Genomic DNA, 57,671 nt, shown 5'->3' with positions numbered 1-57,671 from the left:
CAGCACTTATAATCTTTTCTTTTACACCTGTGAGCTTTTCAATTCGTCTTGCTGACACAATGATTTCTGCTCCTTCAGCTGCTGCCAAGTACGCCATCTTTTCACCAATACCGCCTGAAGCACCTGTAATCCATATTCTCTTTCCTGTTAGTCGCCCCATTTATTTCACTCCTTCATTTGCTCGATAATAGAGGGTTCCGTCTTTTTGCACTTCTTCAATTTGTCCAGCCGCTAAAAGCACATCAAGCTGCCCGACTGTCTCAGACATTGTCAGAAATAATGCTTCTTCATACAGGCCCGGAAATAAGGTGCGGCAAAGATGAAAGGCGGTCATTTCCTTTAGTTGAAGCAGCTGATACATCGTATTTGCCCGTTTTTCCTGTTTTTTAAATCTTTCTTCGATCAATTCGTGATGAGAGGTAATGAGCTGGCCATGCCCTGGATAAATCGCCTGAATGGGCAAATGCAATAAACGCTTGAGTGATGCTTTATATTGAAGCAGCGATTTTTGACGTTCTGTTCCTTTCACCGGCGCTTCCATTAACGGATTGGAAGAAATGGTCGTAAGCAGCAGATCACCGCCGATGAAATTCCCTGTTGTTTCATCTAAAAAAGAAAGATGAGATTGTGCATGTCCTGGGGTCTCCAGCACTTGGAAATGCTCATGTCCCTTCAAACGATCACCTTCTTTTATGACGTCATCGACATGTGCCGTACATGAATATGTATAGGACTGCCTCACCATTCTTTCACACTCACCTTGACGAAGTGGGACACCTAACTGCTGAAAAAAATCATTCATAAAATGGATTTGACGCTGTTTAAACGCTGCATCCTGACTAATATAGGGCTCATTCAACTCGTGTCCGATGACACGGACATGGGGTTTCATCAGATCTAAAAGACCGACATGATCTGCATGATGATGTGTCAAAACCACTTGATCAATATCATCTATTGATAAATGATGTTCCTTTAATTGCGTGACAAAGGCATGCTGCGCCTCTTGTGTCATCGGTCCGGAATCAACTAAGGTCACGGCATCGCCTTTTAATACATATGCATGGACATCCCCCACCGCAAACGGTGTAGGGATGGATAATTGAATCATTTCTTCTTTCACTTTTATACGTCATCTCCTGATTTTTGACTCATAGATCATCTGAACTTCCTCTTCTTTATTCATTGTATCTTGCAAAGGGCAGACTGTCATGCGGTTTAGATGGTCATTTTTTTATCTTTCCCTATTGACACAAACTTGTCCATCGTTGCATAATGAACAACAAATATAAGATGCGCGATGACAAGGATTAGTAAGCAAAATAACGATGCAAGAGAGTGAGGTCCGCCGGCTGTAAGACTTCACCATCCTCTTATTTGCTGAACCTGCCCTTTGAGCTGTTAGGCAAACCTAAACGTTTCCCGCGTTAAGGGACTAGAGCTGAGTATGTATGATTGCATGCTAATTGAGGGTGGTACCGCGAAAAACCTTTCGTCCTTTGCAGACGAGAGGTTTTTTTATTTTCTACAAGGAGGAGCAGCTTATGAGTAAAATTGGATTTATTGGTGCAGGCTCAATGGCCGAGTCTATGATTAAAGGTCTTTTAAAGAGCGGCATTATGTCAAATGAAGATATCATTGTCACAAATAAAACAAATGAAAAACGATTAGAAGAATTACATGCACGTTATGGAGTCAAAACAGATTTCGCTCGTTCCTTTATTTATGAAGAAGCCGATATGCTGGTGTTTGCTTTAAAACCAAAAGATGCGGAAAGTGGCATTTCTGAAGTAAGGCCCCATTTAAATGGACAGCTGATTATTTCTATTTTAGCGGGCATTTCTATTGAAACCATTCAGCATTATGCTGGCGCAAAAACGGCGGTGGTTCGTGCCATGCCAAATACATCAGCGGCCATACAACAATCAGCTACTGGCATTGCTGTCAGTGATGAAGTCACAGAGGCGCAAAAGGAAAAAGCAGTTCAGCTGTTTGAAACGATCGGTCATGTGACGGTTTTAGATGAATCACAACTGAATGCGGTCACAGCGATTGCAGGCAGCGGTCCTGCCTTTATTTATCATTTGATTGAAGGAATGGAGCGAGGTGCATCGGAACTTGGGATGGACCAAGAAACAGCGAAATTGCTCATTTGTCAAATGATTGCAGGCGCTGCAAATATGCTTCAGGATAGCGGTAAGGAACCTGCTGAACTTCGCAAAGAGATCACGAGCGAAGGTGGAACGACAGAAGCAGGACTTAATACCCTTGCTTCCTATCAATTTGAAGAAGCGATTGTCGATTGTGTGAAAACAGCGACAAAACGCGCAGCAGAATTAAACGACATGTTTTCAGCGAGTACGTATAAGTAAGTGAGAAAAGCACCTGCCTTGATGACAGGTGCTTTTCATCTATCACTCGATGCTCTCATGGACATGATGGCTTTGATTTGATCGAGGTGATGAATTTCATGTAAAGCAATGGTTTCAGCTAAAATTTGGACTGTCATCATCCCTTCTTCAGGATGGAGGCCTGAAAAATCCCATGTATCCTTTTCTAATAGCTGCAGTGTTTTGTTTCTGCTTTCTTTTAGGCGTTCAATCAATGCACTGACCTCTTGTGCGGTATACATTTCATAAGCTCTTCCCTTCACATATATCTCTGGATCATATGATGCGAAAAGCGTGTGCTCATTTGATATTGCCTGCTCTATCCGCTCTGACCAGACTTCTTCTGTATCATACAAATGTCCAACAATTTGTTTAATCGACCACTTGCCTTCCCCAAAAGATTCATCTAATGTAGCCTCATCACATGTCCATACTAACTCCTCAAGCTTACGCAAACTCTCATGAAGTGATGTCATGATCTCTGTTTTTGTTAGTACTCCTGTTTTCACTCTCACAATCCCCCTTCAAATATATGTAAGTATCATTCTATATCATACTCTATTTCTTTAGACAGAAGGTGATTGATATCAAAAAGAAAAGCCCTATCATGACGATAGAGCTTTCACTTAATTCTTTTCTAATAAAGCATGAATTGTTGATTCTAAGAGCGACGGCAAAACGCCAAAAGAGAATGGGACATGCAGCCGTTCTGTCCATTTGTGCGCATCCTTTCCTAACGGACCAACGTTGATGACAGGAACGTTAAGACCTTCTTTTTCTCCTTGTGGTAACGAGTAGCCTTTTTGGTATAGCGGCATGTTGGCTGTATAATCGTCTATATCTTGATTTTCAAGCTGTAAGTAGCTTAAATCAGATAAACCTGGAAAATATTTGACTTCTTCTACTTCGATTCCATAGATCTCTTTTGCTTCTCTTTGAATCTTCTTTAAGGTCGTTTGAATATGCAGATCGTTTGTTGAAGAAACAGATGGGTAAAATGGCGGACTATAAAACAACACAATCAGTGCTCCATCTTCCTTACAAAGGGTCGTCAGTTCTGATACAATTTTGGTTGAAAAATCACGATCCCCTAGCTCACCCCGGTTGGCAAAGGCGTAGTTGACAATTCGCTCGACCTCCTGCTTGCCGGATCGTTCAGCAGCTTTTTCGTACAGCTCATGATACGTTAACACCGTGATGTTTGTATCGATGGGTGTAAAATGTTTAAAGCGTTGAAATGCAGCGGTTTTCTGTTTGAGATTAGCTTCGATTTGGGCTGCTGCTTGTTTCGCAGTTTCATAGAGGAGGCCGTGAAGCTCTTCACTAGAGCGGTTCATCATCAGCACATTAAATAAAGAAACAGCCGTATGAGGCGTTTGAACAGAGTAAGCTTCTTTCAAATCCTTTTGCATCAAATTGGTGGGAGGCGGTGTCACTTCACCATCTACTTCCTCACAATAATCACTATTCAGTTCTAACAGCCTGTTTAATTCAGATACCATAAAATTTGCATTTAATCCTGAGAAGGGCTCACCTACATGTGTTTCAATTCCTTTGCAGAAAAATCCCGCAAGTACCTTCCCTATACTACCTGTATAGATGTATTGGTGCGCATCCCCGGGATACTTTTCAAACATCGGCTCACTGTTTAAACAAGCGGTATACTCAAGGTCATACTTCTGCTTGAGCTCCTTTAGTTTCGGAACAGCCTCCAGCATCCCCTGTGAATTCACTTCTTCATCTGGCACTGTGACGAGTAGAATATTTCCTTCAAACCTCCCCGCCATCGCTCTTTCCAGCATGGAAAGCTGGACAGTCAGGCCTGCTTTCATATCCATGGACCCTCGTCCAAACAGCCAGTCACCTGAAGCTAAATCCTCTCTTGCCCTTTTTGGAAGAAGTGCACTTTTTTGAGAAAAGGACGCCATTAACTCTTCGGGCTTACACGCCATATTTTGAAATTCTCCGTAATCCTCTGTATCGACGACATCAAAATGGCTGAGGAGTAAAACAGTACGTGGCAGCGTACTTCGTTTGACAAGTGCCGTTAAAAAATACCGGCCATCTTTCATTGGATGCAAAGCCAAGTGATCAGGGTGCTGCTCAAAATATGGACGCTCCCTCAGCAAGTAATATAAATATTCCGCTAATGCGACTTCTCCCGTTGTACCAGATATGCTTTCATACTGCATCAGAGCTGTGAGTAGCTCCTTTAGTTCACTTTCCGTTTGCCATTTCATCCGTTTATCCCCCTTTGATGTCCATATCTTTCATTATACAAAATCATGTTCAAAAGCTATATGGTTTGAGCACCTTTTATGACGAATGTTTGAATGACTGTTATAATCGGCTATACCATTCTATGAGGAGGCGAAGGTAATTGGAAACAAAGCTTTTTTCACCTTGGACATTAAAAGGTGTCACACTCAAAAACCGCATCGTCATGTCCCCGATGTGTATGTATTCATCCTATGACCGTGATGGAAAATTACAGCCTTTCCACTTTGCACATTATGTTTCCCGTGCGCAAGGTCAGGCCGGATTAATTATGGTCGAGGCAAGTGCTGTTTCACCTGAGGGAAGAATTAGTGATCAGGACCTCGGAATTTGGAGTGATGAGCACATTGAAGGGTTTGCCTCATTAAACGAACAAATCAAAGCGTACGGAACAAAAACGGCCATCCAGCTAGCCCATGCAGGACGCAAGGCTGAGCTAGATGGTGACATTCTTGCTCCATCCAGCATTCCATTTGACGAGCAATCTAAAACACCTCTTGAGATGTCTATCGATCAAATAAAAGACACAGTTCAGGCGTTTCAAGATGCCGCTGTCCGCGCCAAACAAGCTGGATTTGACATCATTGAGATTCATGGTGCGCATGGCTATTTGATTAACGAATTTCTCTCACCGCTTGCCAATCACCGGACAGATGAATATGGCGGTTCACCAGAAAATCGTTATCGCTTCTTGAGAGAAGTGGTTGATGCAGTCAATGAAGTGTGGGATGGACCATTATTTGTCCGTGTATCCGCTTCTGATTACACAACAAAAGGACTAGATATTGCAGATTATATTGGCATTGCCGCATGGCTGAAAGAGCAAGGAGTCGATCTAATTGATGTGAGCTCAGGCGCTGTGGTGCAAGCCAGCATTAACACATTCCCCGGCTACCAAGTCACCTTTGCTGAGAAAATAAGAGAAGGTGCCGGCATCCAAACAGCCGCTGTCGGTATGATCACATCTGGTATACAGGCCGAAGAAATTTTACAAAATCAGCGTGCTGACTTGATCTTTATCGGCAGAGAATTTTTACGGGATCCGTATTTCCCAAAAACAGCCGCTAAAGAGCTTCGTACATCCATCGAAAGCCCGCGCCAATACGATCGTGCTTGGTAACATCTCTAAGCAAAAAGGTGTCTATTTTTTGAAATAGGCATCTTTTTTGTTTTTAAGAGAAACATCTTTGCCTTTTGTGCCGTCTTTTAGCTAAAGAACCACTTAGAGGAGATGGAAGAATGAACTCGGCATTGATTGAAAGAACGTATCATATAGATGGACATCACTTTTATACAAGGCATCGTCAAGGGAAAAAGGAAGCCACCATTATTTTTGAAGCAGGATATGGAATTTCAGGCGATACGTGGGCGAATATCGCTCGTGATATTGACCCAGAGCTTGGTGTTTTCTTATATGACCGTTTAGGTAATGGAAAAAGCAGCGAAAGCAAAGAAGGAAGAACTTTGCATGATCTTGCGGATGATTTAGATACACTCTTACATCAAGCCAATATTCAGCCGCCATTTCTCATTGTGGCGCACTCATTTGGCTCTCTTGTCAGCCGCTTATGGGCAAGCCGCAGAAAAGAAGATGTTATCGGTATGGTCCTTCTAGACCCAGCAAGTGAGGAGCAAGAGCAGGTCATTCTGCCGCTCTTATCAAAGGAAGAACGCACTTCATATATGACGCAGTTCACAGCAGAATGTACACATGAGGACTTTGAGCAAATGCTGCGTACGATCAAAGAGGAGCAAACGCATTATGGGATGATGCCCCTTCTTGTCATTTCATCAGGCAAAAGCCGCTTGTTTCATCCAGCACATGAAGCTTGGCTCAGGCTTCATAAACGAATGCTCACATTGTCATCCCAAAGCGGATGGATTCAGGCGCAGAACAGCTCGCACTATATTCATCACGATGAACCACATATTGTGCAGCTTGCGATTTATGATGTATGGTGTGCAGCAAAACAGCCTGTCTCTTATTATCAAACAGCTAACTAAAAACAAAAACTCCTTGACCGGACATCAGTCAAGGAGTTTTTTCGTTATACCGTTGGTGCTGATTGACTTTTCTCAGACAGCAGCTTTTCAATGCTGACAAGCTGAACGCATAACGTAAAGATGTCAATCGCCTGCTCTAGTTCTTCAAGCGTTGGGAATGTTGGCGCAATACGGATGTTACGATCAAGCGGGTCGTTTCCATAAGGATATGTCGCCCCTGCACCTGTTAGTGTCACACCGGCTTCTTTCGCTTTTTGCACAACAGCTTTTGCACAATGATCGAGTGTATTTAAGCTAATAAAATATCCGCCATTTGGTTTGTGCCACTCAGCGATGCCTGTTCCACCAAGCTTTTCATCAAGGATCGAAAGAACGAGGTCAAATTTCGGCTTAATAATCGCTGCATGCTTTTTCATATGTTCCTTCAATCCTTCTGGATTCTTGAAGAAACGAAGGTGTCTTAATTGATTGATTTTATCTGGCCCAATGGTTTGAACTGATAACTGTTTTTGAATAAAGCTGACGTTGTCCTGACTAGATGCCATCAGTGCAACACCCGAGCCTGGGAACGTAATTTTAGAAGTAGAGGCGAACATAAACACACGGTTTGCATGTCCTGCTTTGTCTACTGCTTGAAAAATATCTTTTAACGTATCAGGCGTATCTGTTAGATGGTGGACTGCATAGGCATCATCCCAAAAAATACGGAAGTCGTCTGCTTTTGTCTGCATGGAAGCAAGACGGTCGACAACCTCATCTGAATACGTAATGCCGTCAGGGTTGCTATATTTCGGTACACACCAAATCCCTTTGATGGCTTCATCTTCTGCAACCAATTTTTCTACCTGATCCATGTCAGGTCCATCCGACTTCATATCTACCGTAATCATCTCTATGTTAAAATGCTCACAAATGGCAAAATGACGATCATACCCTGGGCTTGGTGCTAGGAATTTTACCTTTGGAAGCTTGCCCCAAGGTGTTTTGCTGCCATATACGCCGTGAGTCATGGCACGGGCAATTGTGTCATGCATCATATTTAGGCTAGAATTACCGCCAATGATGATTTGTTCTGGCTTCAGATTGAGCACACTTGCAAAAAATTTCTTTGTTTCAGGAAGGCCTGTCAAGCCGCCATAGTTTCGCACATCTGTACCATCCTCAGCTGTCATTGCATCCTTTGATGTCACGACATCGAGCATGCCCATAGATAAATCGAGCTGTTTTGGTGAAGGTTTCCCTCTAGACATGTCTAAGTGTAAGTTTTTACTTTTGTACGTTTCATACTCTTTTTGTCGTGCTGCATATAGGTCATTTAATTCTGCTTCACTTAACGCTGTAAAACCGCTCATCTTTGATTGTGCCTCCCGTATTCTTCATAGTGTAATTCGTCATTTGTTTTTTCTTCACCATTTTACCACTACCTGAAAAAGAGCGTCATCATAAATATCAAAAAAATCACACAACTATTTTTGACGATTCATCCAATTTTTACAGGGTACGGTCAATAGGAAAAGAAAAGAAATCATGTGCAGCTTCAGTCAGCGGGAATATATCGCGGGCTTCTTTGAGTAATTGTTTCATTGACTCTTCCCCTTGGTACCGTGCACTAATATGGGTCAAAATCAGTCTTTTTGCGCCTGCTTCCTGCGCTGTTTTTGCTGCCTGTTCTGTCGTACTGTGATAATAATTATAGGCTAGTTCTGCATCTTCTTTCCCAAATGTTGCTTCATGGACTAACACATCCGCATTCTTGGCAAGCCTTGTTATATTCTCGCACAAACGGGTATCTCCTGAAAATGCAACGATTCTCCCTTTTTTAGGGGGTTCCAAATAATCGGTTCCATCAATCATTCTTCCATCTTCGAGTGTAACGGTTTCCCCATTTTTCAACTTCTGATACAAAGGTCCAGGTTTTACACCGATTTTTTTTAGGTCTTCGGCTTTTAGTGCACCGGGTACATCTTTTTCCACGACCCGATAACCGTAAGCTGGGATCCCATGAGACACTCGTTTTGCTTCTACTTGAAAGGTATCATCTTCAAAAACGATCCCTTCCTCTATTTCTATGATATGCAGCGGATAAGTCAAATGCGTTTGTGTCGCTGAAAGTGTCGCGTTTACAAAAGCTTTAATGCCGCTTGGACCATATATCGTCAATTCATCCTCTCCGCCTTGAAAGGACCTGCTGCCAAGCAGACCCGGGAGACCATATACATGATCACCATGCATATGCGTGATAAAGATCTTCTCAATTTTTCTTGGTTTAATTGTTGTATGTAATATTTGATGCTGCGTCGCTTCTCCGCAATCAAAAAGCCACACGGCTTTTCTCTCTTCTAAAAGCTTCAGCGCAGTGCAAGTGACGTTTCTTGTTTTTGCAGGAATGCCTGCACCTGTTCCTAAAAAGAGCAGTTCCATTACGATTTCCTCCTACAGCCGGTATACAATCTCTTCATTCATATAGAATACATGAAGACAGGATAAATGTGAATTCAGCGGAATTTTTGAAAAAAGTCAAACTTGGGCAGAAAAAGTCGAATCAAATGTTTGCTTTACGAACAATGAACCTTTAAAATAAAGAAAATGTACATACATTCTCGTTTTTTACAACAATGCTACGAATAAAGTGAGGTACTTTTCGTGAATACAGAAACTAACTATCCAAAAGCAGTCATTGTCATTTTTGGCGCAACAGGAGACCTTGCAAAACGCAAGCTCTACCCTTCTATACATAGACTTTATCATAGCGGAAAGCTTGGAGATCAATTCGCTGTTGTAGGTGTTGGACGTCGTCCTTGGTCTCATGAAGACCTAAGAGCTGTGGTAAAAGAATCAGTCTCTTCTGATGATGCAGAAGCAAAAGCAGAGGAATTTATTTCTCATTTCTATTACCATGATTTTGATGTCTCAAGCCCTGCTTCCTATCAAGCACTGAACACACTTCTTTCTGGTCTTGAAGATACATACAGTATCCCGAATAACCGGATGTTCTATTTAGCGATGGCACCAGAATTCTTCGGAACCATTGCGAAGTTTTTAAAAAGCGAAGGCGTATCAGAAACGACTGGATGGTCTCGACTTGTCATTGAAAAACCGTTTGGTCATGACCTGCCTAGTGCCAAAACATTAAATGAAGAGATCCGAGATGCATTTACAGAGGATCAAATTTATCGTATTGACCACTACCTCGGTAAACAGATGGTGCAAAACATTGAGGTCATTCGTTTTGCGAATGCGATCTTTGAACCGCTTTGGACAAACCGCTATATTTCAAACATTCAAATCACATCGAGTGAATCATTAGGCGTCGAAGACCGGGCGAGATATTACGAGAGTTCTGGTGCACTGAGAGATATGGTCCAAAACCATATGCTTCAAATGGTTGCACTTTTAGCCATGGAGCCACCGATTAAGCTCAATACAGAGGAAATCCGTAGCGAAAAACGGAAAGCATTGCGTGCGCTTCGTCCATTCTCGAAAGATGAAGTGGATCAATTCTTTGTCCGCGGACAATATGATGCAGGAACGATTGATGGCAATATGGTTCCTTCCTATCTTGAAGAGCAAAATGTGGACCCAAACTCCAACACAGAAACATTCGTTGCAGGAAAACTTCTCATCGATAACTTTAGATGGGCCGGGGTACCATTTTACATTCGTACAGGAAAACGTCTAGAAAAGAAATCCACTCAAATCGTGGTGCAATTTAAAGACATTCCGATGAACCTGTACTACGGAAACGGGAATTCCATGCATCCAAACTTACTTGTGATTCACATTCAGCCAGACGAAGGCATCACCCTTCACCTGAATGCTCGCAAGCTTGATGGCGGAACGTATGCTAAACCAATTAAGCTTGACTATCAAACAAATTACAACGACATCATGAATACACCAGAAGCGTATGAAAAGCTAATTCATGACTGTTTGCTAGGTGACGCAACAAACTTTGCCCACTGGGATGAAGTGGCACTGTCTTGGAACTTTGTTGATCCAATTTCAGAAAAATGGGCTGAAACCAAAACGTTAAAACCAAATTATCCTGCTGGTTCTATGGGACCAAAAGAAGCAGATCAGCTTCTTGAAAAAGATGGATATCACTGGTGGAATATATAAAATAACAAAAAAGAGCAGTCTCCCGATTGAGGGGGTTCTGCTCTTTTTTTAAAGTCGTGTTTTCGTAATTTCAACCGTTGAAAAATCAAATTTATCATAGCGATGATGGCTAAAGGAATATTCAAACGGCCGACCTGTGTTTAAATAAGCCACCTGCTCCACTTCTAGCACTGGATCCGTAGGGTCACAGCCTAAATATTGCTGATCAAGCTGATCTGATTTAGCCGCTCTAATTTTTTTGTGCGCTCCTGCCACTTTTAAATGAAGTGTGTTTGTAATGTAGCTATAGATAGACCCCAATAAAACCTCTTCATCTATTCCTTTAATGACATTGACAGGCATAAAGGTTTTTTCTAATACATATGGCTCTTCTTCCACCAAACGGAGCCGAATAATGTCATAGACGGGTGTGCTTGAGTCAATGGATAAATGAGCTGCCACCTCTTCACTTGGAAAATGCACATCAAAGCGAATGATTTGGCTCGTCACGTTTTTATCTGCCATCACTTTCGTGAACCCTTTATTTTCATGACCTGATACGTTGATCGCACCTTGATTTAGCGCTGCCTTCACAATAAATGTGCCATGACCTCTTTTTCTAAAGAGCAGACCTTCCGCCACTAAAAGATCGAGCGCACGCTTCATCGTCATTCTGCTGCATTTAAATTCAGCGGCAAGCGAGTTTTCATCTGGAATGGGTTGATCTTCTGGATAATATGCTGTTCCTATTCTTTTTCTAATTTCTTCTGAAATGAGTTCGTACTTTGTCATCTCACACCACCAACTGACTTGTTTTTTCATATCCTATTATAGCGCTTTCTAGCCTTCCTCTCATTCTACACTAAGCCTAGTGCGCTTAAAAGGTTCGAGCCACTTTCATTTCAACCCTTTCATCTTTACATAAGAAAAATACTTGCCCTTTTCAAGGAAAGAGCAAGTATCTTGATTAGAAACCATTATTCTCTGAAACCGATTGAAACCAGTAGCCACTTTTTTTGATGGTACGTTTCCCGTCTTTCTCAAGGTCCACTGAGACAAATCCATAGCGATTTTTATAGGCATTCGACCATGACCAATTATCCATAAACGTCCACAGATGATAGCCTTTTACATGACTTCCTTCTTGAATGGCTTGATGCACCCATTTAAGATGCTCAGAAACAAAATCAATGCGGTAATCGTCATGAATCATTCCTTCTTCATCCTGAAACCGCTCTTCTCCTTCGACACCCATTCCATTTTCAGAAATAAAGCATTCAATATTCCCATAGTCTGTCTGGACTTTTTTCAATATATCGTAAATACCCTTTTCATAGATTTCCCAGCCGCGGTACACATTCATTTTTCTGCCCGGCATTTCAAAAGAATCGAAATAATGGTCTGGCATAAATGGTGCATCAGGGTGAGGCATATGTTCCTTTGCTTTCACTCTTCTTGGCTGATAATAGTTGATGCCGAGAAGGTCGATCGTGTTCTCTTGAATGAGTTCAAGGTCTCCTTCCTCCATAGCCGGCATCAATCCTTCTTTCTTTAACACGTCCACTAGCTTTTCAGGGAAATGTCCTTTCACAGCTGGATCTAGGAAGGACCGGTTAAAGAAGGCGTCAGCCATCTCAGCTGCTTCGACATCCCGCGGATTCTGGCTTCGCGGATACGAAGGAGTAAGGTTGAGGATAATGCCTATTTTCCCCTCCTGCTTCATCTCTTTATAAGCCGCAATGGCCTTAGCATTTGATAAAATCTCATGAAACCCAACTTGCACTGCCTTTTGGAAATCAACTTCGTTTGGATAATGGAAGCTATACATATATCCACCCTCTACAGGAACAATCGGCTCGTTATGAGTAAACCATTTTTTCACCCGGTCGCCAAATAGCTGAAAACACAATGTCGCATAGCTGACATAATCGTCTACGACCTGCCTGTTTACCCATCCTCCCGTCTCCTGAAGCGCCATTGGCATATCAAAATGATACAAGTTCACAAACGGTTCAATGTCACTCGCTATCAGTTCATTGATCACATCATTGTAAAAAGCCACAGCTTCTTCATTAACGGCCCCTTTTCCCTCAGGTAAAAGGCGTGACCATGAAATAGATAGACGAAACGAGTTGTGCCCAATCTCCTTCATGAGGCGGATATCCTCTTTGTATTTACGATAAAATTGCGAGGTTACACCTGGACCGACGCCCTGAAAAAAACGATTCGGCTCTTTTTCAAACCAGTGATCCCAAATGTTCGGACCCTTTCCATCTCCTGGATAACTGCCTTCTGTTTGCGTAGCAGAGGCAGAAGATCCCCACCAGAAACCTTCCGGGAATGTATATGATTGACTGTTAGTTTCCATCGACATGTATTGAGTCTCCTTCACCTTTGATGTTTGTTTGTTTCGTTTTTTCTGTCGTGACTATTTTTTCATTTTTCACATTCATACGATCAATAAATTTTAGGAACGGGAACCAAATGACAAACACAATCATTAAATTAAACAGCTGAAGCAGACCGCCCGCTAATGAATTCGTTGCCATGACTCCGCTAATAAAGATCGGTACTGTCCATGGAATATTCACGCCTGTCGGAGGCGGCACAATACCTGCGGCCATCGCAAAATAAGAAATACAAGTAATCACCATTGGCGCCAAAATCCACGGAATGAGAATAAGCGGGTTCATCACAATCGGTAAACCGAAGATAATGGGTTCATTGACGTTAAATAAACCTGGTCCTAAGCCGAGCTTTGCTACTTGTTTCAATTGCTTACTTTTAAGAAAAATTAAAATCGTAAACACAACAGCTAGCGTCATACCGGTTCCACCCATACCCACTGTATAGATTTCGATAAACTGCTTGCTGATGATGTTCGGAACCTCACCTGTTTTTGTGTAGCTTTCTAGATTTTGAATGGACAATGTATTCCAAATCGGGTCCATTACAGAGTTGATAATAATTTGGCCGTGGAGCCCAAAGAACCAAAGAATTTGTATAAAGAAAATAGCGATCAAGGTCGGAATGATACCGCTTCCAAGTCCGACAAGCGGCGCCTGAATCGCATTGTAAATCAAGTCATGCATGTTGGTTTTGAACCCTTGTGTAATGATGATATTGATCAGTAAAAAGGTTGTGAGTGTCAAAGTAGCCGGGATGAGTGCAGCAAAAGACTTAGAAACAGCTGGCGGAACCCCTTGCGGCATATTGATGACAAATTTCTTTTGGACAAAATAGCGATAAATTTCAGCAGACAAAAAGCCTGTGATCATTCCAAGGAACATTCCCTTTGCGCCCAAACGATCGACTGGGATGACGCCTGCAATGGATGCACCGCCCTCTTGTTCTAGTAAAAATGGCGTAAGGAGCAGAAAAGAGGCTAAAGCGATCACACCGCCAAAGACAGCTTCCACATCATAGCTTTTCGATAAATAGTAGCCAATCCCAAATACAACAAACACACTCATAATGCTGATGGTCGCACTAGGTGCAATATTCAGTGCAGACTGAACACCTTCCAGTGCTGTTTGACTCATGATCTTATCTAAAAATGGCAGATTCATTAATACGACCATGATGGAACCAAAAATCGTTAATGGGAACGCAAGCATAAAGGCATCCCTTAATACCCCTAGATAGCGATTGTTGTTCAATCTCCCAGCAATCGGAACCAAAATCGCACTTATTTTATCAAACATTGGTTTCCCCCCTTGTTTACACCCTTTATTGTTTCAGTGATTGCAATATCGGTAAGAGCTCTCCCACAAGCTCTTTTATCGTCATCGTTGACATGAAATGATCTTCGGCATGCATGAGCAGCAAGGAGAATGAAATCGTTTCTCCGCTTGCCTCTTGCTGTACCATTTGAAAATGGATATCATGTGCATTCCGCAAGTCATCTTCCGCTTCTTTGAGAAGGTCAGATGCTACTGTTTCATGACCTTCTCTAAATTGTTTAAGAGATTGAAGCAATTTGCTTCGTGCATTTCCGCTGTGTAAGATCAATTGAAAACTGATTTGTTCTTCCGTGAGTCCTTCGAGTGTTTTCTTTTCCATCCTTTAAGATTCCCCCATCAATGAAACCGCTTGTTCATACGCTTTTTGTCCATCTGCTAGCCCATACGCCTGCATATCGATGACCTCTACTTCAATCCCATATTTTTGAGCTTCTTTTTGAAGATCCCCTTTTAAAAAACTCATTTGTGGTCCAATTAATACAACATCGGCATGTGCCATTTCTTTTCTCGCTTGGTCTTGTCCGACTGCCCAAATCTCTGCTTCTTCCCCTATAGACTCAGCATGTGCTTTCATCTTTGTGACTAGTAAACTCGTAGACATACCTGAACTGCATGCTAATAAAATACGTTTCATTTCTCTCACCCCATTGTTGTAATAAAAGCGCTTCCAGTTAATATTATATATTTTTATTTTTAAATGTCTAGACATTTAATTATATATGTCTGTATTTTATTTTAAAAATGACCGTATCAATACTCACAACAAGCTTTCAGAACAAAAAAGATCTCATCCAGATATGAACGAGACACCCTTTTCTTTTAAAAAATACTCTCCGAATGAACCATAAAGTAGCTTCTTCTTCTGAAGACAGTCTTTGAGAACTTTGTTAAAATAAGTGCGAATGACTTAGCTCATTCAAAAACCCAATTTTTCATCCCATAAATCATGAGAAGTAACTGCCCAGAGATGGAAACAGTTTCTATTCCCACTCAATTTGATGGATAGGTAAACGTCTTTTGCTGCTACTTTTCGAATCTATTCTTATCTTTGCAATCAAAGGGAGTCGATATCATGGCAGTCACTCATTTGTGTGAAGCCTGTAAAAGAAACGAGATTGATGTTGTAAAAATTTCTGATGAACCAGCTCAGCCTTATCGTTTATGCAATGATTGTCACAGGCGGCTCTTAACCTATTCTTTACGGCCTATTGAATGGTATCACTTAGCGATCATCCACTCTCCAAAGAAATTTTTATTGCACGATGATTTTTATGAAGAAGACGGAGAGGCTTGTCAGCCAGAAGAAGATGTATTGGTCACAGCAGAAGAGAAAATACCCACATTACAAGCGGTTCAACATGATTTGGAGTCTTTATTAGATTTCTCAATCACAAGATGGTTTCTTCAATACGATGTCATCAATGCCCTGAAAAAACACGATACACAAAAAATGTTGATGTCTGTAAAAGCTAGATTTTATGGAACGGAAAATCATGAAGTCAAATCAAGAATGCTAGAGATCGCAGCTGATGTTTTAGGTACTGCAGCTTCGGATTGGGTAAGAGAGCTTTGGGAGAATGATGCCGATAAATTTTTTCATCCGCTTTCTTGGGCAGCAGCCAGTAGTTTACCAGCCGAGGAAGGAATGAGACGTATTTTTGATCAATTGAAATGTGTAAGTGAAAAGGAATTGCCAATGATGGCTCTCTCCAGCCTATATCGTTTCCGTTCACATCACATACTTGATTGGATGGAGTCTCATTGCTCCTCTTTTAACGACAGTTGGGGCAGGTTGGCATCAGCATGCTTTCCAACATGGCTCAGAATGAAATCTTGGCTAAACAAAGGAAGACCTTTCAGTTTAATTGCACTCGATACAATGGCGAACTGTCTAGCAGTTAAAAACGATCCATTTATCGAGGAGTTATCACCTAAAATACTTCGTACAGATATCAATGAAATAGAACCCATTTTATATGATTATCTTCAAAAAGATGGCGTTCCTCGTGTCAAAACGAAAGTAGGCATCATCGTGAAGAACAAAGAAGCCATATTTGAATAAGCCGATTAAATGGATAAAAGCGTGTGCAATGTTTATGCTCACGCTTTTCACTAGCATGACAACATACTAGATCATAATTTGATGTTGTGTTATCCTCTGAGCCCAGCCCGTGTTCATCACGATTATCCTTTTCCTGCTTGGAATCCCGGGTACTTGGTCATACCGCCGTCTACATATAACGTCAACCCTGTCACATAGCTCGCTTCTTTTGATGCAAGCCAGACAGCACATGCTGCCACTTCTTCAGGCTTTCCGATATAGCCAATTGGTATCAGCTCAATGACGCCCTTTTTCAATGCTGGATCATCAAATTTTTCGGCATTGATGGGGGTATCAATTGCACCTGGTGCAATACTGTTTACGCGAATTTTTTTAGGGGCATATTCTAGTGCCAGCGTTTCTGTCAAAAGCTTGGCGCCTCCTTTACTTGCTGCATAATGGACGAAATGAGGCCACGGAATTTGCTGATGGACCGACGACATATTAATAATCGCCCCCTCGATCCCGTGTTCTGTCATATACTTTAATGCATCACGGCACCCTAAAAACATTCCTGTTAAATTGGTGGACATCACTTTGTTCCAGTTATCTAGCGTCATTTCAGTTGAAGGAACTTCATTTTCAATTCCTGCATTATTGATCATGACATCAAGACTGCCATATGTATTGACAGCTTGATCAATCATCGCCTTCATATCCTCTTCTTTTGATACATCCCCTTGAATTTTGACAGCCTGTCCGCCACTTTTTTGAATCTCAGCAATCGTGTCGTCCGGGTTTTCTTTATCTGAGAAATAATTGATCACTACATTGGCTTTTTCTTGTCCAAACCGGCGCGCCATCGCCTGACCTATCCCTGTACCTGCTCCTGTGATGAGAACTGTTTTTCCTTCCAAATCTGGATACATTCGCTTAAACCTCCTATTTTGTAAAACCTAGTAGCACACCGCCTGCGATAATCATCAAGCAGCCTGCAATGACAAAGCTTGTTTTAGATGCTTTCTCTTTTAATAAATAAATACCGCCTAAAGTCGAGATGACAATTCCTGTTTGAGACATGGAAAAACTTACTGCTACGCCAATGAGTGGAATCGCCAAAAGAAGCCCTAGATTTCCTGTCGACCACACAAGACCAGCAATGATATTTCTGAACGTATATTTGCTAAACGGGTCTTGCTTTAGACTAATCGCTAACGATGAAATCAGCATGCCGACAGATTGCGGAACGAGCGCAGACCAGCCATCTATATGAAACCATCTTAAAATGACGACATATCCGACGTAGCCTACGGTTGAGATGAGCAAAATGATGATTCCCTTTTTAAAATTGCCGCCTTCGTTTCCGCCACTCTTTTTTTGACCGAGGGATGTCATGACAACGCCAGCAATAATAAATAAAATGGCACAAGAACCAATAAGTATGACCGTCATGGTTTGCCATTCTTTGAAGACAATGACACCAAATAATGTCGTGCTCACAAGCTGCATACCCGTTGATAAAGGAACAGCCTTTGACACCCCTAGAAAGGCGACACTTGAAAGCTGATTCATTTGCCCAATACTCCAAAAGATCCCAGAGATAACGGAAACCGCAAAAATAAGCGGTGTCAGTTCCGGCATTTTGATCAAATAAGCGCCGATTGAAAACAAAAAAGCGCCGAGGGTAATGCCGAGTGTTTGCTGATAGGCATTCCCGCCAAGTTTGACACTGATGAGAACAATACTTCCCCAAAATATCGCTGGGAGAAGTGCATATAAAATGCCCACTTCTATCCCTACTTTCTGTACTTTTTTACTTAGCATCCCTCTTTTTCGGATTTTTAGCCGAATAGATGTAAACACAAAAAAGACCTTACCAATGGTAAGGTCACAGCGTGTAGACAAACCCTCGCATTCGGTGTCAGTCCTGCGTGCTGGTGCTCACGAATGTCAAATTCGCTCCGCTCCAGTACTCGGCCTTCCTAGCCTGTAAAGGTTTTCTATCACGCTAAAAAGAAGACAAAGAGCTAAAATCAAGTTCATTTTAGCCCTTTGTCAACAATCTAAGACCTTACCAAGGTAAGGTCTTTTGAGGTTGTATACTTATTTCATCCATTCAGTATGGAAGACGCCTTCTTTATCTGTGCGCTCATACGTATGTGCGCCGAAGTAGTCACGCTGTGCTTGAATTAAGTTAGCTGGAAGGACAGCTGTACGATAGCTATCAAAGTAAGCTAGTGCACTTGAGAATGAAGGAACAGGAACACCTTGTTCTACTGCAAGTGAAATCACTTTACGAAGTGATGATTGATAGCTTTCTACGATATCCTTGAAGTAAGGATCAAGCAATAGGTTTTTCAATTCAGGGTTACGGTCATATGCTTCTTTGATTTGCTGCAGGAAGGCTGCACGAATGATACATCCACCACGGAAGATCATGGCAATTTCACCGTATTTCAAATCCCAGTTATACTCATCAGACGCTGCTTTCATTTGCGCAAAACCTTGTGCATATGAGCAGATTTTACTCATGAATAGGGCTTTTCTAACCGCTTCGATCAGCTCTTGTTTATTCTCTGCTGATTGCGCTGGCTTAGGACCTTCAATTAATTGACTTGCTTCAACACGCTCATCTTTCATTGCTGAAATGTAACGCGCGAAAACAGATTCAGTAATGATTGGAAGCGGAACACCTAGATCAAGAGAGCTTTGGCTCGTCCATTTCCCAGTTCCTTTTTGTCCAGCTTTATCTAAGATCACATCCACAAGCGGCTGATTTGTTTCTTCATCCACTTTTGTGAAAATGTCAGCTGTAATTTCAATTAAATAGCTGTCAAGCTCGCCTTTATTCCACTCTGAGAATACTTCATGAAGCTCCTCTGCTGACAATCCTGCCACATGCTTCAAGATAAAGTATGATTCAGAGATCAATTGCATGTCTCCGTACTCGATACCGTTATGAACCATTTTGACATAATGTCCTGCTCCATCTGGACCGATATACGTTGTACAAGGCTCACCATCTACTTTCGCAGAGATGGCTTCTAAAATTGGTTTCACTAGCTCGTGCGCCTCTTTTTGACCGCCAGGCATGATAGAAGGACCTTTAAGTGCGCCTTCTTCACCGCCAGAAACACCTGTACCAATGAAGTGAATACCACTTTCCGCAAGCTCTTGGTTACGTCTTTGTGTATCCTTGTAATATGTATTTCCACCATCAATTAAAATGTCACCTTTCTCTAGGTGAGGCAATAATGATTGAATGGTTGCATCTGTTGCTGCACCCGCTTTTACCATTAAAAGAATTTTACGCGGCGTTTCAAGCGATTGAACAAATTCTTCAATGCTGTATGTGCCTACAACGTTTTTCCCTTGTGATTCTTGAAGAAACTCTTCTGTTTTGCTGCTAGATCTGTTATAAACGGACACGGAGAAACCGCGGCTTTCAATATTTAGGGCAAGGTTTTTCCCCATAACGGCTAGTCCAACGACACCGATTTGTTGTTTTGACATAATTCTGACGTCCCTTCTAACACACTATATTGATTACTGCTGAAATGATGTACCCTTTGAAATTACCACAACATCACCTCTTTTATCAAGTTTTCAGACTAGTCATTTCCTCTTTCGTCCTGAAAAAAGTCTTTATTAAAACTTGTACCACTTGTTTTGCTCTCTTTTTCCTTAATGGTCACTCCCCTTTGAATGAGTGGTTTACCGTATTTTTCTTTCAGTCCGTCTAAAAGAGATTGGAGCGGTTCGTCTTTTGCATCTTCTGTATAAGAGAATAAATCAAGCTGCTTGACGGCTGATTTTCGTTCCACAAGATCGGTCCCCGTCACACCTAAAAGTCTTACTGGCTGGTCATTCCAATGCTTTAGGAATAGCTGCTTTGCCGCCTCAAATAGATCTTCCTTTCCATCAGTTGGATTCGTGAGTGTGACGCTCCGTGTGATATTTTTCCAGCTTGCATACCGAATCATAATGAGCAGCCGGTTCGCCATCACTTCTTTTCTTCGTAATCTGGCACTCACCGATTGCGACAGTTTCTCTATTAATGAGACGAGTTCATCTGTATCATCAGAATCGTGAGGAAGAGTGGAAGAATTGCCGACAGATTTAAATTCGTATATTCTTTCTGGATCGACAATGCCGTCATGCTCTCCGTTTGCCTTTTGCTTTAACCTCGGTCCATTGATGCCTAATAACTCTTTTAGCGCATATTCATTCGCTTTTGCTAAATCTTCAATAGTATGAATTCCGATGGTTTTCAGCTTATCTGCCGTTTTCTGTCCAACCCCATGCATGTCACCTGCAGGGAGCGGCCAGAGCATTGTCGGGACATCTCGTTTACGCAAAATGGTAATGCCCATTGGCTTTTTCCAATTAGACGCCATCTTCGCTAGAAATTTATTCGGTGCAATGCCAATACTCGATGGAAGCATGAGCTCTTCTACGAGCCTCGTTTGAATATCATGAGCGGTTTTCACGGCATGCTCAGCATAAGGTGTATCGGTTAAATCAATATAGCCTTCATCAATTGAAACGGGTTCAACTAAGTCACTATATTCTCTTAGTATGGTAAACATTTCTTGTGAGGAGCTGCGGTACCGGTCGAAGTTGGGTGTACGCACAATCAGTCCCGGACATAGCCGCTTCGCTTCCCAGAGTGGCATCGGCGGCTTCACCCCGAGTGCTCTTGCCTCGTAGCTACAGGTCACAACTATCCCTTTGCGCTCTTTTGCATTTCCGCTAATGGCTAAAGGTTTCCCTCTCAAAGAAGGATCATACGCCATTTCTACCGATGCATAAAAACTATTCATATCAATATGAAAAATGATTCGCCCCTTCTTTTGAGAATCAGCCATTTGCTTGCCTCCTTAGGTGATCTACTTTCCTTCACTTCACCTTGATTTCACCTGTTTGTTCCATTAGACATTTCATATGGTGTATAGTACACTGTGAGTAATGAAATGGATGTGATAATCATGATTATTGATACATTCAATGAAGTCTTTTTCCTTGTTGAATTCTTTACGATTATTCTTCCAGCGCTGACCGCCATCGGTATTGCTTTCTTATTAAAAGACTGCCGAATGAACGAGCACCTCGGAGGACATCGTTTAGAAGAGTTGGATGCATCTTGTTTGAATCGAACAGACTTTCTGTTTATCATATATGATCGCATTACAACTTGGATTAGTAAAGTCATTCGAATGAAAAGATCATCAAATGATGATGAAGACCATTCGCTTCCTCTCTCTTATTAGATTTTATTATTGAGGAGGAAATGAATTGAAACGTTTATTGACTATTTGTACGACTTTATTTTTTATGATGGTAGCGTCACCTGCATTTGCTGCAAGTGCGCAAACAAATACAAGCTCTGATGGGTTTTTCCATCATTATTTTGTTCAGCCTTTTTCTGAGTTGATTATCTGGCTTGCGAACTTTTTCCATGATGACTACGGTTTATCTATTATGTTCGTGACATTGATTGTCCGGCTGCTTATTTTCCCGCTTTTTGCAAACCAATTTAAAAAGCAGAGAGTGATGCAAGAGAAAATGGCACTCGTTAAACCTCAGATTGACCAAATACAAAGCAAATTGAAGAAAACGAAAGAACCTGAAAAACAAAAAGAGCTGCAAATGGAAATGATGAAAGTATATAAAGACAACAATGTGAACCCGCTGGCAATGGGCTGTCTGCCGATGCTGATTCAAATCCCAATTGTTCTTGGCTTTTACTCAGCAATCCGCTCAACACCTGAGATCGCAACGCATTCGTTCTTATGGTTTAACTTAGGACAAACTGATCTTTTGGTGGCGATCTTTGCAGGAGCCATGTATTTCTTGCAATTTTATGTCACACAAAAATTTGCAAAGCAAACAGGCACCCAAACAGAAGCTGCACTGAAACAAGCAAAAATCATGGGCATGATTTTCCCAGTCATGATGCTGTTTCTATCAATTAATGCTCCCGCTGCTCTTCCTTTATATTGGATGACAAGTGGACTTTTACTCACCATTCAAACAATTATTTTAAATGTGATGTACCAAAAATCAAAAACAAAAGCTGCGACAAACGATTCAATTAACCCAGCAGCTGAATAAATTATAGCCCCCTTACCCGAACAAGGTAAGGGGGCTATATTTGTCTTCTGTTCAGCGTGAACATAGAGCGCAACAACGTGAGTTCCGGCACGCAAAATGACCCCTTATCCATGGATAAGGGGCCTTTGTTTATGCCAATTCCTCTTTCAATCGCTCAGGCAATTGATCAAGATCCTCAATTTTCCCTAGAAACTTATTAGGGTCCACTTGTAAAATCATCTTGTTCTCTCTCTCAACGACGCCGAAGAAATATTCAGATGCTTTTGTGTTCATATGAAATGGCTTGATCTCACTTAACTCGATATCAATGATATCTTTTGCATCAGAAACAAGGCAGCCAATCATTTGATCGTTCAATTCAAATAGTAGAACCTTAGACTGTTCGGTTACATCCAGAGGTTTTCCGTGCAGCATGACACCTGTGTCACTGACTGGAATGACCTCTCCTCTTAACGACATGAGTCCTTTAATCTCTTTTGGAAGGTTCGATACTTCTTGTAAATAAGGGACCTTCTCAATTGAGCGTATATGTTCTACGCTGATACCAAAATCCTCTTGTCCCACTTGGAAAATAATGATCTTTTGCGTGCTCACAGAGTCTCCTGCCTTTACGATGGATTTGTCGTTTCTTCGATAATGGCGAGAACCATTTCAGCTGTCTTGACTAATTCTTCAATCGGCATTTTCTCATTTTTCGTATGAATATCTTCATATCCAACAGCTAGGTTGACGGTCGGGATGCCGTTTCCAGCAATGACGTTTGCATCACTGCCTCCCCCGCTTGTCTGTAGTTCTGAAGGACGGCCAATTTTCGCAGCCGCTTTTTTCGCCACTTCAACGACTTGATCGCCGTGTGAGAATTTAAAGCCTGGATACATGATGTCAATTTGTACATCGGCACTTCCGCCCATTTCTTTAGCGGTTTTTTCAAAGGCTTCTTTCATTTTCGCTACTTGCGCTTCCATTTTTGCCGGTTCTAAAGAACGTGCCTCTGCCAAAATATCCACTTGATCACAGACAATATTCGTTTGTGTTCCGCCTTCAAAGCGGCCGATATTCGCCGTTGTTTCTTCATCAATACGGCCAAGCGGCATGCTGGCGATCGCTTTTGATGCAATCGTAATCGCAGAGACGCCTTTTTCAGGTGCCACACCTGCGTGAGCTGTTTTGCCGTAAATGGTTGCACGTACTTTCGCCTGTGTTGGCGCAGCCACGATGATGGTACCGACCTTGCCATCTGAATCAAGCGCATAACCATATTTTGCTGTCATCAGTTTTGGATCTAACGCTTTTGCTCCTACAAGTCCTGATTCTTCACCAGCTGTAATGACAAATTCAATCTTGCCATGCGGTACATTTTTCTCTTTTAGGACACGGATCGCTTCAAACATCGCGGCAAGCCCTGTTTTATCGTCAGCACCAAGAATGGTTGTGCCATCTGTCTTGACATAGCCGTCTTCAATGACTGGCTTAACACCATTACCTGGTACAACTGTATCCATATGAGAAGTAAAATAAATCGTATCTGCCTCTTGATTCCCTTCAAGTGTGCAAATAAGATTGCCTGCTCCATGGCCGGTTGTCTCTTTTGAATCATCTTCAACTACATTAAGCCCTAAACTAGTAAATTTCTCTTTTAGGACTTCAACAATTTTTTCTTCATGTTTTGTTTCTGAATCGATCTGAACAAGTTCTAAAAATTCGTCTAATAAGCGTTTCTCATTGATCATGATGATGCTCCTCCTCTTATAGCGGCATGTTTCCATGCTTTTTTAACGGTCTATCTTCTTCCTTACTGCGAAGCAGGTCAAATGAGCGAATGAGCCGCTCTCTCGTTTCATCTGGCATTAAAATATCGTCGATTAATCCTAATTGTGCTGCCTTCATGACACTAGGTTCATTGTCCACCTCACGCAAAGCAGGATGAACAATTTCGTCTGCAAACGATTTTCCCATGACATCAATTTCTGCCTCTGGCCATGCATACACAAAGTCAGCACCTAAGCCCTTACTATTCATCGCAACGTATGCACCGCCAAATGCCTTTCGCAAAATCACAGTGATTTTTGGAACGGTCGCCTCAGCATACGCATACAGAAGCTTTGCGCCGTGGCGGATAATGCCTGCATGCTCGGCTTTCTCCCCTGGCAAAAATCCAGGAACGTCCACAAGGGTTAAAATGGGAATATGAAATGCATCGCAAAATCGAATAAAACGAGCCGCTTTATCAGCAGCATCGAGGTCAAGGCTTCCTGCCAGCACCTTAGGCTGATTGGCTACAAGACCAATGGAAGACCCTTGTAATCTGGCAAAACCTGTGACGATATTTTTGGAGAAACAACGCTGCGTTTCAAAAAATGAGCCGTGGTCGGTGATCGCTGTCACCACTTGTTTGACATCATAAGTGCGTGATGGCTCCTTTGGCAAGATGTTCCCAAGATCGCTTGCATCATGCTTTTGCACCTTACGATGAATGACAGGCCGTCGGTTCGTTGGTATGTACGTTAAAAGCGTTCGAACTGCTTTTAACACGTCTCTCTCATCTTTCCCTGTATAGTGCACATTCCCACTTGTTTGATGCTGAACTGCTGCACCTCCAAGCCGGTCAGGACAGACCGTCTCTCCTGTTGCTTTTTCTATCACTTTCGGACCAGTTAAAAACATATGAGCTGTTTGCTCCGTCATGAAAACAAAATCCGTCAATGCAGGTGAATAAACTGCACCTCCCGCACAGGAGCCTAAAATAACGGATATTTGCGGAATTTGACCAGAGTACAGCACATTCCGTTTAAAAATCTGACCATATCCCTCTAATGATACCACACCCTCTTGAATTCTCGCACCACCTGAGTCTTTTAGACCGATAACAGGCATTTGATTTTTAGCCGCCAAATCCATTAAAGCCGCTATTTTTTTCGCATGCATGTCCCCTAGCGAACCCCCGTACACGGTCGCATCTTGTGCATATACACCTACTTGTCTCCCATGAATCAGTCCCGTCCCAGTGACAACGCCATCCCCTAAATGCTCTGAGCGGCAGCCTTTAGCAAATGACTGAATTTCCATAAAGCTGCCTTCATCAAGAAGTTCATGAAGCCGCTGCCGAACAGTCAGCTTTCCTTTGTTTCGGTGAGCCGCTGCTCGTTTTTCACCGCCGCCCCTTAAAGCTTTCTCGCGCCATTCAGACAAGTCATTGAACGATTCATGCATCTTCCTGTTTCTCTCCTTTCAAAGGTTCACACAATTCAATTAGCACACCTGACGTTTCTTTTGGTGAAATAAACGCGATGCGCTTTCCGTTCGCACCATTTTGTGCGCCCTTTTGAATGAGCTGCATGCCGAGCTCGTCAAGTTGACTGAGATCAGCCTGAATGTCACCTGACTTTAATGCAATATGATGAAGCCCCTCTCCTCTTTTTGTTAAAAAGGTATGTAATGTGCTGTGATCCGACATCGGTTCAATCAACTCAATGTGCAGATCACCTAGGGAAGCAAAAGATACTTTGACCCCTTGATTTGGAAGTACTTCTATGTCTGAAAATTCCCAGTTAAACAGCCTGGAGAACGTACGTGCTGTTTTATGAATTGAAAAAACGGCAATGGCAATATGATCGATTTGATTCATCCGTTCACTTCCTTTGTACATCACTTGTCGCCTGCGTAAAAACGAGCTAGAATAAAGAAAGGTGCGCTCGTCGCAAAAACATTTGATTATAGGGGTGCGATATGTCTCAGAAATTCATGAAATTTATGGTATTGCTCATGATTAGCTTACTGTTAATTTCTTCACTTTTAGCAGGAGCGGCAGCCTTTTTATAAAGTGTTGATAAAAAAGCAGACAAGCAGGTGATTCGTTTTTTAACGAATGGCCTGTTTGTCTTTGGCCAGTTTTTCAAATGCATCGCTTGATTTCGTGATCCATACTTTTGTACCAACTGGAAGCTGATCAAATAGCCGTTCTACATCTTGATTATGAAGACGTACACAGCCTGCCGTAATAAATTTCCCTATCGATGTCTCATCACTTGTTCCATGAATTCCATAGATTCTCCCGTCGGTTCCTCGCGCATCAAATCCAATCCACCTTCGGCCGAGTGGGTTATTCTTCGCGCCGCCTTCAATATTTTTTCTTCTGTAATAAGGATCTTTCGCTTTGATCATAATTGTAAATTCACCTTCTGGCGTTAAATCAGCTGTTTTGCCAGTAGAAGCCGGGTAGACTTTTTGAATTTTCCCATGATCAATATACGCAAGCTCGTTCGTTTGTTTATTAATAATGACATACGGGTCTCCTGGAAGCGGGTTTTGCCCGAGCGGCCAGATGGGTGAAAGGGACATGGTCAGCACAGTATAAAATAAAAGACGCATAGGCTCCTCCTTTTTCATTAGATTGACCAATGAAGGAGGAACTCATGCGTCTTTATTCTTTCATCCCTTTAAAATAGCTTTTCAGTACCAAATATTGTTCCATTTCCCCGAGAAAATGAAAGAGTGCGGCTCTAGCTTCAAATTCTTCACGTGTTTGCGGAAGCGGCAGTGCATCAAACTCTTCTTTCATATCAATCAGGCGCCTTAAGAACTTATGCGCCGTGTTCCCTGGGTGAATATGTTCTCGTAAATCTCTAATATATTCTGCAATGATTTGCCCATGCTCCGTTGTAACAGAAATGGACGTAATTTTCGGAAGCACCCGCTCAATGATTTCAAATTGCTTTTGTCTCATGTTGAAATAATGATAATACAGATTTTCATGTCTTAAGACATGATTTTCAACATCACGGTATGCAAGAGCTTTCGCTTCTTTAATCAATTGATGCGTCTCTGGAATTTCTTTTCCTGTCCAGTCTTGTTTTCCGGTCATTAAATATTGCTCGATTTCTTCAAAGATTTTCGCAAAATTCGCTTCAATTTGTTCACTGTATTGTTTCAGCTTTTTATCAACGCTAGGCATATACAGGTTCATAATAAGTGCGACCCCTACACCAATGGTGATGAGTAAAAGCTCATTCCAGATGAGATGAAGCGTAATGCCTCCAGACATATACAAATGAAGGATAATCACTGAACTTGTGACAATCCCTTCTTTAATCCGAAGCAAGACCGTTGTTGGAATAAAGACGAGCAGCATCAGTCCAATGACGAAAGGATGATACCCAATCAGATCAAAAAATAAATAAGAAAATAAGATGGCAAGACTGCATGCGGCAAAGCGGGCCCCAGATGCGAGGAGTGACCTTTTTTTCGTCACCTGAATACATAGGATCGTAATAATGCCGGCAGCTGAATAGTTTTGCAGACCGAGCATTTGTGCAATGTAAATGGCTAGAGCTGTTCCTAATGCTGTTTTCAGCGTTCGGTAGCCGATTTTAAACATGATGTGATTCACTCTTTTCTGTCTACTTTTGTGAAATGATGAACTTTTTTTACTTTCCCCATTATAATCAAAAAAAGAAGGAGATGTTAAGTCTCCTCCTCGTTTTTTTCATTATAATATTTTTTGTAAGAAATCTTGAGCACGCTGTGAAGACGGAGATTCAAAGAATTCTACAGGATTGGCATCCTCTACAATTTTCCCATCATCCATAAAAATCACACGGTCTGCCACTTCTTTTGCAAAGCCCATTTCATGTGTGACGATCATCAGCGTCATCCCAGATTGAGCGAGCTCTTTCATGACCTCTAATACTTCCTTTACCATTTCTGGATCAAGAGCAGACGTCGGCTCGTCAAAAAGCATGATATCTGGTGTCATTGCAAGAGCACGTGCAATGGCGACACGCTGCTTTTGACCACCTGACAGCCGGTTCGGATAATCATCTTTTTTCTCTAGAAGTCCGACCTTTTTTAAAAGCTCCTCTGCCTGCTTGATGCTGTCTTCCTTCGATTGGTTCTTTACATTCATTGGCGCATACGTAATATTTTCTAGCACTGTTTTGTGCGGGAATAAGTGAAAATGTTGAAACACCATACCAATATTCTCGCGCACTTTTAGTGCATTTGTTTTTGGATTGGTAATTTCCGTCCCCTGAATCGTAATCACTCCAGAAGTCGGTTTTTCAAGTAAGTTAATACAGCGAAGAAATGTTGATTTTCCTGAACCAGACGGCCCGATGACAGCTACCACTTCGCCTTCTTTAATCGTGGTATCAATCCCTTTCAACACTTCATTTTTACCGAAAGATTTTGTGAGTTTCTCTATTTTAATCATTTGATTTTAACTTCCTTTCCACCGATTTGCCGACGAAGGTAAGAATAAGCACGATGACATAATAGATGAGACCCGCAAAAATTAGCGGTTCAAGATAGTTATAGGTGACGGCACCTGCTTGATAGGCTCGTCTCATGACATCGCCAAGTCCAATGACTGTGACAATCGCTGATTCTTTTGTCAGTGTAATCGTTTCGTTCACAAGTGCTGGTGAAATATTTTTGAATGCTTGCGGAAGCAATAAGTCTTTCATCATTTTAGCATACGGGATACCTAAAGCAACGGCCGCTTCTTTTTGCCCTTTATCAATGGCATTGATTCCTGCACGAATGATCTCAGAAACGTACGCCGCCGAGTTTAGTGAAAATGCTGCGACAGCCGCCCAGTATTGATCAATTTGAAAGCCGAGCAGCTGGGGAAGACCAAAATAAATAATCAAAAGCTGAAGCACAAGCGGTGTGCCTCGGAAGATTGACGTATAAAAATCGGCTAGCCAGATAAGCGGCTTAAATACACTAATTTTACAGAGCGTTAATAAGATTCCTAAAATAAAACCAAGGAACAGTGATACCACAACAATAGAAAGCGTTACTTTAAGACCTTCTAAAATAAAGGGCATCTGAGGTATTACATCTTTAAAATCCATCATGATATTCTCCTTTTTTTCCTTCAGATAAAATCAAAGAATAAACAGGAAAAAAGTTCAACACATGTTGAACTTTTCAGCGCTTTCTACTTGATTTTCATGAATGACGCTGATCCTTTTCCTGACTTACTTTTCATCAGCAAACCATTTTTTAATGAGTTTATCAAGTTCGCCATTATCCTTCATTTCTTTTAATGATTTATTGAATTTCGCTGTTAAGTCACTATTTTTTTTGAATGCAATGGCTGAACCTTCGTTTGAGCTATTCAATCCAAATGCTTGGAAATCTTTTTCCTTTTTCAAGTAGCCCGCCGCTACTTTATCTTCAATAATAGCTGCATCAAAACGGCCTGCTTTAATTTCTTGAATGATATCAGAAATTTTATTACGATCTTCAACTGTTAAGTTATATTTCTTTTGCAATCCGTTTGCTTCATCTTGCTGGATAGAACCTAATTGAACGCCAACCGTTTTGTCTTTTAAATCTTTCTCTGTTTTTATACCGCTAGATTTTTTTGATACAACCAAGTTTTCAGCATTGTAGTAAACATCTGAGAAATCAACTTGTTTTTTACGCTTTTCAGTAGGTGTCATGCCTGCAAGCACAATATCAGCTTTATTTGTTTTAAGAGCTGACACGAGGCTTGCAAAGTCCATATCTTGAATTTCTAGCTTGTAGCCGTTCTTTTTCGCTAGAGCTGTAGCAAGGTCGACATCAAAACCGATAATTTTATCACCGTCTTTTGATTCAAATGGCGGATAATCTGCTGAAGTCGCCATAATGAGTGTTTTGTCGTCTCCTGATGCGTTTGAATTATTAGAAGAAGTTCCGCATGCTGCTAATGCAGCTGCAAGACCAGCTGTCATAAGTAATAATAACCACTTTTTCATATGATAATGCCTCCTAGTATTTAAAATCATGAGTAGATTTGAATATTTATTCACTATAATGTATTTTAAACACTTTCTTTTTGATATGCAATAGTATTTTGCTAAAATTATTTTGATTCGTATGTCATATAAAACAAAAAAACAGACCGATCAAAAGACCGGACTGCCTCTAAATGATTCATTCAAAAGTAACATGTTACACTTCTTCGCAATACTCATCGAAAGCGGCTTGAAGTTTTGACACCACTTCCATCGGTTCATGTCCTTCGATTTCGTGACGTTCGACCATTTTAATGATTTTCCCGTCTTTTAATAGAGCAAATGATGGTGAAGATGGCGGGAAGCCTTCAAAGTATTCACGTGCTCTTGCGGTTGCTTCTTTGTCCTGTCCAGCAAACACTGTGAGCAATTGATCTGGACGCTTATCGTAATGAACAGAATAACCAGCCGCTGGTCTAGCAATACCGCCTGCACAGCCGCACACTGAATTCACCATGACAAGTGTCGTTCCTTTTTTCGTCAGCGCTTCATCGACTTCTTCAGCTGTTGTCAGTTCCGTATAACCTGCCTGTTTAATCTCTTCTCGTGCTTGTTTCACAATATCATTCATAAATAAATTAAAATCAATATTCATAACCGTCCACTCCTTCTACGTACCAAACCATTTTAACTACATCATATCAAGGAAAACGCCGGCGGGCAAATGTCTTGTTTCGCACCCTTCACTTTTTTCAAACGTCGTTTATGACCTGTGGAATTGGGGAAAAGTGATAGTAAAGTGATGAAAGGGAGAACTGCGTGATGGCACAATTCAAAAAAGCGATACTCATTTATAACGGAAATGCTGGACAAAAAAACATGGAAAAAACACTAGGTCAAACAGTGCCTCTTCTTTCTTTACATATTGATGAACTCATCCTTAAGCCTACAAAACAGCCGAATGATGCCTATCATTTCTGCCGTGAGATGGATGAGTCGGTTGAATTGCTGATTATACTAGGTGGAGACGGAACCGTCCATGAATGTATGAATGGAATTGGCGGTTTAGAAAAAAGGCCGACTGTAGCGATCTTACCTGGCGGGACGTGCAATGACTTTTCTAGAACGCTGGGCATCCCTCAGCAGATGCCAAAGGCCGCTCAAATGGTGATAGATGGCACTGAAAAAAAGGTCGATTTAATCAAAGCAGAGGATCGATACCTTTTAAATTTTTGGGGGATTGGTCTCATCGCAGATACCTCAAACAATATTAATGATAAAGAAAAAGCTGTCCTCGGAAAAATCAGCTACTTCACGAGCGCTCTTCGAACCCTTCAGCAGACAGAACCTTTCTATGTACGCATTGAAACGGAAGAGGAAAACTGGGAAGAAGAAGCTGTGATTGTCCTTGTCATGAATGGGCACTTTATCGGTACAAATAAAATAGATCTGCCAAATGCTTCAATTGATGATGGAAAAGTCGAAATTTTAATTTGCAGAAATACGAGTTTCTCTGCTTTAAAAGAGATTTTTTCAATGAACCGTGAAGAGCTAGAGGATTTTAAAGGTGACCTGTCTCTTATACAAGCATCCAGCATTCATATTCATACTAAAGAGGAAATGGATGCAGATACAGATGGAGAAGTATACATGACCGCTCCTTCTTCCCTTGAAGTATTAAAACAGCATTTGACCTTTATCGTTCCAGCAGAATAAAGAAAACGCCTGCATCATTTCGATGCGGGCGTTTTTTTGATATAACGTCTGTATAAATATTCAAGTGCATACCCTAGCAGTGTACCTATCAGAAGGGAAATGCCTAATAAACTATTGGCGACTCCTTTAAATCCACCTATCATCAACAAGCAATAGGCGATTTGAATGATTGAAACGATCGATATGATGAGCAGTAAGCGTTCAGGATGATTGCGTGATTTGGAAATATACCGAAGAAAAGCGAACGCAATGGCTGTGATAAACATCAGACCGATCGTAAGAAAAGCAAAAAAATCTAGTCCAGACATCTCATGGCTCCTTTCTGATTGATATGGAAATCCCCCTCTCATTGTGAGAAGGGGACATATAAATGAGCTTAATAGACGGACGTCTCTTCGTCAATGCCTTCAAGAATTTGTTTAATTCTTTGCAGGAATCTACCGCATACAAGACCATCGAGTACTCTATGATCTAATGAAAGACAAAGATTCACCATATCTCTCGCGGCAATCATACCATTTACAATCATCGGGCGCTTTACAATAGATTCTACTTGTAAAATGGCTGCTTGCGGATAGTTAATGATCCCCATTGATTGAATCGAACCAAATGATCCTGTGTTGTTCACAGTGAAAGTGCCGCCTTCCATGTCACTTTGCTTCAGTTTGCCTTGTCTGACCTTGAAAGCAAGTTCATGAATTTCTTTGGCGATTCCCTTAATCGTTTTCTCATCCGCATCTTTAATCACTGGGACAAAAAGAGCGTCATCTGTCGCAACAGCAATGGAGACATTGATCGCTTTCTTTTGAACAATTTTATCACCAGCCCACATACTGTTCATTTCAGGGAATTCCTTTAAGGCCTGAGCCACTGCTTTGACAAAGAACGCAAAGAACGTCAAATTAAAGCCTTCTTTTGCTTTGAATTGATCTTTTAGCTGATTTCTTCTTGTCACAAGGTTTGTCACATCCACTTCCATCATCGTCCAGGCATGTGGAATTTCATGCTTGCTTCTTAGCATGTTTGCGGCAATCGCCTGTCTAATCGGAGTGACCGGCAGTTCAACATCTCCAGGCATTGAAGGGATGGAAGGAGCCGCTTTTCCTTGTGTCGACTGAGCAGGCTCTTTTTGACTTGTTCTTTCACTAGCAGGTGCTGCTGTTTCTTTTGCGCCTCCACTTTCGATAAGCTTCAGCAAATCTTTTCTTGTGATTCTGCCGCCAGCTCCCGTTCCTTGAACAGTCGCTAAATCAATTCCGTGCTCATCTGCTAAACGCAGGACTGCCGGAGAGTATCGTTTCTTTTGACTCTGATCCACATTTGTTTGGTCAGGTTCTGGTGCTTCATCTTGCGCAGGCGCCTCTTCTATTTTCGCACTCTGCTGCGCACTGCCTTCTACTTCAATTTCACAAAACACTTCTCCTACTTGAAGTGTATCACCCTCTGCAGCCGCTAGTTTAGTGATTGTTCCTGTAAAGGATGACGGAACCTCTGCATTTACTTTATCTGTCATGACTTCCGCAATCGGATCGTATTTATTCACATGATCGCCAGGTGAAACGAGCCATTTGCTAATGGTTCCTTCTGTTACACTTTCACCAAGCTGAGGCATTTTCATTTGTTCAGTTGCCACTTTGAAACCCTCCTCTTTCTTAAAACGCCGCTAGTTCTCTCATTTCAGCTTCTACCTTATCCGGATTAACCATGAAGAATTTCTCCATTGTCGGTGCATAAGGCATTGCAGGGATATCAGGTCCTGCTAGACGTTTAATTGGCGCATCTAAATCAAACAAGCAGTGCTCTGAAATGATGGCCGCCACTTCACTCATGATGCTTCCTTCTTTTGTATCTTCTGTTAACAAGAGTACTTTCCCTGTTTTTGATGCCGCTTCAATAATCGCTTCTTGATCAAGCGGGTACACTGTACGTAAATCGAGAATATGAGCAGAAATTCCGTCCTTCGCAAGGCGCTCTGCTGCTTGGAGGGCAAAATGAACACAAAGGCCATATGTAATGACCGTAATGTCATCGCCTTCTCGTTTCACATCCGCTTTTCCAATAGGGAGCGTATAATCCTCTTCAGGCACTTCTCCTTTAATGAGACGGTATGCACGTTTGTGTTCAAAGAACAATACAGGATCTGGATCACGCACTGCGGCTTTTAACAACCCTTTGACATCATAAGGTGTAGAAGGCATCACAATCTTTAAGCCTGGCTGATTGGCAAAAATGGCTTCGACAGATTGTGAATGATAAAGCGCCCCGTGTACGCCGCCCCCGTAAGGAGCACGAATGACCATTGGGCAGCTCCAATCATTATTGGAACGATATCTAATTTTTGCAGCCTCTGAAATGATTTGGTTGATGGCTGGCATAATAAAATCCGCAAATTGCATCTCCGCGATCGGACGCATTCCATACATAGCAGCCCCAATACCTACACCTGCAATCGCTGATTCGGCAAGAGGTGTATCCATGACGCGCGCTTCTCCAAATTGCTCGTAAAGACCCGCTGTTGCTTTAAATACGCCGCCTTTTTTCCCGACATCCTCTCCGAGCACAAACACTTTCGGATCTCGCTCCATTTCTTCTTTCATCGCTAATGTGATAGCGTCTATATATGACATAACAGGCATTTTTCTTCCCCCTTACTCCGCATACACGTAACGAAGTGCGCTTTCTGCATCGGCATAAGCTGCGTTTTCCGCTTCATCAGTAGCTTCGTTTACGATTTGCATGATTTCTTTTGTCATGTCTTCTTTCATTTCAGAAGTCATGACATTTCCTTCGATTAAGTACGTTTCATATTGAATGAGCGGATCTTTCTTTCTAGCTTCGAGCACTTCTTCCTTTTCTCGATAGCTAGAATCATCGTCATCACTTGAATGCGCAGTTAACCGGTAAGAAATGGTTTCAATCAATGTTGGGCCTTCGCCTCTTGCCGCACGGTCTCTCGCTTCTTTGACCGCTGCATACACTTCAAGCGGATCATTTCCATCAACCGTCACACCCGGCATTCCGTACCCTATTGCACGATCTGAAATACGCTCACATGCCACTTGTTTGTCATACGGGACAGAAATCGCATACTTATTGTTTTCACACATGAAAATAACAGGCAGCTTATGCACCGCAGCAAAGTTGGCGCCTTCGTGAAAGTCTCCTTGGTTTGAAGAGCCTTCACCGAACGTCACAAAGCTAACAAAATTCTTTTGCTCTAGACGCCCGGCAAGTGCGATGCCAACCGCATGAGGAACCTGTGTTGTCACAGGTGATGATCCAGTCACAATTCGGTTTGATCTTTGCCCAAAATGACCTGGCATCTGTCTCCCGCCTGAGTTTGGATCGTCTTTTTTCGCAAAACCAGACATCATTAAATCTTTCGCCGTCATCCCGAATGCAAGGACAACCCCCATATCACGGTAATAAGGTAAAACGTAATCCTCTTCCCTATTGAGGGCAAAAGCGGCACCGACTTGCTGCGCTTCCTGTCCTTGACAAGAGATGACGAATGGAATTTTTCCAGAACGGTTTAACAGCCACATCCGTTCATCAATTTTTCTTGCTAAAAGCATGGTTCTATATATGTCAATCGCTTGTTCATCTGATAATCCTAACTCCTGATGACGCATGTTACTCATCATGTTTCCCTCCTTGATTAAAAATGGATCGCCTTTCCGTCAACAGCCAGTGCTGCCTCGCCAATTGCTTCTGACAAGGTTGGGTGCGGGTGGATCGTCTGCCCCACTTCCCACGGAGTTGCATCTAATACTTTGGCTAATCCAGCTTCAGATATCATATCTGTTACATGAGGACCAATCATATGAATCCCTAAGATATCATCTGTCTTTTGGTCAGCAATGATTTTGACAAATCCATCAGACTCTCCAAATACAAGCGCTTTTCCAATCGCCATGAAGGGAAACTTCCCAATCTTGACTTCGTAGCCTTGCTCTTTTGCCGCCTGTTCAGTCAGCCCAACACTAGCGGTTTCTGGGTGAGAGTACACACATTTAGACACGAGCGTTTCATCAAGCGGCTTTGGATCTTGACCAGCCATATGTTCTACTGCAATCATGCCTTCATGTGATGCGACATGCGCCAGCTGAAGACCGCCAATGACATCACCTATTGCGTAAATATGCGACTCTTTCGTTTGGTAATGCTCATTCACGACAATGCCATGATTTTCTGTCTGGATGTCCGTGTTTTCAAGACCTATGCCTTCCACGTTTGGCACTCGGCCAACTGAAAGAAGCAGTTTCTCTGCTTCAAACGACTGAGTGTCTCCACCTTGTTCCACTTGGATCTTGACCAGATTCTCATGCTTTTCGGCAGTATCTGGCAGAACCTTCGCATTTGTCACTAAGGTGATGCCCTTTTTCGTTAAAAGCTTTTCCATTTCTTTAGAAATATCTTGATCCTCTGTTGGCAAAATGCGATCTGCAAATTCGATCACTGTGACTTTTACGCCAAAATCGTTAAGCATGGAAGCCCATTCGATCCCAATCACGCCTCCGCCGACAATCAGCATGGACTGAGGGAGTTCTTGCAGTTCAAGTGCTTCGTCTGATGTAAGGATGTGTGTTCCATCCGCTTCAAGTCCGGGCAGGACGCGCGGTCTTGATCCAGTCGCAATGATGACCTGCTTAGGAATCAGCATTTCATTTTCATCGCCACTCGCCATTTCTACCGAGATGGTTCCCGGCATTGGCGAAAAAATCGAAGGGCCTAGGATACGGCCTATTCCTTCGTATACATCAATTTTTCCTTGTTTCATTAAGTGTTTGACGCCGCCTGCTAATTTGTCGACAATCTCTGTTTTTCTTTTCTGTACGCTTGCAAATTGTAAGGCAATTCCGCTTGCTTCAACGCCAAAATCAGCGGCACGTTTGACCGTTTGATAGACTTCTGCACTTCTAAGCAGCGCTTTAGATGGGATACAGCCTTTATGAAGACATGTTCCACCGAGCTTTGATTTTTCTACGACTGCTGTTTTCAATCCAAGTTGAGAGGCACGAATGGCCGCTACATAGCCGCCTGTGCCTCCACCAAGAATGACGAGGTCATATTCAGTTGCCATGACTTGTCACTCCTTTCTCCGCCTTTTGATCATTTGGGTATTCTTTTGGTGATTCTTCTTCTTTTAAAATGCGAAGCGCTCCTTCTGCTAAGGATTGCAATTCATTTTCGCCTGGGTACACAACAACATCTGAAATCCAGTCAATGTATCCTCTAATGCTTGATGTAATTTGTTTGCTGTATGCAAGGCCACCTGTTAACACTATGACGTCAACAGCTCCTTTTAAAACCGCACTAGCCGCACCAATTTCTTTGGCAATTTGATAGCACATCGCTTCATAAATAAGCGCCGCACGCTCATCGCCTGCTTCAATCATTCGCTCTACTTTTACTGCATCTGTCGTGCCAAGATAGCCCGCAAGACCGCCTTCGCCAATAATGCGTTTGAGCATTTCCTCTTGCGAATATTCACCAGAAAAGCATAAATTGACAAGGTCACCTGTTGGGAGAGTACCTGCCCGCTCTGGGCTGAAAGGACCCTCACCATGAAGACCGTTATTCACATCAATGACTTTTCCTTTTTGATGTACACCAATCGTAATTCCGCCGCCCATATGGGTAATGATCATGTTCAAATCTTCATAACGTTTTCCAAACGAAGCAGCCGTTTTTCTTGCGACTGCTTTTTGATTTAACGCATGAAAAATGCTTTTCCGCTCAATTGTTGGCAGTCCTGAAATACGAGCAATTGGCTGTAGTTCATCTACGACTACGGGATCAACAATAAAAGCTGGGATGTTAAGACCAAGTGCAATTTCTCGGGCAATGATTCCGCCTAGATTAGAGGCGTGCTGGCCAGCATACCCTTCTTTTAGATCTTCAACCATTTGCTCATTTACTTCATATGTGCCACCTTCAATCGGGCGAAGCAGACCACCGCGTGCGCAAACTGCATCAAACTTTGAGATGTTCATCCCCTGTTCATGCAGTGTTTTTAAAATGGTTTCTTTACGGAATGAAAATTGATCAATGATATGAGGAAACTGCTTGATTTCCTCATCTGTATGTCTTAATGTCGTTTCAAAAATAGATCGTTCATTATGAAACACACCGATTTTTGTTGAGGTAGAGCCAGGATTAATCGTGAGAATACGCCATTCTTTTGTCAGCAAAAACAAAACCTCCGTTTCAACTCATTCATCCATTTAGCGACGACTTAAAATATGTTGACCATTTTGCAGGAATTGGCTTCTTGATTTGCGCATTCTTTCAATCCGTTCTTCAGCCAATCGGTCTGCCGCTTTATAAGTTGGAATGGCATCACGGTTAGAGATTTCAATCACTCGCTCAATGTTTTGGTAAATGCCTTCTACTTTTTTCATTGCACGATCGGCATTATAGCCATAAAGCTCATCTGCAACGTTAATCACACCGCCTGCATTGATCACATAATCCGGTGCGTACACAATGCCCATTTCATGAATAAGATCTCCATGATGTGTTTCTCTCAGCTGGTTATTCGCTGCACCTGCAATGACTTTTGCCTTTAGTTTAGGAATCGTCACATCGTTAATGGTTGCACCGAGTGCACATGGCGCGTAAATATCACATTCTTGATCATAAATATCATCAGGGTCTACCGCTTTTGCACCGAAGTCTTCTACAGCTCGCTGAACTGAGTCTTTGTTGATATCAGTGACGATAAGCTGTGCGCCTTCTTCATGCAGGTGTTTACATAGGTTGTAAGCCACGTTTCCAACACCTTGAACGGCAATTGTTTTTCCTTCTAATGAATCTGTACCGAATGCTGCTTTTGCAGCTGCTTTCATGCCTTTATATACACCGTAAGCAGTCACTGGAGATGGATTTCCTGAAGAACCAAATGCAGGAGAGATGCCTGTGACAAAGTCTGTTTCTTCATGGATAAGATCCATATCTTCTACCGTTGTACCGACATCTTCAGCGGTGATATAACGGCCATTTAATCCTTGAATGTAACGGCCAAAAGCACGGAACATTTCTTCATTCTTGTCTTTTCTCGGATCACCAATGATGACCGTTTTACCGCCGCCAAGGTTAAGCCCTGCCGCCGCATTTTTATAAGTCATACCTCTTGCAAGACGCAAGGCATCTTCGATCGCTGCTTCTTCATTTTCATATGTCCACATTCTTGTTCCGCCGAGTGCTGGCCCAAGTGTTGTATCATGAATGGCAATGATGGCTTTTAAACCAGACTGTTCATCCTGACAAAATACAAGCTGTTCATAATCGTATCGTTCCATATATTTAAAAAGTTCCATTTTCTATTCCTCCTAATACTTTCGCTTAATTAGATGTACAGATGGCAAGTGCAATTGAATAGAGCTTGCTTTCAGCTGAATCAGACCGGCTTGTTAAAGCAATCGGTGCTTTCGCTCCTGCCACCACAGCTCCCACTTTTGCATGAGCAAAGTAGATGAGAGATTTATAAAGAATGTTGCCTGCTTCAATGGTTGGCACAAGCAAAATATCTGCATGACCAGCCACATCACTCGTAATATTTTTATGAGAAGCTGCCGTTTGAGAAATGGCATTATCTAAAGCCAGCGGTCCATCAATCAGGCAGCCAGAAATTTGACCTCTTCGATTCATTTGCGCAAGGCTTGCAGCTGTGAGCGTCGAATCCATCGCTGGGTTTACGACTTCTACCGCTGATAATACCGCCACTTTGGGCATATCATTTCCGACAGCTTGTGCGACTTGAACGGAATTCACCGTAATTTCTTTCAGCATATTTAAATCAGGCGCAATGTTCATCGCAGAGTCCGTCACATAGATAAAACGGTCAAAGCCCGGTACTTCGAAGGCTGCAACATGTGAAAGGACACTCGCTGTCCGAAGCCCATATTCTTTATTTAGGACAGCTTTTAACAGTACGGCTGTCGGGACATGCCCCTTCATGAGAATATCTGCATGATTTTCACTTACTGCCTGAACGGCAATTTTGGCAGATTCTTCGGGTGAATCTGAATGAATAATATCTATCCAGTCTTCATTAATCTCATGCTGTTTGACTAGCTCCTTTAGGTTGCGTTTGTTTCCAACCAGCAGGAAGCGAGCGACTTTTCGTTCGATTGCCATTTTGATGGCATGAAGCACTTCTTCGTCTTCTGCATGAGCCACAGCCGCTGTTTTATTCTGCAGCTGCGAGGCTTTGATAATCAGATCGTCAAGCTTCATACTTGCCCACCTTTCCTTGTGCTCGGTTCCTCTTTTTATATGCAAGTTCCGTGCCAGCTTGAAATGTGTGAAAAATAAGCCTTTCCGCAAAGAAATTATGCAATTTCTTGCAGGTTACGTGCATGTTACTGCATGCTATCTTTTGCAAGCTGATACTTATCCATTTTATAGTAAAGATTTCGAATGCTGATCCCTAACGTTTTCGCTGTTTTTGTGCGATTGAATTGATGTTTTTCAAGGGTTTGTTTGATCAGCTGCGCTTCAAATGCTTCTACAGCATCTGAGAGCGTCTCCCCCTCAAATTGACTAACAGCCAGTTCCTGCTGCTCTTTTTCCTCATGCTCGTCTGACTCCATGAAGGCGATATGCGCTTCATCGATCCATTCTTCTTGCGGATTCAAAAAGATCATCGCTCGTCCAAGCACATTTTCAAGCTCTCTCACGTTGCCTGGCCAGCTATATGATCGAAGTCTATGAAGCGCACGATCTGTTAAGCCGCTGACGTTTCGCCCATAGTCTAAATTGATCTTTTGGATGAGGCGTTTACTTAATGATTCAATATCTTCGAGACGCTGCCTGAGCGGTGGGATCGATATCGGGTATCTGTTCATTCGATAATATAAATCCTCTCTGAACTTACCTTCTGCCATCGCCTTTTCAATATTGACATTTGTCGCTGTGATCACACGCACATCAACCGGTATCGCTTTCGTTCCGCCTACCCGAACAATTTCTTTTTCTTGCATGACACGCAGCAATTTCGCTTGTGTACTTGGCGTCATTTCACCGATTTCATCTAAAAAGATGCTGCCTTGATTGGCTTCTTCAAACAGCCCTTTTTTCCCGCCTCGCCTTGCACCAGAAAACGCTCCTTCCTCGTAGCCAAACAGTTCTGACTCTAAAAGAGTTTCTGATAAGGCAGCACAGTTGACACGGACAAAGCGGTTGTACTTGCGATCACTTTCATTGTGAATGGCATGCGCAAACAGCTCTTTCCCAGTACCTGATTCTCCGCGGAGTAAAATGGTTGCCGGCGTTTTTGCACCCAGCTTTGCCTGCTCAAGTGCGACAAGCATTTGTTCACTTTCTCCAATAATGTCTTCAAATGTGTACTTTGCTTCAAGTGTTCGGATGAGCTGTCTTGCTTTATTTAATTCATTCGTCAATGATTGAATTTCGGATACATCGTGAATGACGCCGACACTGCCTTTTAGAATGCCGTCCACAATAACAGGTGCTACATTGACGATGACATCTTTTTTATTTGGACCAACCTTCATTCTGACGCCACGAACAGGTCTTCTTGTTTCAAGCACCTTTAAGTGCATGCTTTCCCCTTCGGAAATATCAGCACCAGCTGGTTTACCTACGACCTCTTTATCCGTTAAACCGGTCATTTTCGTATAAGCACGGTTGATCAAAATACCTTTCCCCTGCTCATCGACAACCGATATGGCTTCATCTGATGATTGAATAATCGCCTCAAGCATCGTTCTTACTTCTTTGAGGTTTGTCACTTCTTCCGCAAGCTCCACCGCATCTGTAATGTCTTTAAAGATGGATAAAGCACCTAACATTCTCCCCGCGTCATCAATAATCGGCAGACGGGTGGTCACAATTTGAATTTGCTGATTCAAAAATTGCTTTTGGTTAAATTCCGGCTCCCTTGACCTTAATATATCGGGAAGTTTTGTGTTCGGAATCACTTCTCGAATGTGACGGCCAATCGCATCCTTTTGCGAACACCCCACCATTTTGGCAGCCGATCGATTAAACAGGACCACTTCTTCATCCATATTAATAAAAATCATGCCATCGTTCGTTGCATTAAAAATGCGGTCATGTTTATAGGTTTGTTCCTTCAATATTTGAATAAGCTGTTGTTTCTCTGCCATTAATTCTGACATGACGTATGCCATCGAGCTTGGCACAATCACAGCATGCTCTGGTTTTTGTTCAATTAATTCTTTCAGTACAGCAGAACTGCCTGTAGTTTCAATGATGATATCAATGTCATCTTTTATGTATTCTTTCCAATCCGTCGTCGTCTCAATTCCATTCTTTTTCGCTTCATCCATCCCCGGTGCCTCGAGATCAAGGTCGGCGATCGCAATGATTTGAACCGTATTTGTTTTCAGCAATGTTTCAAGCAGTGCTGATCCACCTTGTCCTGCACCGACAATCAAGACTCTCTGCATCCCGTTACCCCTTTATATGAAAAATTTTGCACACCATATTTTTCCGTTGCAAAAAATTGCACAACACCTATATTACCACGTTTTCCTTTCTTGACAAAATATTTTTTGAATTAGACAATGGAAGTAAATGACGTTTAAGGGGACATTTGATGGGGAGAATACTGGCATTAGTGATTATTTTAATACCTGGAGCCTTTGCAGCACTTGGCATTAAGCTGCTGCGTGACACTGTTTTCGGCATCATCATTGCACCATTTCCATATTTATGGCTGCAAGGAATTGCAGGGTTGTTATTTTTAGGGGGAGGTCTTTATGTTGTTGCAGGATTTATTTTATATAGAGACCGTAAACGAAATAAAGTAACAACTCGTTTTAAGCAAAGGTAATCATGAAAAAGACCCGCTGTTGATAGCGGGTCTTTATTTCATTTCTTCTCTTATTTTGACGGCTCGATCAGGAAAATCTGTAAAGATTCCATCAACACCCAAGGTCAACATATTTTTTATTTGCTTCTCACTGTTTACAGTAAACGGTCTAATCACTTGTTGGTCCGCATGGAGAGCGGCTACTACTTCTTTTGTCACCCCAGCGCCCTTTATATTCGGATGGTAGCCCTTTGCCGGGATTGTTTTTAAATACATGTCCGGCTGATGAATCACATCCATTGTGAGGACCGCCAGTTCAATGTGCGGCATTAGCTTGTGAAAAAGAGCTAAGCTGCCGTGATGAAATGATGAGACAAGCACTCGATCCTCTATTTGAAAGTGCTCAATTTGCTCTTTTACTTTCTCTTCAATCCCTGGATATCGATAAATAGAGTTTTTTAATTCAATGTTGATCATAAAGGATGGTCTCTGCGTCACTAGCTCTAATACTTCTTCTAATAGAGGAATGGAGACCGCACCCGTTTCTTCATAGAAAGAATGACTCGCATCTCCTCTTTTTAACTCTTCATATGTATAGTCTTTCACTAACCCTTTCATATTGGTCGTTCGGTTCAGCTTTTCATCGTGAATGACAGCTAGTCTGCCGTCTTTGGTGAGCTGAACATCAAGCTCAATCCCATCCGCTCCAGAATGGAGTGCGTGCTCAAAGGCAATCATGGTGTTCTCTGGATAGTTTCCTTTAAACCCTCTATGTGCAAAAATTTTCGTCATATGCCACCTCTAAATATGATGATTACCTATATTATGACGTGTCTTTTTTTGTTTTGCCAGTTTGAGCACATAAAAAAACCTCTTCTGATAAGAGAGAAGAGGTTGACAGGTAAATTCGATCACGTAATCGCTCTGATGGCTTGCTCTGTCGTCTCTGCGTCAAGAGCAAAAAGGGAAGAAACAACTGCGACTGCTGTAACGATTGTTACACCTAACAACAACTTTTTCATAAGATAACCTCCACTTTCTTTTGAAGTATTTGTGCATCGAATTTCTTTTCAAGAAAACGAATGGCATTTTGATAATCATTTCGTTCCTTGAAGTATTTCGATATTTGTTCAGACAAATCCTCAAGCTCCACATATAATCTATTTTTTTCTATGTAGTCTAATTTTTCAGAGAATACGTCTGCTGCTCCACTATTTTCGCACATCAAATCCAAAATTTCAAATTTTACTATATATTCATTATTTTGGATATCGCAACTATATTGAATCCCCTCTTTAATATATTCTTTCGCCTCATGATCTCCTAAATGAACTAAGGCATTTGCGAGAACATATAAAGATTGGATGAAATAATGGCTATTGTCGCGATGAATTTGAATGCTCATCCCTTTTTTGGCGTATTGCGCACTTTTTTCATAATCATGTTTTGCGTAATAAAGAACCGCTAAATTGTGATAGCACTTCCCAATCAGCACTTCATTGTTAATGCGCTTACTTTTCTCAAGTGCCTCTTGGTACTTTTCCTCAGCTTCATCAAACTGTAGTAAATCAATACAGTTGCTTGCATGTAAAATCAAGCTGTCAATCGCCTGTGCGGTATATTCCTCATGCGCTTTAAACGTATCAATGGCTTTTTTAATATGATTAATGGAAATGAAATTTTGCTTCAGTTCGTAATAAATGGAAGCGACTTTATGATGAAAAGTTCCGACTTCAAGATCTTCATTCACACGTTTTAGCCGCTGCTCAGCAATCTTATAAAAACTAATCGCCTCATCATATTTTTTGACATAGGCAGCATATTGGCCTTTATAAAAGTAAAAATAAAAATTAATAATGTCATCTGCTTTTTCATCCAGCGTTCCGACACTTTTCATAATCTGATTGGCTTTTTCAATATTTCCAAGTAACATTTCATGTCTGCCGTCGACTAGTTGATAATAAAGAAGAACTTCTCGATCCTCATCTGTATTTTTTAGCAAATTCTGAATTTTCTCTTTATAGACAGCAGATTTTTCTAGGTCATTCTGAGAAATGACCCTCGTCCACTTGCTAATTTCGTTCGCAACCTCAGCAGAGTGGATTTTCAGCTTTCCCATAACCTCACCCTCTTCTTTTCATTATTATAGCATAGTAAAAGAATGTGAAAATTATTAAATTCGACAATGGGAATATTCAGTTCAAATGGCACAATCTCTAAGAAGCCAGTGACTTTAAAACGCCAACCAATCAGGTCAATAGAAATAGAACTTTCGATCTCATTTACTTTATTTACTAATTACATAAGACCTTTTCCTCTCATCCTTTTTCTTACGAATGAGCGTTTTCTTCTTCTATAAGCCAATTGATTAGCGTAGCTGATTACCACTATTTTATGTCCTATTCATTTCTTTCATGCTTTATTTTTCATTTTATTCTGAAAATAAAGCAGCCCGTTTGTCCAATTTAAACATTAAAGATGATTTTATCAACACAACCATTTTTTAGCAATATTTTACGAAAATAAAAAAACGCCTCATTAAAGAAACGTTTTTTTATGGAAGGTGACTTAGCTTGCTCTATGCTCTAAACGCAGTCGATCAGCCACCATGGCAATAAATTCGGAATTGGTCGGTTTGGCTTTTGACATGCTGACTGTGTAGCCAAAGAGTGACGAAATGGAGTCAATATTCCCTCTGCTCCAAGCCACTTCAATGGCATGACGAATCGCTCGTTCTACCCTGCTGGCTGTCGTGTTAAATTTCTTTGCAATGTCTGGGTACAATACTTTTGTAATACTGCCGAGTAGTTCAATATCATTGTACACCATCGAAATGGCTTCTCTTAAGTATAAATAACCTTTAATATGAGCTGGCACGCCAATCTCATGAATAATCGTCGTAATGCTCGCATCTAAGTTCTTACGTTTCGGTTCAGGTTTGCTGCGAAGGACACTGTTTTGGATAGATGAAGATCGACGGCTGACTTGTGTGCCGTTTCCACTGACTTGACGAATATGACCTACGAGGTTTTCCATATCGAATGGTTTCAAAATGAAATAGGATGCGCCCAAATCGACTGCTTTTTTCGTTACGTCTTCTTGTCCGAAAGCCGTCAGCATAATGACACTTGGCTGTTTGGTCATTTCATTGTTTTCACGGAGGCGTTCCAGTACAGCAAGACCGTCTAAATGAGGCATGATAATATCTAAGAGGAGAACGTCGGGCTCTTTATCTTTAAATAATGTCAGACATTCCTGACCATTATACGCCACGCCAAGTACTTCCATATCTTCCTGTCCCTCAATATACTCTGTCAAAAGGCCAACAAGTTCTCGATTGTCATCAGCTACACACACTTTAATTTTCTCCACGTTCTTTCCTCCCCAATGTCGATTCCTTAGTCTTTTGCATTTCTCTTCTGAGTGTTCAATTCGACAAAACCATGCTATCCCCTTTAAAAAAGTTTAATTTTCCGAATAATAGAGCATTATCTAGCTTTTTCTACGTTTTTCTTAATGAATCGACGATTATTGCAATTTGACAACACACTGTTTTCCATTTTGTCGAAAAATCTCTTTTTCCTTATTTTATAACATGATGGAAGAGAAAGAAAGGGTAGAAAAAAACTGCCGGAAGATTCGCGGCAGTTTTTCATCAGCTTGCTTTTTTGTTTTTTTGATAAAGGTCAATTCCTGCTTCTGACAGCATCCATTCAATGTGTACGCCGTATCCGCTTGTCGGGTCATTGACGAACACGTGAGTGACCGCTCCAATGACTTTGCCATTTTGGATGATCGGACTACCGCTCATTCCTTGAACGATCCCGCCCGTTTTGCTTAATAAGCGTTCATCTGTTACTTTAAGCACCATTCCTTTTGTTGCCGGGAATTTTTGTGGTGTTGTGCTGACGATTTTAATATCAAATTTCTCTACTTTATCATGGTCCACGACCGTTAATATTTCGGCTGGACCTTCTTTTACTTCACTTGATAATGCGACTGGAAGTGGTTTGTCTGCTACATGATTTTCAAGTTTTTCGGTTAACGTACCAAATATACCGAATGGACTGTTACGTGAAATATCACCTATCGTTTTTCTTTCGGAAGAAAACCTGGCCAATTTTTCTCCAGGGTTGCCTCCTGTCCCTTTTTCAATGGATGTGACGGTTGATCTGACAATTTCACCATTGTCGACTACGATTGGTTTTTTTGTATCCATGTCAGAAATCACATGCCCAAGGGCGCCATATTTTTTAGAAGATGGTTCAAAGAAGGTCATCGTCCCGATTCCTGCTGCGGAATCACGAATATAAAGACCGATTCGATAAGTACCTTCACTTGCATCTTTCGCGGGTGTTAATGTCGTTTGAAAGGTTTTATGGTCTCTTTTTATGAGTAAATGAAGGGTTTCCCCCGTTTTTCCGGCTTTCTGAATAAATGGGGTGAGGTCATTCATCTTCTCCATTTTCTGACCATTGATCTCAATGATCATATCCCCTGATTGAATGCCTGCAGCTTCACCTGGTGATTTTTTGCCGTCTGCTGTTGTGATTTGATGAAAACCGACAACGAGAACTCCGACAGAATGGAGTTTGACGCCAATGGATTGTCCTCCAGGAATGACTTTTAATTCGGGAAGAACATCGACTTTTGTTTTCTTAATAGGAAATCCTTTAAAATCATAAACAATTTCGGCTTTTCCCGCCTTTTGTCCCGTTACTTCAAGTTGATTCTTTTTCTCTGAAAGACTAAAGGCTGGTGAAGAAGCATTGGCTGACGCTTCAATGGATGTATCAATCGAATGCTTCTCGTGTTCAAATACTGCGACAGTTGTTGGAATGCTGATATATTCCTTCACTATGCTCATAAACCCTGTACTTATTAAAGAAACAAGGAGAATCACACCAATGGCTTTTCTCATCTTTTCGGGCATTCATTTTTCACTCTCCTCGCTCCTTACCCACACCAGAACATTAATGTTTTGGCTACATCTTTACTTTTGCCTTCTTAGCGAGGATTTATAACCGACACCTTTAGAAAATGATTGGATAAATTGATAAAAGAAAAAGACGATTTCATGCGTATATACGGCGAATATGAGACAATATAAAAAAGGCAGCTGTTGTTTCAGCTACCCTGTCGTTTTGACATCTTTTGCTTGGTGCAGTAATTCTTTTGCATGCTGTTTTGTGAGCTCAGTGACTTCTACACCAGCAATCATTCGGCCAATTTCACTCACTTTTTCATCATCACTGAGTGGTTTGACGTTCGTCATTGTTCTACCAGCTTTAGCGCGTTTAGAAATAAAAAGATGTGTATCAGCCATTGCTGCGACTTGCGGAAGATGGGTAATACAGAGTACTTGTGAGCCTGCTGCTACTTTATAAATTTTTTCAGCAATGGCTTGTGCGACTCTGCCGCTAACACCCGTATCCACTTCATCAAATATAATGGACGTCACTTCTTGTTTCGCTGAGAAAATACTTTTCACTGCCAGCATGACACGTGAAATTTCTCCTCCAGATGCTACTTTTGACAAAGATTTCATCGGTTCACCCGGATTTGTAGAAATGACAAATTGCGCTTGATCTATGCCATTTTTTCCGAGCTGTACGGGTTTTCCATCTAAAAGCGGGCAGTCCGTACTGCCAAAAGGTGCATATCGAATCGTAAAAGCGGTATCAAAAGAAGACTTCTCCATATATAAATCCTTCAATTCAGCTTGAATATGCTTCGCCAGTTTTTTCGCCCATTTTTTACGGAGCTCTGACACGTTAAGCGCTTCAAGCAATGCATCCCGGCTTATCGCATCAAGTTTGTTTTTAAGTGTCTGCAAATGGCTGTCTCGATTTTGGATTTGGTCTATCTCCTCTTCAATCTTAGCCGCATATTCTAAAATTTCCTCAACGGTTGTGCCGTATTTTCGCTTCAGCTGCTTCATCTCATTTAGTCTAGACTCAATAAAATCAAGACGGGCTGGGTCAAATTCTAATTGATCAAGCATGCTGCGCATTTGAAAAGTAGAATCTTCTAATAAATAATAGGAGTTTGACACTTGCTCAGAGAGCTTTTTCAGATCGTCGTTGATCTCAGAAACTTGCTCAAGCTCGCTTGAAGCCATCCCAACCCAATCAAGTCCTCCCTGCTCATTACGCAGAGCATTATATGCGTTTTGAAGTGAGGAAAAGATTTTTTCAAAATTGCTGATTTGATGACGTTCCTCTTGAAGCTTCTCATCTTCCCCAGGCTCTAATTGTGCCGCTTCAATCTCTTCCAGCTGAAATTGCAATAAGTCTAACCGGTGAACCATTTCCTGTTCATTTTCAGACAGCTGTTTGAGCTTTTGCGCCGTCTTCATATATTGATCATACGCTTCTTGATACTGTGAGAGAGCAGGTGCAATTTCTTCTGCTCCAAATTGATCAAGCAAATGTAAATGATTTTCATCTTCCATTAACAGCTGATTATCGTGCTGTCCATGTATATCAAGCAAAAGACGGCCAACTTCTCTTAAAAGCGAGATGGTGACAAGCTTCCCATTAATGCGGCAAATGCTTTTCCCGCTTTGATTGATATCACGGCGAAGAATCATCATTTCATCAGATGCATCAATTCCTTGCTCCTCGCAAAGGGCAAATACAGGATGATCTGCTGGTACAAGAAAAAGACCTTCCAGCTCTGCTTTTTTTTCGCCATAACGGACAAATTCGGATGATCCTCTTCCCCCTACAAGAAGTGAGACAGCGTCAATCATGATTGATTTTCCGGCACCTGTTTCCCCTGTTAGAACTGTGAGTCCTTTTTCAAACGAAACCGTTAACTCCTCAATGATTGCAAAGTTTTTAATGGTTAGTTCTGCTAACACTCATTTGACACCTCTTTTTGTAAACCTGATCTCTTTATAGAAGTTCTAAAATTTTAGACGAAACGGTATCCGTATCATCTGGCGTGCGGCAAATGATTAAGATGGTATCATCCCCACAAATGGTTCCCATAATTTCTTCCCAATCTAAATTATCCATTAAAGCACCGATGGCTTGAGCGTTCCCAGGCATTGTTTTTAGAACGATTAAATGACTGGCAGCATCCATTTTAATAAATGCGTCCATTAAGGAACGCTTTAATTTTGATAGCGGGTTAAACCGCTGATCTGCAGGAAGGCTGTATTTATATGTTCCGTTATTTGTTGGCACTTTGACTAAATGCAGTTCTTTGATATCTCTTGATACGGTCGCCTGTGTGATGTTATATCCATCCGCTTTCAAAATATCGACTAATTCGTCTTGTGTTTCGATTTCTTGACTTGCGATAATTTCTCTAATCTTAATATGTCTTTGACCTTTGTTCATTTTGACCCCCCTAGGCGTTAGAATCTCAGTTTGTCTTTACGTTCTATGTTATATGATGCACACTTCAAAAAACAAGCATTACGTGAGAGACGGTTAATTCTGATCTTTTGACCATGTAAAAAGGAATAATAGCGAGCTATTATTTCGTTCAGCATGTAGACAAACCCTCGCATTCTTTGTCAGTCCTGCGCTCTGGTGCTCACGAATGCCAAATTCGCTCCGCGCCAGTACTCGTCCTTCCTAGACTGCAAAGGTTTTCTATCACGCTGAAAAGAAGACAAAGGGCTAAAATCAAGTTCATTTTAGCCCTTTGTCAACAATCTAAAAGGAATAATAGCGAGCTATTATTCCTTTTGTTTCAATAATTCATGTGTCAGCCGGCTCAGGACTGTTTTTCTTTTCTTTCAATACGGCATGGGCTTCTTTGACGACTTTTTCAAGTTCAGATACTGGAAGTGCCGTATTCTCTTCTTGATCGGGATGCAGGACCAAGTGGAGGAGAAATTCGATATTTCCATCTCCGCCTGTAATGGGTGAAAAAGAAACATCCTTTACATCATAGCCTTCTTTTGCAGCAAATTGATTCATTTCTTCTAGCACACCAAGATGTACAGAAGGTTCTCGCACAATGCCTTTTTTTCCAACAAGCTCTCTGCCCGCTTCAAACTGCGGCTTCACTAGCGCAATACAGTCGCCGCCTGGGATAAGAATATGTTTTAATGCGGGCAGAATGAGTTTGAGCGAGATAAATGATACATCGATAGATGCAACCTCTGGTAATCCTTCGGTGAAATCTGCCGGAACAGAATGGCGGAAGTTGGTGCGTTCCATGACGATCACCCGATCATCCTGTCGTAATTTCCACGCAAGCTGATTGTAGCCAACATCCACAGCATAGGATTTGACTGCTCCATTTTGGAGTGCGCAATCTGTAAATCCCCCTGTTGATGAGCCGATATCAATTAAAAGCTTTCCTTCAACGGTTAAATCAAATTCTTGAAGTGCCTTTTCGAGCTTTAGCCCACCTCGACTGACATATTTCAGCGGATTCCCCTTCACAGTCAACGGGGTATCACGAGCGATTTTTTCTCCTGGCTTATCCAAACGGTTTTCATTTGAGTAAACGATCCCTGCCATAATGGCGCGTTTTGCTTTCTCTCTCGTTTCCATTAGTCCTTGTTCGACTAATAAAACGTCAAGTCGTTCTTTCTTTGATGTCATGATCCAATTCCTTTTCTTGGTGCTGCGGGAAGCAGGTCACGTAACGTTTCAGCAACCTGTGTTTTCGTCAGTCCAATTTCCTCAAGTAGCGCATCGACACTTCCATGCTCAATAAATTCATCTGGAATGCCCATACGTTCTACTTTTATATGAGACGCTTTTTTATCGTGAATATATTCTAATACGCTGCTGCCAAATCCACCCTGAAGCACCGCTTCTTCTATTGTTAAAATTGGCAAACCTTCAGACAGTATCTCATTTAACATGCCTTCATCAAGAGGCTTAATGAAACGTGCATTGACAACACGAATTGATTTTCCTTCTTTTTGCAGTTCTTCTGCTGCCTGCAGCGCCATTTTAATGGTTGTACCGAATGTTAAAATGACAGCATCTTTCCCGGGACGAAGAACTTCCCAAGAACCAATTGGGATGGTTTTCAGCTGTTCATCCATTTTGACGCCTAGTCCATTTCCACGCGGGAAGCGCATGGCGATTGGACCATTATCATATTGAATGGCTGTGTTGACCATATGCTGTCCTTCATTTTCATCCTTTGGCATCATGAGAACCATATTCGGCATATGACGCATGAAAGCAATGTCAAACACACCTTGATGTGTTTCTCCATCTGCACCGACAAGACCTGCACGGTCAATTCCAATGAACACATTGAGATTTTGACGGCAAATATCATGCAGCACTTGGTCATAGGCTCTTTGGAGGAATGTTGAATAAATCGCTAAAAATGGCTTCATGTCCTGTGTAGCAAGTCCGGCTGCCATTGTTGCAGCGTGCTGCTCTGCAATTCCAACATCAAACATTCGCTCAGGGAATTCTTTTGCAAATCCTTCAAGCTTTGAGCCAACGGGCATTGCAGGTGTAATTGCGACAATCCGCTCATCTTCCCGTGCAAGCTTTCTGACGGTTTCACTGACGAGACCACTCCATGACGGTGCAGCTGCTGTCGGTTTTACAAAGTCACCTGTGTCGATTTTGTATGGTCCTGTTCCGTGCCATGTGCCGATCTTATCAGATTCGGCCGGCTTATAGCCTTTTCCTTTTTTCGTGATGACATGAAGGAGAACCGGGCCTTTTGTTTTCTTTGCGTACTCAAGATTCTCAAACAAATCTTCATAGGAATGTCCATCTACTGGTCCTAAGTAAGTAAAACCCATTTCCTCAAAGAACATACCAGAGACAAGCAAATATTTCAGACTGTCCTTGATACGTTCTGCTGTTGCAGCAAGCTTCCCTCCTACTGCTGGGATACGCTTGAATAAGTATTCAAGCTCGTCCTTTACCCATTGGTATTTACCAGCTGTACGTAGTCTGCCAAGCATTGTATGGATCGCCCCAACGTTTGGCGCAATACTCATTTCATTGTCGTTTAAGATCACAATCATGTCTTTTTTTTCATCCCCGATATGGTTCAGTGCTTCTAACGCCATACCGCCGGTTAGTGCACCATCGCCGATAATCGGGAGAATGTATTCATCTGTTCCTTTAATGTCACGCGCTGCCGCCATTCCCATTGCACCAGATAATGAGGTTGAACTGTGTCCAGTTTCCCAAACATCATGTTCACTTTCATTTCGTTTAGGGAACCCGCAGAGCCCTTTATACTGACGAAGTGTATCAAACTCGGCGCCTCTTCCAGTTAACAGCTTGTGAACGTAAGACTGATGTCCAACATCCCAAAGAAATTTGTCTTTCGGGCTGTCAAATACTTTGTGAAGTGCAACAGTAAGTTCAACGACACCAAGGTTTGGACCAATGTGCCCACCAGAGTTCGCTAACGACTCAATTAAAAACGTGCGAATGTCCGCACTCAGCTCCTCTAATTCTGCATTTGACATTCCTTTTAGAAACGTTGGATTTTTTATTGATAAAAGATCCAATCAGGATCAACTCGCTTTCAACAAAATTTCTATCTACATATATAATGCCTTATTCCTATGAAAACCAATTCAGGAATAAGAGTTGTCTCATCATGATAAACTGTTTACAGTTTACCACAATTGCTCGAGGACCCTCAAATCTAGGCTGTTTTTAGTGATCTCGTGAGGCAATCAGATCGCATAAATCATGCAGCAAGTTTTGCTCCAACTCAAGATTTGAGACAATTTCTTTCGCACGAGTGATATGTTCATCCAGCTTTTCTTTTGCTCCTGAAAGCGTTAATAAAGAAGGATATGTCGACTTTTCATTTGCTGTATCGGAGCCGATCCGCTTTCCTATTTTCTCTTCGCTGCCTTCAAGATCTAAAATATCATCACGGATTTGAAAAGCAATGCCAATATGATAGCTGAATTCTCTCAGCTTTTCGATCTCATCATCAGGTGCACCTGCCAGTATCGCACCAGCAACCACACTAAAGGTGAGTAGCTTTCCTGTTTTGCGGGCATGAATCGATTCTAATTCAGAAAGAGGGATTTGTTTCTGTTCTGCTTCCATATCATCAAATTGCCCGCCAACCATTCCGAGTGCACCTGCTGATGTAACAAGTTCATCGATGATTCGAAGCTTTTGATCAGCAGGTACATCGTCAGATAATTGCGATGTGATCAGACGGAAGCTTTCAGTGAGCAGCGCATCACCTGCAAGAACAGCTGTTGCCTCGCCGTATACTTTATGGTTGGTCGGCTTTCCTCTGCGCAGATCATCATCGTCCATACAAGGAAGATCATCATGTATCAACGAATACGTATGAATCATTTCCACTGCACAGCCTACTGGTATACCGTCTTCTTCCCTTTTTCCATACGCATTTAAAAGAGCAAGAACAAGCACAGGACGCAGTCTTTTTCCGCCAGCTTTCAGAGAATAAAGCATAGAAGATTTCAGCTCTTCTGGAATAGACAATTCCTGCACATATGTAAATAAATAATCTTCAATTGCTTGTTTTCGTGTTGTTAAAAATTCGTTTAAGTTACTTGTCACCAGCATCTGCCTCCTTCACAGAAAAAGGAGCCAGTTCACCGTCCTCTTTCAAAATGAAATCCATTTGCTTTTCAACATGCTGTAATTTTTCATGGCAAAGTTTTGAGAGTGTCATGCCCTCTTGGAAATAGTGGATGGCTTGTTCAAGCGGTACATCGCCTTCTTCGAGCTTTCCCACAATCTCTTCAAGTCCTTTCATGGCCTCTTCAAATGTCATTTGTTCTTCTTTTTGTTTATTTGATTCTGTCATGATGATTGCCCTCCTTCTCAATAACCTCACAAATCAGACGTCCATCCTTCATTGTAATCGTCAGTTGATCCTTCGTTTCTACTTGATTCACACTTTTAATGAGCTCATCTTCTTTATAGGCTAAACTATAGCCTCTTTCCATGACTTGAAGCGGATTTAATGCATTTAGTTTACCAAGAACCGATTGGAACTGCGAATGAATTGATTTCATTTGCACATTCATGCTCCGAACGAGCTGTTCTGTTTCATTGGCATGGCGTTTTTTCGCCTGAAGCAGCTGTTCTTTTGGATGAAGCGGCTTCAGTCTATATGTTTGGCGGTCAAGTTGACTGCGTTTTTGTTCCATTTGTCTTGTCAGCTGTTTTTGAAAACGATCAAATACCATATCGAATTGCTGCTCTTTTTGCTCTTGTAATCGTTTTGGAAAACGGAAAGCATAGGAGGATTGAAGTGCCACAAGACGGTCTTTTGCTTGTGACGTTCGATTTTTTACCGCTCTTGTTAACCGAATGTCGATTGATTTGATTCGTTCGATTAAGTCGGCAGTGCTTGGAACAGCTAGTTCTGCTGCTCCTGTTGGTGTGGGTGCTCTCATGTCTGCAGTGAAATCACTAATGGTAAAGTCTGTTTCGTGCCCAACCGCAGAAATGATTGGAATGTCTGATGCGAAGATCGCTCTTGCGACTGCTTCTTCATTAAAGGCCCAAAGTTCTTCAATCGATCCTCCGCCTCTCCCGACAATCAAGACATCACAAAGCTGTTTTTCATTGGCTTCTTTAATCCGTTCCACAATCGAACGCGGAGCATTTTCTCCTTGGACTAATGCCGGAAGCACAATGATCTTGGCCTGCTGATAGCGCCGATTGATCGTGGTAATGACATCTCGAACAGCTGCTCCTGTTGGGGATGTAATAACACCAACAACCTCTGGAAATTCAGGAATTGTTTTTTTATAGCGCTCATCAAATAAGCCTTCACTTGCTAGTTTCTTCTTCAGCTCTTCATAGGCAAGATGAAGAGCACCAACACCATCAGGCTGCATTTCTTTTGCATATAATTGATAGCTTCCGCTCGGTTCGTAGACTTGAATTCCGCCTCGTACGAACACTTTCATCCCGCTCTTTGGTGAAAAAGGCAGCTTGGACGCGGAGCGCTGGAACATGACGGCTTGCATACGTGCATTTTCGTCCTTTAAGGTGAAATAAACATGCCCTCTTGAATGAATCTTCACATTTGATAACTCACCTTTGATCCAAATATCTTCTAAATGAGGGTCAACATCAAATTTTCTTTTTATGTATTTTGTAAGGGCTGTGACCGTCACAAAGGCTTTTTCACTCATGACGTATTCCTCCTCTTCAAAAACGCACATTCATCCACCGGCAGCACGCAGGTGGATGAATGGATCAAGCTTATGATAATGTACGTTTTGCTGATTTAACCGTATTGTGTGCAAGCATCGTAATTGTCATTGGACCCACTCCGCCAGGGACTGGTGTGATGTATGAAGCTTTTTCTTTTGCTGCTTCAAAGTCAACGTCCCCTACAAGTTTCCCTGTTTCTAGACGATTGACTCCTACATCAATGACAATAGCGCCTTCTTTAATTTGGTCAGCTTTAATAAAGTTTGCTCGACCGACGGCAACAACTAAAATGTCCGCTTTTAACGTATGTTCTGAAATGTTCGCCGTTCTTGAATGACAGTAGGTGACGGTTGCATTTTCGTTTAGTAGCAATTGTCCAACTGGTTTGCCGACGATATTGCTTCGTCCTACAACGACCACTTCTTTTCCAGAGAGATCCACACCTGTTTTGTTCAATAATTCAACAATACCTGCTGGTGTGCAAGGGAGGAATGTGTCTTCTCCAAGTAGCATTTTCCCGATATTCAGCGGATGAAAACCATCTACGTCTTTCTCTGGTGAAATTCGTTCAATGACGGCTTTTTCAGAAATATGTTTTGGCAGTGGAAGCTGAACAAGAATTCCGTGGAATTGATCATTCGCATTGTACTGATCAATCATCTTTAGCAATTCCTCTTCTGTTAAAGAAGCATCTAAATGATCAAGCTGGAAATGCATGCCCATGGCTTCTGCTGCTTTTTTCTTCCCGCGTACGTAAGAAAGTGAAGCCGGATCATCACCGATTAGAATAACGGCAAGACCAGGTGTGACTCCTTTTTGTTTTAGCTCTTCTACTTCTTTTGCTAATTGTTCACGCTTTTCTTTTGCTGTTTCTTTCCCATCGATGATTGTTGCTGTCATGTCGAATCCTCCTATTGTTGCTTTAGGTCGTTTTTAATGTTTGAAAGTACACCATTTACAAATTTCGGCGCCTTATCGTCACCGAACAATTTAGCCAGTTCAATGGCTTCATTCATTGAAACACTCACCGGGATATCTTCTTGATATACCATTTCGTACACAGACAGCCTTAAAATGGCTCTGTCTACGTTCGCAATACGATCAAGTTTCCAATTCACAAGATGCTGTGAAATCATGTCATCGAGCTTGTCCTTTTGTTCGAGCACACCGAAAACCAGTTCCTCGAAAAAAGGATCTGATTCTTGTTCATCCAGCGCATGTGTAATGGCCTCTTTCGGATCAATATTGCTGACATCAATTTGAAATAATGTTTGTAGCGCCTTTTCTCTTGCAGTTCTTCTTTTCATTATTTACTCCTTTAACCACTTTATCCGCTTGTCGTTAAGCCATACAGAGATCATAACATATTTTGACCGCAGTCGCACCAAGATCCATGCGAGCTGTGACGAAAAACGAATCACTCCATGCGTGACGTAATCATCATGTGGAATTTTCCCAAAAATGGGCTTTAAAAAACCAAAGAGGCAATGCCTCCTTGGTTTCACTTCAACCCTTTTTACATTTCTTGATCAACTTCAGCTTCAGCTGTTTTTGTATCAAATTGAATGCCAACGACATGAATGTTAATTTCATTAATCGTTAAGGCCGTCATGTTTAAAAGGGTTTGACGGATATT

At 41.8% G+C, this 57,671-nt stretch carries 58 protein-coding genes and 1 other annotated feature (2 of these 59 running past the window's edge); of the genes, 10 read left to right on the top strand and 48 right to left on the bottom strand.

Translation table 11 applies throughout. The features are described from left to right. Both EBQ12_RS14650 and EBQ12_RS14645 read right to left on the bottom strand, forming a co-directional pair. On the bottom strand, positions 1-160 hold the 5' portion of the coding sequence (locus EBQ12_RS14650; protein ID WP_058214170.1) for an SDR family NAD(P)-dependent oxidoreductase. The gene continues 617 nt to the left of window position 1, outside the view; 160 of the gene's 777 nt are visible here — the first part of the coding sequence; its start codon is at positions 158-160; the stop codon falls past the left edge of the window. Next, a complete protein-coding gene (locus EBQ12_RS14645; protein ID WP_076822173.1) occupies positions 161-1,123 on the bottom strand; it encodes an MBL fold metallo-hydrolase in 963 nt (320 codons plus the stop codon). It abuts the gene before it with no gap. Positions 1,124-1,291: 168 nt separating this feature from the next. Continuing rightward, positions 1,292-1,503 (top strand) — a binding site (T-box leader). 41 nt (positions 1,504-1,544) lie between these two features. On the opposite strand from EBQ12_RS14645, the gene proC reads away from it, so the two are divergent. Then, positions 1,545-2,372, top strand: a complete 828-nt coding sequence (proC, locus tag EBQ12_RS14640) for a pyrroline-5-carboxylate reductase (RefSeq protein ID WP_008342285.1) — start codon at positions 1,545-1,547, stop codon at positions 2,370-2,372. Positions 2,373-2,407: 35 nt separating this feature from the next. On the opposite strand, the gene EBQ12_RS14635 is transcribed toward proC, so the two are convergent. Beyond that, a complete protein-coding gene (locus EBQ12_RS14635; protein ID WP_017357936.1) occupies positions 2,408-2,899 on the bottom strand; it encodes a DinB family protein in 492 nt (163 codons plus the stop codon). Positions 2,900-3,016: 117 nt separating this feature from the next. Then, a complete protein-coding gene (locus tag EBQ12_RS14630) occupies positions 3,017-4,630 on the bottom strand; it encodes a M20/M25/M40 family metallo-hydrolase (protein WP_125590476.1) in 1,614 nt (537 codons plus the stop codon). Between the two features lie 140 nt (positions 4,631-4,770). On the opposite strand from EBQ12_RS14630, the gene namA reads away from it, so the two are divergent. Together namA and EBQ12_RS14620 are read left to right on the top strand one after the other, a co-directional pair. Further along, on the top strand, positions 4,771-5,787 hold the full coding sequence (gene namA, locus EBQ12_RS14625; RefSeq protein WP_125590474.1) for an NADPH dehydrogenase NamA: 1,017 nt from the start codon (positions 4,771-4,773) through the stop codon (positions 5,785-5,787). 119 nt (positions 5,788-5,906) lie between these two features. Beyond that, positions 5,907-6,671, top strand: coding sequence for an alpha/beta fold hydrolase (locus EBQ12_RS14620; RefSeq protein WP_125590472.1), 765 nt, complete (start codon positions 5,907-5,909; stop codon positions 6,669-6,671). Positions 6,672-6,715: 44 nt separating this feature from the next. Here the strand turns inward: EBQ12_RS14620 and EBQ12_RS14615 are convergent, their stop codons facing one another. Next, on the bottom strand, positions 6,716-8,023 hold the full coding sequence (locus EBQ12_RS14615; protein ID WP_017367555.1) for an aspartate aminotransferase type Ic: 1,308 nt from the start codon (positions 8,021-8,023) through the stop codon (positions 6,716-6,718). 139 nt (positions 8,024-8,162) lie between these two features. After that, entirely contained in the window at positions 8,163-9,092 is a 930-nt protein-coding gene (gene rnz, locus EBQ12_RS14610) for a ribonuclease Z (RefSeq protein ID WP_017367556.1), read from the bottom strand. A gap of 222 nt (positions 9,093-9,314) precedes the next feature. Here rnz and zwf point away from each other — a divergent pair, with 222 nt between their 5' ends. After that, positions 9,315-10,790: a glucose-6-phosphate dehydrogenase gene (gene zwf, locus EBQ12_RS14605; protein WP_008342269.1), complete on the top strand. Its 1,476-nt coding sequence runs from the start codon at positions 9,315-9,317 to the stop codon at positions 10,788-10,790. Between the two features lie 48 nt (positions 10,791-10,838). On the opposite strand, the gene EBQ12_RS14600 is transcribed toward zwf, so the two are convergent. The 5 genes from EBQ12_RS14600 to EBQ12_RS14580 form a co-directional block, all read right to left on the bottom strand. After that, positions 10,839-11,561 carry a GntR family transcriptional regulator gene (locus EBQ12_RS14600; RefSeq protein ID WP_017357941.1) on the bottom strand — a complete coding sequence of 241 codons (723 nt, stop codon included), beginning with the start codon at positions 11,559-11,561 and terminating at the stop codon, positions 10,839-10,841. Between the two features lie 175 nt (positions 11,562-11,736). Then, positions 11,737-13,143 carry a glycoside hydrolase family 1 protein gene (locus tag EBQ12_RS14595; protein WP_017357942.1) on the bottom strand — a complete coding sequence of 469 codons (1,407 nt, stop codon included), beginning with the start codon at positions 13,141-13,143 and terminating at the stop codon, positions 11,737-11,739. Beyond that, positions 13,127-14,473, bottom strand: a complete 1,347-nt coding sequence (gene celB / locus EBQ12_RS14590; RefSeq protein WP_007501108.1) for a PTS cellobiose transporter subunit IIC — start codon at positions 14,471-14,473, stop codon at positions 13,127-13,129. The genes EBQ12_RS14595 and celB overlap by 17 nt, the downstream gene beginning before the upstream one ends. Before the next feature lie 25 nt (positions 14,474-14,498). Beyond that, the gene (locus tag EBQ12_RS14585) at positions 14,499-14,831 is read right to left on the bottom strand and encodes a PTS sugar transporter subunit IIA (protein WP_017357943.1); all 333 of its coding nucleotides are present in this window, start codon (positions 14,829-14,831) and stop codon (positions 14,499-14,501) included. Between the two features lie 3 nt (positions 14,832-14,834). After that, the gene (locus tag EBQ12_RS14580; protein ID WP_008342261.1) at positions 14,835-15,146 is read right to left on the bottom strand and encodes a PTS sugar transporter subunit IIB; all 312 of its coding nucleotides are present in this window, start codon (positions 15,144-15,146) and stop codon (positions 14,835-14,837) included. Between the two features lie 438 nt (positions 15,147-15,584). Here EBQ12_RS14580 and EBQ12_RS14575 point away from each other — a divergent pair, with 438 nt between their 5' ends. Beyond that, positions 15,585-16,574, top strand: coding sequence for a hypothetical protein (locus tag EBQ12_RS14575; RefSeq protein WP_125590470.1), 990 nt, complete (start codon positions 15,585-15,587; stop codon positions 16,572-16,574). A gap of 122 nt (positions 16,575-16,696) precedes the next feature. Here the strand turns inward: EBQ12_RS14575 and EBQ12_RS14570 are convergent, their stop codons facing one another. The 4 genes from EBQ12_RS14570 to EBQ12_RS14550 form a co-directional block, all read right to left on the bottom strand. Next, positions 16,697-17,482 (bottom strand): glucose 1-dehydrogenase, encoded by a 786-nt coding sequence (locus EBQ12_RS14570; RefSeq protein WP_125590468.1) that lies wholly within the window; start codon positions 17,480-17,482, stop codon positions 16,697-16,699. Positions 17,483-17,495: 13 nt separating this feature from the next. Further along, on the bottom strand, positions 17,496-18,341 hold the full coding sequence (locus EBQ12_RS14565; protein WP_186366168.1) for a GRP family sugar transporter: 846 nt from the start codon (positions 18,339-18,341) through the stop codon (positions 17,496-17,498). A gap of 315 nt (positions 18,342-18,656) precedes the next feature. Next, positions 18,657-20,066, bottom strand: coding sequence for an NADP-dependent phosphogluconate dehydrogenase (gene gndA / locus EBQ12_RS14555; RefSeq protein WP_017357947.1), 1,410 nt, complete (start codon positions 20,064-20,066; stop codon positions 18,657-18,659). A 98-nt stretch (positions 20,067-20,164) separates the two neighbouring features. Next, on the bottom strand, positions 20,165-21,421 hold the full coding sequence (locus EBQ12_RS14550; protein WP_024718903.1) for a DNA polymerase IV: 1,257 nt from the start codon (positions 21,419-21,421) through the stop codon (positions 20,165-20,167). A gap of 120 nt (positions 21,422-21,541) precedes the next feature. On the opposite strand from EBQ12_RS14550, the gene EBQ12_RS14545 reads away from it, so the two are divergent. Beyond that, complete coding sequence (locus EBQ12_RS14545; RefSeq protein WP_008342247.1) at positions 21,542-21,823, top strand: hypothetical protein; 282 nt, start codon at positions 21,542-21,544, stop codon at positions 21,821-21,823. A 25-nt stretch (positions 21,824-21,848) separates the two neighbouring features. Continuing rightward, entirely contained in the window at positions 21,849-22,667 is an 819-nt protein-coding gene (locus EBQ12_RS14540) for a membrane protein insertase YidC (RefSeq protein WP_125590466.1), read from the top strand. Between the two features lie 129 nt (positions 22,668-22,796). Here EBQ12_RS14540 and EBQ12_RS14535 read toward each other — a convergent pair whose 3' ends face one another. The 4 genes from EBQ12_RS14535 to mce are packed head-to-tail and all read right to left on the bottom strand — an operon-like array spanning position 22,797 to position 26,292. Further along, positions 22,797-23,261: a chemotaxis protein CheW gene (locus tag EBQ12_RS14535; RefSeq protein ID WP_008342245.1), complete on the bottom strand. Its 465-nt coding sequence runs from the start codon at positions 23,259-23,261 to the stop codon at positions 22,797-22,799. A 14-nt stretch (positions 23,262-23,275) separates the two neighbouring features. After that, a complete protein-coding gene (locus EBQ12_RS14530) occupies positions 23,276-24,397 on the bottom strand; it encodes a tripeptidase T (RefSeq protein WP_017367564.1) in 1,122 nt (373 codons plus the stop codon). Positions 24,398-24,413: 16 nt separating this feature from the next. Continuing rightward, positions 24,414-25,877 carry an acyl-CoA carboxylase subunit beta gene (locus EBQ12_RS14525; RefSeq protein ID WP_125590464.1) on the bottom strand — a complete coding sequence of 488 codons (1,464 nt, stop codon included), beginning with the start codon at positions 25,875-25,877 and terminating at the stop codon, positions 24,414-24,416. After that, positions 25,870-26,292, bottom strand: a complete 423-nt coding sequence (gene mce, locus EBQ12_RS14520) for a methylmalonyl-CoA epimerase (RefSeq protein ID WP_113747202.1) — start codon at positions 26,290-26,292, stop codon at positions 25,870-25,872. Before mce ends, EBQ12_RS14525 begins: the two co-directional genes overlap by 8 nt. 101 nt (positions 26,293-26,393) lie before the next feature. Between mce and prli42 the strand changes: the two genes are divergently transcribed. Beyond that, on the top strand, positions 26,394-26,486 hold the full coding sequence (gene prli42 / locus EBQ12_RS19395) for a stressosome-associated protein Prli42 (protein WP_017357951.1): 93 nt from the start codon (positions 26,394-26,396) through the stop codon (positions 26,484-26,486). Between the two features lie 39 nt (positions 26,487-26,525). Here the strand turns inward: prli42 and EBQ12_RS14515 are convergent, their stop codons facing one another. The 6 genes from EBQ12_RS14515 to EBQ12_RS14490 form a co-directional block, all read right to left on the bottom strand. Continuing rightward, on the bottom strand, positions 26,526-27,035 hold the full coding sequence (locus EBQ12_RS14515) for a L,D-transpeptidase (protein ID WP_025207596.1): 510 nt from the start codon (positions 27,033-27,035) through the stop codon (positions 26,526-26,528). Positions 27,036-27,087: 52 nt separating this feature from the next. Then, the gene (locus EBQ12_RS14510; RefSeq protein WP_007501130.1) at positions 27,088-28,041 is read right to left on the bottom strand and encodes an aromatic acid exporter family protein; all 954 of its coding nucleotides are present in this window, start codon (positions 28,039-28,041) and stop codon (positions 27,088-27,090) included. Positions 28,042-28,152: 111 nt separating this feature from the next. Continuing rightward, positions 28,153-28,875 (bottom strand): arginine ABC transporter ATP-binding protein ArtM, encoded by a 723-nt coding sequence (artM, locus tag EBQ12_RS14505; protein ID WP_017357952.1) that lies wholly within the window; start codon positions 28,873-28,875, stop codon positions 28,153-28,155. Continuing rightward, entirely contained in the window at positions 28,868-29,521 is a 654-nt protein-coding gene (artQ, locus tag EBQ12_RS14500; RefSeq protein ID WP_008342239.1) for an arginine ABC transporter permease ArtQ, read from the bottom strand. Before artQ ends, artM begins: the two co-directional genes overlap by 8 nt. A 126-nt stretch (positions 29,522-29,647) precedes the next feature. Next, on the bottom strand, positions 29,648-30,412 hold the full coding sequence (locus EBQ12_RS14495; RefSeq protein ID WP_008342238.1) for a transporter substrate-binding domain-containing protein: 765 nt from the start codon (positions 30,410-30,412) through the stop codon (positions 29,648-29,650). Between the two features lie 196 nt (positions 30,413-30,608). Continuing rightward, positions 30,609-31,046 carry a BrxA/BrxB family bacilliredoxin gene (locus tag EBQ12_RS14490; RefSeq protein ID WP_007501138.1) on the bottom strand — a complete coding sequence of 146 codons (438 nt, stop codon included), beginning with the start codon at positions 31,044-31,046 and terminating at the stop codon, positions 30,609-30,611. A gap of 167 nt (positions 31,047-31,213) precedes the next feature. Here EBQ12_RS14490 and EBQ12_RS14485 point away from each other — a divergent pair, with 167 nt between their 5' ends. Beyond that, on the top strand, positions 31,214-32,107 hold the full coding sequence (locus EBQ12_RS14485) for a YegS/Rv2252/BmrU family lipid kinase (RefSeq protein ID WP_125590462.1): 894 nt from the start codon (positions 31,214-31,216) through the stop codon (positions 32,105-32,107). A gap of 14 nt (positions 32,108-32,121) precedes the next feature. Here the strand turns inward: EBQ12_RS14485 and EBQ12_RS14480 are convergent, their stop codons facing one another. The 9 genes from EBQ12_RS14480 to EBQ12_RS14440 all read right to left on the bottom strand — a co-directional run bounded on the left by EBQ12_RS14480 (position 32,122) and on the right by EBQ12_RS14440 (position 42,546). Further along, positions 32,122-32,415: a YesK family protein gene (locus EBQ12_RS14480; RefSeq protein WP_008342236.1), complete on the bottom strand. Its 294-nt coding sequence runs from the start codon at positions 32,413-32,415 to the stop codon at positions 32,122-32,124. Between the two features lie 68 nt (positions 32,416-32,483). After that, positions 32,484-33,740 carry a dihydrolipoamide acetyltransferase family protein gene (locus tag EBQ12_RS14475; RefSeq protein ID WP_125590460.1) on the bottom strand — a complete coding sequence of 419 codons (1,257 nt, stop codon included), beginning with the start codon at positions 33,738-33,740 and terminating at the stop codon, positions 32,484-32,486. A gap of 19 nt (positions 33,741-33,759) precedes the next feature. Continuing rightward, on the bottom strand, positions 33,760-34,743 hold the full coding sequence (locus tag EBQ12_RS14470; protein ID WP_007501148.1) for an alpha-ketoacid dehydrogenase subunit beta: 984 nt from the start codon (positions 34,741-34,743) through the stop codon (positions 33,760-33,762). A 12-nt stretch (positions 34,744-34,755) separates the two neighbouring features. Then, entirely contained in the window at positions 34,756-35,748 is a 993-nt protein-coding gene (locus tag EBQ12_RS14465; RefSeq protein WP_017357956.1) for a thiamine pyrophosphate-dependent dehydrogenase E1 component subunit alpha, read from the bottom strand. Between the two features lie 17 nt (positions 35,749-35,765). Further along, a complete protein-coding gene (gene lpdA / locus EBQ12_RS14460) occupies positions 35,766-37,190 on the bottom strand; it encodes a dihydrolipoyl dehydrogenase (protein ID WP_125590458.1) in 1,425 nt (474 codons plus the stop codon). Continuing rightward, positions 37,180-38,301, bottom strand: coding sequence for a butyrate kinase (buk, locus tag EBQ12_RS14455; protein WP_017357958.1), 1,122 nt, complete (start codon positions 38,299-38,301; stop codon positions 37,180-37,182). The genes lpdA and buk overlap by 11 nt, the downstream gene beginning before the upstream one ends. Before the next feature lie 33 nt (positions 38,302-38,334). Beyond that, positions 38,335-39,429 (bottom strand): branched-chain amino acid dehydrogenase, encoded by a 1,095-nt coding sequence (bcd, locus tag EBQ12_RS14450; RefSeq protein WP_007501155.1) that lies wholly within the window; start codon positions 39,427-39,429, stop codon positions 38,335-38,337. 25 nt (positions 39,430-39,454) lie between these two features. After that, positions 39,455-40,348: a phosphate butyryltransferase gene (gene yqiS, locus EBQ12_RS14445; RefSeq protein WP_008342231.1), complete on the bottom strand. Its 894-nt coding sequence runs from the start codon at positions 40,346-40,348 to the stop codon at positions 39,455-39,457. Positions 40,349-40,473: 125 nt separating this feature from the next. Continuing rightward, the gene (locus EBQ12_RS14440; protein ID WP_017367572.1) at positions 40,474-42,546 is read right to left on the bottom strand and encodes a sigma-54 interaction domain-containing protein; all 2,073 of its coding nucleotides are present in this window, start codon (positions 42,544-42,546) and stop codon (positions 40,474-40,476) included. Between the two features lie 149 nt (positions 42,547-42,695). On the opposite strand from EBQ12_RS14440, the gene EBQ12_RS14435 reads away from it, so the two are divergent. Then, a complete protein-coding gene (locus EBQ12_RS14435) occupies positions 42,696-42,932 on the top strand; it encodes a DUF2627 domain-containing protein (RefSeq protein ID WP_017357960.1) in 237 nt (78 codons plus the stop codon). A 33-nt stretch (positions 42,933-42,965) separates the two neighbouring features. Here EBQ12_RS14435 and EBQ12_RS14430 read toward each other — a convergent pair whose 3' ends face one another. From EBQ12_RS14430 to EBQ12_RS14365, 14 genes are all read right to left on the bottom strand, one after another. Continuing rightward, the gene (locus EBQ12_RS14430) at positions 42,966-43,703 is read right to left on the bottom strand and encodes a glycerophosphodiester phosphodiesterase (RefSeq protein ID WP_125590456.1); all 738 of its coding nucleotides are present in this window, start codon (positions 43,701-43,703) and stop codon (positions 42,966-42,968) included. 226 nt (positions 43,704-43,929) lie between these two features. Next, positions 43,930-45,030, bottom strand: a complete 1,101-nt coding sequence (locus tag EBQ12_RS14425; RefSeq protein ID WP_007501159.1) for a Rap family tetratricopeptide repeat protein — start codon at positions 45,028-45,030, stop codon at positions 43,930-43,932. Between the two features lie 449 nt (positions 45,031-45,479). Continuing rightward, positions 45,480-46,283, bottom strand: coding sequence for a sporulation transcription factor Spo0A (spo0A, locus tag EBQ12_RS14420; RefSeq protein ID WP_125590454.1), 804 nt, complete (start codon positions 46,281-46,283; stop codon positions 45,480-45,482). Between the two features lie 283 nt (positions 46,284-46,566). After that, the gene (gene spoIVB, locus EBQ12_RS14415; protein WP_008342225.1) at positions 46,567-47,844 is read right to left on the bottom strand and encodes a SpoIVB peptidase; all 1,278 of its coding nucleotides are present in this window, start codon (positions 47,842-47,844) and stop codon (positions 46,567-46,569) included. Between the two features lie 198 nt (positions 47,845-48,042). Next, on the bottom strand, positions 48,043-49,776 hold the full coding sequence (gene recN, locus EBQ12_RS14410; RefSeq protein ID WP_125590452.1) for a DNA repair protein RecN: 1,734 nt from the start codon (positions 49,774-49,776) through the stop codon (positions 48,043-48,045). Positions 49,777-49,810: 34 nt separating this feature from the next. Continuing rightward, positions 49,811-50,260 (bottom strand): transcriptional regulator AhrC/ArgR, encoded by a 450-nt coding sequence (ahrC, locus tag EBQ12_RS14405; RefSeq protein ID WP_007501163.1) that lies wholly within the window; start codon positions 50,258-50,260, stop codon positions 49,811-49,813. A 366-nt stretch (positions 50,261-50,626) separates the two neighbouring features. Then, positions 50,627-51,481 carry a TlyA family RNA methyltransferase gene (locus EBQ12_RS14400; RefSeq protein ID WP_007501164.1) on the bottom strand — a complete coding sequence of 285 codons (855 nt, stop codon included), beginning with the start codon at positions 51,479-51,481 and terminating at the stop codon, positions 50,627-50,629. Further along, positions 51,478-53,379 (bottom strand): 1-deoxy-D-xylulose-5-phosphate synthase, encoded by a 1,902-nt coding sequence (gene dxs / locus EBQ12_RS14395; RefSeq protein ID WP_125590450.1) that lies wholly within the window; start codon positions 53,377-53,379, stop codon positions 51,478-51,480. Before dxs ends, EBQ12_RS14400 begins: the two co-directional genes overlap by 4 nt. A 151-nt stretch (positions 53,380-53,530) precedes the next feature. Next, positions 53,531-54,427: a polyprenyl synthetase family protein gene (locus EBQ12_RS14390; protein WP_206761467.1), complete on the bottom strand. Its 897-nt coding sequence runs from the start codon at positions 54,425-54,427 to the stop codon at positions 53,531-53,533. Beyond that, positions 54,411-54,671: an exodeoxyribonuclease VII small subunit gene (locus tag EBQ12_RS14385; protein ID WP_003215880.1), complete on the bottom strand. Its 261-nt coding sequence runs from the start codon at positions 54,669-54,671 to the stop codon at positions 54,411-54,413. Before EBQ12_RS14385 ends, EBQ12_RS14390 begins: the two co-directional genes overlap by 17 nt. Further along, positions 54,655-56,013 (bottom strand): exodeoxyribonuclease VII large subunit, encoded by a 1,359-nt coding sequence (gene xseA / locus EBQ12_RS14380; RefSeq protein WP_057079322.1) that lies wholly within the window; start codon positions 56,011-56,013, stop codon positions 54,655-54,657. Before xseA ends, EBQ12_RS14385 begins: the two co-directional genes overlap by 17 nt. A gap of 70 nt (positions 56,014-56,083) precedes the next feature. After that, entirely contained in the window at positions 56,084-56,935 is an 852-nt protein-coding gene (gene folD / locus EBQ12_RS14375; RefSeq protein ID WP_007501171.1) for a bifunctional methylenetetrahydrofolate dehydrogenase/methenyltetrahydrofolate cyclohydrolase FolD, read from the bottom strand. A gap of 11 nt (positions 56,936-56,946) precedes the next feature. Then, positions 56,947-57,342 carry a transcription antitermination factor NusB gene (gene nusB / locus EBQ12_RS14370; RefSeq protein WP_012010530.1) on the bottom strand — a complete coding sequence of 132 codons (396 nt, stop codon included), beginning with the start codon at positions 57,340-57,342 and terminating at the stop codon, positions 56,947-56,949. A 209-nt stretch (positions 57,343-57,551) separates the two neighbouring features. After that, on the bottom strand, positions 57,552-57,671 hold the 3' portion of the coding sequence (locus tag EBQ12_RS14365) for an Asp23/Gls24 family envelope stress response protein (protein ID WP_017357965.1). The gene runs 288 nt beyond the window's last position; 120 of the gene's 408 nt are visible here — the last part of the coding sequence; the start codon falls outside the window, past its right edge — the gene reads right to left on this strand; its stop codon occupies positions 57,552-57,554.

It is taken from the genome of Bacillus sp. 2B09 (assembly GCF_003946835.1).
Lineage (GTDB): Bacteria > Bacillota > Bacilli > Bacillales > Bacillaceae > Bacillus > Bacillus altitudinis.
The sequence above is the reverse complement of the archived record's forward strand: the minus strand, read 5'-3'. Positions and strand labels throughout refer to the sequence as shown.

What these genes read in the sequence shown, in the direction of transcription:
- spoIVB (WP_008342225.1), bottom strand. Translation starts at nt 47,844, where the DNA reads ATGCCCGAAAAGATGAGAAAAGCCATTGGTGTGATTCTCCTTGTTTCT.
- EBQ12_RS14435 (WP_017357960.1), top strand. Translation starts at nt 42,696, where the DNA reads ATGGGGAGAATACTGGCATTAGTGATTATTTTAATACCTGGAGCCTTT.
- EBQ12_RS14485 (WP_125590462.1), top strand. Translation starts at nt 31,214, where the DNA reads ATGGCACAATTCAAAAAAGCGATACTCATTTATAACGGAAATGCTGGA.
- proC (WP_008342285.1), top strand. Translation starts at nt 1,545, where the DNA reads ATGAGTAAAATTGGATTTATTGGTGCAGGCTCAATGGCCGAGTCTATG.
- EBQ12_RS14595 (WP_017357942.1), bottom strand. Translation starts at nt 13,143, where the DNA reads ATGTCGATGGAAACTAACAGTCAATCATATACATTCCCGGAAGGTTTC.
- yqiS (WP_008342231.1), bottom strand. Translation starts at nt 40,348, where the DNA reads ATGAAGCTTGACGATCTGATTATCAAAGCCTCGCAGCTGCAGAATAAA.
- EBQ12_RS14570 (WP_125590468.1), bottom strand. Translation starts at nt 17,482, where the DNA reads ATGTATCCAGATTTGGAAGGAAAAACAGTTCTCATCACAGGAGCAGGT.
- mce (WP_113747202.1), bottom strand. Translation starts at nt 26,292, where the DNA reads ATGAATCAAATCGATCATATTGCCATTGCCGTTTTTTCAATTCATAAA.
- EBQ12_RS14390 (WP_206761467.1), bottom strand. Translation starts at nt 54,427, where the DNA reads ATGCTGGTGACAAGTAACTTAAACGAATTTTTAACAACACGAAAACAA.
- EBQ12_RS14530 (WP_017367564.1), bottom strand. Translation starts at nt 24,397, where the DNA reads ATGATCAATGAGAAACGCTTATTAGACGAATTTTTAGAACTTGTTCAG.
- gndA (WP_017357947.1), bottom strand. Translation starts at nt 20,066, where the DNA reads ATGTCAAAACAACAAATCGGTGTCGTTGGACTAGCCGTTATGGGGAAA.
- nusB (WP_012010530.1), bottom strand. Translation starts at nt 57,342, where the DNA reads ATGAAAAGAAGAACTGCAAGAGAAAAGGCGCTACAAACATTATTTCAA.
- EBQ12_RS14550 (WP_024718903.1), bottom strand. Translation starts at nt 21,421, where the DNA reads ATGGCTGATTCTCAAAAGAAGGGGCGAATCATTTTTCATATTGATATG.
- EBQ12_RS14425 (WP_007501159.1), bottom strand. Translation starts at nt 45,030, where the DNA reads ATGGGAAAGCTGAAAATCCACTCTGCTGAGGTTGCGAACGAAATTAGC.
- celB (WP_007501108.1), bottom strand. Translation starts at nt 14,473, where the DNA reads ATGTTTGATAAAATAAGTGCGATTTTGGTTCCGATTGCTGGGAGATTG.
- EBQ12_RS14545 (WP_008342247.1), top strand. Translation starts at nt 21,542, where the DNA reads ATGATTATTGATACATTCAATGAAGTCTTTTTCCTTGTTGAATTCTTT.
- EBQ12_RS14585 (WP_017357943.1), bottom strand. Translation starts at nt 14,831, where the DNA reads ATGGAAAAGAAAACACTCGAAGGACTCACGGAAGAACAAATCAGTTTT.
- EBQ12_RS14480 (WP_008342236.1), bottom strand. Translation starts at nt 32,415, where the DNA reads ATGTCTGGACTAGATTTTTTTGCTTTTCTTACGATCGGTCTGATGTTT.
- EBQ12_RS14385 (WP_003215880.1), bottom strand. Translation starts at nt 54,671, where the DNA reads ATGACAGAATCAAATAAACAAAAAGAAGAACAAATGACATTTGAAGAG.
- xseA (WP_057079322.1), bottom strand. Translation starts at nt 56,013, where the DNA reads ATGAGTGAAAAAGCCTTTGTGACGGTCACAGCCCTTACAAAATACATA.
- lpdA (WP_125590458.1), bottom strand. Translation starts at nt 37,190, where the DNA reads ATGGCAACTGAATATGACCTCGTCATTCTTGGTGGAGGCACAGGCGGC.
- EBQ12_RS14600 (WP_017357941.1), bottom strand. Translation starts at nt 11,561, where the DNA reads ATGACAAAGTACGAACTCATTTCAGAAGAAATTAGAAAAAGAATAGGA.
- folD (WP_007501171.1), bottom strand. Translation starts at nt 56,935, where the DNA reads ATGACAGCAACAATCATCGATGGGAAAGAAACAGCAAAAGAAAAGCGT.
- EBQ12_RS14580 (WP_008342261.1), bottom strand. Translation starts at nt 15,146, where the DNA reads ATGAAACGTATTTTATTAGCATGCAGTTCAGGTATGTCTACGAGTTTA.
- EBQ12_RS14620 (WP_125590472.1), top strand. Translation starts at nt 5,907, where the DNA reads ATGAACTCGGCATTGATTGAAAGAACGTATCATATAGATGGACATCAC.
- EBQ12_RS14495 (WP_008342238.1), bottom strand. Translation starts at nt 30,412, where the DNA reads ATGAAAAAGTGGTTATTATTACTTATGACAGCTGGTCTTGCAGCTGCA.
- EBQ12_RS14515 (WP_025207596.1), bottom strand. Translation starts at nt 27,035, where the DNA reads ATGCGTCTTTTATTTTATACTGTGCTGACCATGTCCCTTTCACCCATC.
- rnz (WP_017367556.1), bottom strand. Translation starts at nt 9,092, where the DNA reads ATGGAACTGCTCTTTTTAGGAACAGGTGCAGGCATTCCTGCAAAAACA.
- artQ (WP_008342239.1), bottom strand. Translation starts at nt 29,521, where the DNA reads ATGGATTTTAAAGATGTAATACCTCAGATGCCCTTTATTTTAGAAGGT.
- EBQ12_RS14440 (WP_017367572.1), bottom strand. Translation starts at nt 42,546, where the DNA reads ATGCAGAGAGTCTTGATTGTCGGTGCAGGACAAGGTGGATCAGCACTG.
- EBQ12_RS14465 (WP_017357956.1), bottom strand. Translation starts at nt 35,748, where the DNA reads ATGAGTAACATGCGTCATCAGGAGTTAGGATTATCAGATGAACAAGCG.
- EBQ12_RS14430 (WP_125590456.1), bottom strand. Translation starts at nt 43,703, where the DNA reads ATGACGAAAATTTTTGCACATAGAGGGTTTAAAGGAAACTATCCAGAG.
- artM (WP_017357952.1), bottom strand. Translation starts at nt 28,875, where the DNA reads ATGATTAAAATAGAGAAACTCACAAAATCTTTCGGTAAAAATGAAGTG.
- EBQ12_RS14575 (WP_125590470.1), top strand. Translation starts at nt 15,585, where the DNA reads ATGGCAGTCACTCATTTGTGTGAAGCCTGTAAAAGAAACGAGATTGAT.
- EBQ12_RS14470 (WP_007501148.1), bottom strand. Translation starts at nt 34,743, where the DNA reads ATGCCTGTTATGTCATATATAGACGCTATCACATTAGCGATGAAAGAA.
- EBQ12_RS14630 (WP_125590476.1), bottom strand. Translation starts at nt 4,630, where the DNA reads ATGAAATGGCAAACGGAAAGTGAACTAAAGGAGCTACTCACAGCTCTG.
- bcd (WP_007501155.1), bottom strand. Translation starts at nt 39,429, where the DNA reads ATGGAACTTTTTAAATATATGGAACGATACGATTATGAACAGCTTGTA.
- EBQ12_RS14510 (WP_007501130.1), bottom strand. Translation starts at nt 28,041, where the DNA reads ATGTTTAAAATCGGCTACCGAACGCTGAAAACAGCATTAGGAACAGCT.
- EBQ12_RS14490 (WP_007501138.1), bottom strand. Translation starts at nt 31,046, where the DNA reads ATGAATATTGATTTTAATTTATTTATGAATGATATTGTGAAACAAGCA.
- EBQ12_RS14615 (WP_017367555.1), bottom strand. Translation starts at nt 8,023, where the DNA reads ATGAGCGGTTTTACAGCGTTAAGTGAAGCAGAATTAAATGACCTATAT.
- prli42 (WP_017357951.1), top strand. Translation starts at nt 26,394, where the DNA reads ATGTCTCAGAAATTCATGAAATTTATGGTATTGCTCATGATTAGCTTA.
- EBQ12_RS14525 (WP_125590464.1), bottom strand. Translation starts at nt 25,877, where the DNA reads ATGCATGAATCGTTCAATGACTTGTCTGAATGGCGCGAGAAAGCTTTA.
- ahrC (WP_007501163.1), bottom strand. Translation starts at nt 50,260, where the DNA reads ATGAACAAAGGTCAAAGACATATTAAGATTAGAGAAATTATCGCAAGT.
- EBQ12_RS14400 (WP_007501164.1), bottom strand. Translation starts at nt 51,481, where the DNA reads ATGACATCAAAGAAAGAACGACTTGACGTTTTATTAGTCGAACAAGGA.